This is a genomic window from Puerhibacterium sp. TATVAM-FAB25, assembly GCF_046535855.1.
GTDB lineage: Bacteria > Actinomycetota > Actinomycetes > Actinomycetales > Cellulomonadaceae > Puerhibacterium > Puerhibacterium variabilis_A.
On the sequence record NZ_JAXUAK010000022.1, the window covers coordinates 1 to 46,564 of the forward strand.

Below are 46,564 nucleotides of genomic sequence, written 5' to 3' on the forward strand. Positions count from 1 at the left end.
GTCCGCCAGGGTCGCGCGGAGGGAGGACTGCGCGGTGCGCAGGGACGCGGCCATCCGGCCCAGCTCGTCCTGCGTGTCGATGTCGGCCGTGACCGTGAGGTCGCCGGTGGCCATGGCGTCGACCGAGTGCTGCACCGTGGCGATGCCGCGCCGCAGCCTCCGGACGATGACCACGGCCAGGCCGGCGCCGGCGAGGGCGCCCACCGCGGCGACGAGGACGACAGTTCGCACGGTGGACGAGGCGAGGGCCGAGGCGGCGTCGATGTCGGCGTCGGCGCGGGCCGAGGCCGAGTCCACGAGCGCCTGCAGCGCGTCGAGCACCTCGGTGGTGAGGTCGAGGACCTGGGCTCGGTAGGCGTCGTTGTAGGCGATGGCGCCCGCGTCCGCCTGCTGCTGGACCGCGTCCGCCGCGGCCTGGTACCGGTCGAAGGCGTCGACGAACGCGGCGTAGGCGGCGTCGTCGAGGACGTACGGCTCGTAGGCCGCGATGCTCGCCTCGGTGGCGGCGTCCTTCTCCGCGCGCTCCTGCTCGAGCGCCGCGCGCTCGCCCGGCTCGACCATGCCGTACTCGAGCACCCGGGCCCGGCTGGCCTGGAAGGTCCGCTGGGCCTCGTTGAGGTAGGACTGCGGCGCGACGACGTCGGTGCCGAGCGACTGGATCTCCTCCGCGAGGGTCGACGTCCGGACGCCGCCCACGCCCGCGACGGCGACCATGGCGACGACCGGGACGGCGATCGCCGCACCGATGCGGACGGCGACCGGCAGGTCGCCCAGCCGGCGCCGGCGCGGGGCCGGGGCGTGCGCCGAGTACGGGACCGGGGCGGGCGGCGGCGCGGGAGGCGCGACCGTGGTGCGCGCGGTGGTCGTCGGGGCGGGCGGGAGGACGGTGGTCATGGGTGCTCCGTCTACGGGCCCGCGGTCGGCGGGCGGTGCGAACAGGGTCGAAAAAGTTCAGGAAGTGCACAGCGCACTATCAGGTGCAGGGTCGAGGGCGGCGCCACGGACCCTGGGTGCGGGAGGAGGACCGGCCGCCTCAGGCGACCGTGGCCGCCTCGTCGACGTCGAGCACGAGCAGCAGCCGCCCGTCCAGGCGGCACGCGCCCCGGATCAGCGGGCGCAGCTCCGGCCGCAGGGTGTCCGGCGGCGGGCCGAACCGCTCCGGCGCGACGTCCACGACGTCGCCGACCGCGTCGACCAGCAGGCTCGTGGGCTCACCGTCCACCTGGACGACGACCATCATCCGGTCGGCGTCGGCGGGCGCCGCAGGCAGGCCGAGGCGTGGGCGCAGGTCGACGGTGAGCACCACCTGGCCGCGGAGGTTGACCAGCCCGGCGATGCCCTCGGGGGCCAGCGGCACCCGGGTGCGCGCCTGGGCCTGGACGGCCTCCTGCACGCGCAGCACGTCGACGCCGTACAGCGCGTCGTCGATGGTGAAGGTGACGTAGCGGCTCATCGTCCGGCTCCCACGGTCTCGGGGCCGGCGACCAGCCCGGCGTACAGCTCCTCGTCCGTCACCGCGGCCGCCTCGTCGGCGGCGGCGGTCGCCACCTCGAAGTCCGGGTCGGCGGCGAGCACGGCCGCGCGCACGTCGAGCAGCTCGGTGACGCGCTCGCCGATGACGGTGGAGCCGACGAGGCCGATGTCCTCGATGTCGCTGTGCTGCGTCACGTCGTCGTCGACGATGTCCAGGATCTCGTCCACCACGAGGCCGACGCTGCGGCCGGCGCGCGTGTAGACGACGACCAGGAGGTCCTCGCGCGGCTCCGAGAAGGCGCCGAGCACGCGGTCCAGGCGGGCGAGCGGCAGGATCGAGCCGCGGTAGCGGACCACCTCGCGCCCGCCGACGTGCTCGACCTGCTCGGCGCGCAGGCTCTCGAGCCGCGCGACCGAGCCGAGCGGCATCGCCAGACGGCGCCCGCCGACGCCCGCGACCAGGACCTGCTCGACGGCGCGCGCCTCCGCGCGGTCGTCGTGCGCCTGGGCGGCGCGCGCCAGCGCACCCTCGCCGTCGCCGAGCAGCGCCGAGCGCGCGATCGCCTGAAGGTCGAGGATCAGCGCGACCGCGCCGTCGCCCAGCACCGTGGCGCCCGAGTACACGCCGATGGCCCGCAGGCGCGGCGACAGCGGCGTGACCACGATCTCCTCGGTGCTGAGCACGCGGTCCACCAGCAGGCCGATGCGCTGGGTGTCGGAGCGCACGACCACGATGACGCCGCGGTCGGTGGCGACGCGGGCGGCGTCGTCGAGGTCGAGCACCGCGGCGAGCGGCACCAGCGGCAGCAGCTCGCCGCGCAGCCGGTACACCGGCGAGGAGTGCACGTACTCCACCCCGGCGCCGGCGCGCTGGGCGTCCAGGGCGACGAGCTCGACGACGTGCACCTGGGGCAGCGCGTAGACGTCGCCCTCGCACTCGACCGTCAGCGACGGCATGATCGCCAGCGTCAGCGGGATGCGCAGCCGCCACAGCGTGCCGACGCCGAGCGTGGACTCCACGTCCACGGTGCCGCCGATGGTCTCGATGTGGGTGCGCACCACGTCCATGCCGACGCCGCGGCCCGAGACGTTCGTGACCTTCTCGGCCGTGGAGAAGCCCGGCAGGAACAGCAGCTGCAGCAGCTCGGCCTGCCCCATGGCGGCGACCTGCTCGGCCGTGCGCAGCCCCTTGGCCACGGCCTTGGCGGCCACCTTCGCGGTGTCCACGCCGCGGCCGTCGTCCTGCACCTCGACGACCACCTGGCCGCCGGCGTGGTAGGCCCGCAGCGTCAGCGTGCCGCGGCGCTCCTTGCCGGCCGCCTCGCGCTCGGCCGGCGGCTCGATGCCGTGGTCGACCGCGTTGCGCACCAGGTGCGTCAGGGGGTCCTTGACCGCCTCGAGCAGGCCGCGGTCGAGCTCGGTGTCGCCGCCGGCCATCTGCAGGCCCACCTCGCGGCCGCAGGCGGCGGCGAGGTCGCGCACGACGCGCGGCATCTTGGACCAGACGTGCTCGATGGGCTGCATGCGCGTGCGCATGACGCCCTCCTGCAGCTCCGCCGCGATGAGGTTGAGCTGCTGGGCCGAGCGCACCAGCTCCGTGTCGGTGTCCCGGTCGCCCGCGATGCGGCCGATGCGGTTGCGCGTGAGGACCAGCTCGCCGACCTGGCGCATGAGCTCGTCGAGGACCTCGACGTCGACGCGGATCGAGGAGTCCGCGGCGCTGCGCAGCAGGTTCACCTCGTCGGCGTGCTCCGGGGCCGGCGCCGGGACGGTGGGCCGCGCGGCCGGGGAGGCCTGCGCGGCCGGGGCGGCCTGCGCGGCGGGCGCCGGCTCGGCCGCGGGGACCGCGACGTCGGCGGCAGCGGGCCGCGGCTCGGGCTCCGGCATGCCCTCCGGCTCCGCCTGCGCCGCAGGCTCCGGCTGGGGCGCGGCGACGGCCTCCGGCGCACCGGGGGTGCGCTCCTGCACGGCCAGGATGGCGGCGATCGCGTCGTCGACGTCGACGGCGCCCTCGGTGCCGTCGGCCTCGATCGCGGTGAGCAGCTCGCGCACGGTGTCCACGAGCCGCAGCAGCACGTCGGTCGTGGCGTGGTCCATGGAGCGGGAGCCGTCGCGCAGCTCGACGAGCAGGTTCTCCCCCACGTGGGTGAGCCGCTCGAGCCGGGCGAACGCGAGGAACCCGCTGGTGCCCTTGATCGTGTGGATGGTCCTGAAGATGCTGCTCAGCAGCGGTCGCGAGCCGGGCTCGCTCTCGAGCGCGACGAGGTCACGATCGAGCTGGTCGAGGTTCTCGTAGCTCTCGACCAAGAACTCGCGGACGATGTCGTCCATGCCTTCCATGGCGGTGCCCTTCCTCCCGCCGGTGGTCAGCTCCGGCTGGGCACCCCCCTCATCGGTCGGATGACCGCGAGTCTAAGGAATCGGACTCGGCATCATCTGTCCGTATCGGGCTTTTCATCCCCTGCCCGGTCAGCGTCCTGCTCAGCGGCCGAGCCGACAGCCGGGCCAGCGGCCCGGTCAGCGACCGCGGGCGCCACGGGGGCGGCCGCGCCGGCACCGCGGGTGAGGGCCTGCAGGGCGGCGGCGACGCCGTCGTCGGCCCGCGCCGCGGCGGCGTTCTCGGCCTTCACCGCCGCGATGACCTCCGCGCGGTGCACGCGGACGTGGCGCGGGGCGTCGACCCCGAGCCGCACGGTGTCGCCCCGCACCTCGATCACGGTGACGGTGATGTCGTCACCGATGACCAGGCTCTCCCCGACCCGACGACTCAGCACGAGCATGCGGCGACCCTACCCGGTCGTGCTGCCGGTTTTGTCCGACGGTCGCCCGGGGGCTCACTCCCACCAGTCGCCGGCGGTGTCGATCGCGGTGAGCGCGGCGGCCCAGGCGACCCGGGCGGCGGGGACGCCGTCGAGCCAGGCGACCGGCACGCCGAGGCCCAGCAGCGCGCCGGGCTGCGCCGCGTCCGCCACCCCCCGCGCCGCGAGCGCGTCGACGGAGCCGACGGCGCGGGCCACGTCGAGCGCGCGCCGCGCGTCCGCGGCGGAGAAGCGGGCGTCGACGGTGGCCCACACGCTGCCCGGCCGCGCGGCGCGCAGCACGGCGGCCGTCCCGGACGCCGCGGCGGGGTCCGCGGACGCCCGCGCCGGCAGGCAGACCGCCAGGACGCCCGGGTGCGGCGCCGCGCCCACCTCGGCGCGCCAGGTGGCGGCGTCGGTGGTGGTGGCCAGCCAGCGCTCGGGCGCAGCCGCCCCGGCGGGCACCGGCCCGTACCGGGCCAGGCCGGCCGGCGGCACGCCGAGACGGTCGGCGAGCAGCGCGGCCACCGCGAGGGCGTCCTGCGCGGGGCCGACGACGGCGGTCACGGCGCCCGCCGCGCGCACCGGTGCCGGGGGCGCGGGGAGCCGGCGCAGGAAGCGCGGCCAGGTCAGGGGCCCGGCGTCCGGGTCGGCGTCGCCGGGCGCGGCCTCGTCCGCTCCCCCGGCGGCCAGCAGGTCGGCGGGCACGCCGACGGCCGTCAGCCGCTCGCGCAGCCCCGGCTCACCGGCTGCGGTGGCCTCGGCGGACGCGGGGGCCGGCCGCGCGGGGGCCTGGGCCGCGGGCGGGTCGACCGCGCGCGTCCCGGCCGCGGCGGCGTCGAGCGCCGCCAGGGCGCGCTCCACGACGGCCGTCCGGGCCGGCGCGGGCGCGGCGGGCGCGGCGGGCGCGGGCTCCGGCACGACGGCCGGCGCGGGCGCGGGCTCCCGCTCGAGGTCCGGCGCCGGAGCGGCGGCGGACCCGGCCGAGGGCTCGGGCTCGACCTCCGCCTCGGCGGCGGAGTCGTCCGGGGCGGGGTCCGCGACCACGCGCGCCGTCGCGACGACCGGCGGCACCAGCGGCCGGAAGTCGGCGTCGGCCCACGACGGCGGGCCGGCGGGCCGGTCGTCGGCCGGGGTGTCCGCACGGGCACCCGCGGCGGCCGGGACGTCCGCGCGGGCTTCGGCGGCGGTCGCCGCCCCCACCTCGGGGGCGGGAGCGCCGCCGGCAGCGACGCCGGGGCGATCGCCGTCCCCCTGGACCCGCGCCCGCTCGAGCGCGGCCGCGAAGCCCGCCGGCGCCGGGGCGGCGTCGGCCGGCGGCGGCAGCCACGCCAGCGGCCCGACGCCGTCGGCCGCGTCGGCGGCGGCGAGCAGCGCCTCGAGCCCGCCCGTCGACCGCGCGGGTGCCGCCGGCTCCGCCGGGGCGGAGGCCACCGCGGACCCCGCCGTGGCCGCCGGGAACCGCGCGCTCAGGGCGCGCGGCGCGGCCGCGGGCACGCCGTCGGGCACGTCGACGGTCAGCTCGTAGCGCTCCCGCGCGAACAGGCCCGCCACCCCGCCGCTGCGCACGCGCTCGGCGCGCACCACGGCCGCGCCGGGCAGCTCGGCGCGCACGCGCTCGAGCAGCTCGGCCAGGTCGTCACCCTCGAGCAGCAACCGCCGGGGCATCGTTCACCACCCCGACCGCGTCGACGGTCGCACCGGCGGCCGTGATCTCCGGGTAGGACAGCACGGGCAGGCGCGGCAGGCCCATCGCCACCAGGCGGCGCAGCGCCGGGCGGATGGCCGGGGCGCAGGCGAGCACCACGGTGCGCCCCTGCGTCTCCGACTCGGCCACGAGCGCGCGCAGGCGGTACAGCATCGCCTCCAGGCGCGACGGCTCGACGACGAGCTGGCTGCCGGCCTCGCCGGTGCGCAGGCCCTCCACGAGCGACTGCTCGAGCAGGGGGTCGAGCGTGATGGCGCGCAGCACGCCCTCCTGCACGTGCGGGGCCGCGAGCGCCGGGCCGAGCGAGGCCCGGGCGGCCTCCACGAGGCCCTCGGGGTCGGTCGAGGTCCGGGCGCGCAGGGCGAGGCCCTCGTAGATGCGGCCGAGGTCGCGCACGGACACCTGCTCGGCGAGCAGGCCCTGCAGCACCCGCTGCACCTCGCCGAGCGACAGCAGCGCGGGCACGAGCTCCTCGACGGCCGACGGGTTGACGGCCTTGAGCCCGTCGGTGAGCACGCGCACGTCCTCGCGGGTGAGCAGCCGGGGCGCGTTCTCCGCGATGAGGGCGCCCAGGTGCGTGACCAGCACGGAGACGCGGTCGACGACGGTGGCGCCGGAGAGCTCGGCGGTGTGCCGCAGCTCGGCGGGCACCCACTTGCCGGGCAGGCCGAACACCGGCTCGGTGACGGGGCTGCCGGGCAGCGCGGCGAGGTCGTCGCCGAGCGCGAGCACGCGGCCGGCGGGCGCGGTGCCGCGGCCCACCTCGACGCCGGCCACGAGCACGGCGTAGGTGGCGCGCGGCAGGTCGACGCTGTCGCGGGTGCGCACCGGGGGCACCACGATGCCCAGCTCCATGGCGATCTTGCGGCGCAGGCCGCGCACGCGGCCGAGCAGGTCGTGCTCCGGCTCGGTGCCCACGAGCGTCACGAGGTCGGGCGCGAGCTGGATCTCCAGGGCGTGCACGCGCATCTGCTCGATGAGCTGCTCCGGCGAGTCGGGCGACGGCGCCAGGGCGGCGCCCGCGGCCGGCGCCGCGGCGGCGTCGTCCTCGGCGCCGGGCCGCGGCGCACGCTGGGCGAGCAGCAGCAGCACGCAGCCCACGAGCAGGAACGGGATCTTCGGGATGGCGGGCAGCAGGGCCATCGCGACCGCGGCGGCCCCGCCGACCAGCAGCGCCGTGCGCGACTGGGTCAGCTGGCCCGCGGCCGCGGTGCTGAGGTCGCCGTCGGCGGTGGCGCGGGTGACCACGATGCCGGTGGAGACGGCGAGCAGCAGCGCCGGGATCTGGGTGACCAGGCCGTCGCCGACCGTCAGGAGGCTGTAGTGCTCCAGGGCGTCGCCCAGCGGCATGCCCATCTGCACCATGCCGATGACCATGCCGCCGACCAGGTTGACGACCGTGATGATGATGCCGGCGATCGCGTCGCCCTTGACGAACTTGGTGCCACCGTCCATGGCGCCGTAGAAGTCGGCCTCGGCGGCCACCTCCGCGCGGCGCCGCCGCGCCTCGTCGTCGTCGATGAGGCCGGCGTTGAGGTCGGCGTCGATGGCCATCTGCTTGCCGGGCATGGCGTCGAGCGTGAAGCGGGCGCCGACCTCGGCGACGCGGCCGGCACCGTTGGTGATGACCACGAACTGGATGACCACGAGGATCAGGAAGATCACCAGGCCGATGACCAGCGAGCCGCCGACGACGAAGTGGCCGAAGGCGCCGATGACCTCGCCGGCGTAGCCGTCGCGCAGCACCAGGCGGGTGGAGGCGACGTTGAGCCCGAGCCGGAACAGCGTCAGCACGAGCACCAGCGACGGGAACACCGAGAAGTCGAGCGGCTTGCGCACCGTCATCGCGGTGAGCAGCACCACCAGCGAACCCGCGATGTTGATCGCGATGAGGACGTCGAGCACCTGCGGGGGCAGCGGCACGACGAGCAGCAGCACGATGCCGACGACGCCGGCGGGTACCGCGAGCTGGGTGATCGGGCGGGATCTCATGGGTTCCTCCGGGGACCGGCGGCGTGGCGGGGACGGCTCGGGCCGTGCGAGGTCGGTGCGGTGGTCGGTGCGGTGGTCGGGGCGGTGGGGCGCGCGGCCGCGCGCGGGGCGCGGGCCCGCCGGGGCCGCCCGGGCGGCGGCCCCTCGGGCAGGGTGCTGCCGCCGGGCAGGCGGTGGCTGCCGGCGGCGGCACCGCGGCGCCGCAGCGTCATGACGAACGCGAGCACCCGCGCGACGGCGGTGAACAGGTGCTCGGGGATCTCCTGGCCCGGCTCGCAGGCGGCGTGCAGGGCGCGGGCCAGGGCGATGTCCTCCACGAGCGGCACGCGGTGCTCGGTGGCCTCGCGGCGGATGCGCGCGGCCATGGCGCCCGCGCCCTTGGCCACGACGCGCGGCGCCCCGGAACCGGGCTCGTAGCGCAGCGCCACGGCCACGTGCGTCGGGTTGACCACCACGACGTCGGCCTGGGCGACCTCGGCCATCATCCGGTTGCGGCTCATGGCGAGCTGGCGCGCGCGGATGGCGCCGCGCACCAGCGGGTCGCCCTCGGTGCGCTTGTGCTCCTCCTTGGCCTCCTGCGGCGTCATCCGCGTGTGCTTGCGGTTGCGGCGCAGCACGACGGCGAGGTCCGCGAGCGCCAGCAGCACGCCGGCGCCCACGCCCCAGCGCAGCAGGTCCCCGACGCCCTGCGCCGCGGTGTCCAGCAGCGCGGCGAGCGTGAGGCTGCCCGACGCGGCGAGCACCGGGGCCACCGCCTGCACGGCGACCGCCAGCACCAGCGCGACGACGGCGCTCTTGAGGAGGGTGAGGGTGCCCTGCCACCAGGCCTGCCCGCCGAGGAGGCGGCGCACGCCCTTGACGAGGTTCAGGTGCTCGAAGTGCGGCTTGAGCCTGCGGGCGTGGACGCCACCCTGGGCGGCGGCCACCGCGATCGTCACCAGCGCGAGCACCGCGAGCAGCGGGGCGAGGGTGAGCATCAGCGACGACAGGCCGTCGGTGAGCGCCTGCACCGCGCGCGCCGGGTCGGGGGCTGCGGCGACGTCGCGCACCGCGGCGAGCTGCGCGACGGCGGCCTCCTGCCCGCGGTCCACCACGCCGGGCAGCATGAGCGCCCCGGCGCCCAGGCCCGTCCACGCCGCGAGGTCCTGGGAGCGGCCGAGCTTGCCGTCGCGCCGCACCTGCTTCATGCGCTGCGGCGTGGCCTTGAGGGTGCGCTCCTGCCCGCCGTCCCCGCTCACGGTCGCGCCCCGCTCATCGCGCGGGCGGCGTCCTCGGCCAGCGCGTCGATCACCCCGGGCAGCGCCACGAACGCGAGCCCGCCCAGCACGAGGGTGAGCAGGATCTTCAGCGGGAAGCCGAGGGCGAAGGCGTTGAGGGCCGGCGCGACGCGGGTGAGCAGGCCGAGGCCGACGTCGGCGAGGAACAGCACGACGAGCAGCGGGCCGGCGACCTGCAGCGCCGCCAGGAACATCTGCACGACCGCGCCGGTCACGGTCTCGGCGAGCGAGGCGGTGGACGGCACGACCCCGAGCGGCACCGCCTGGAACGAGCGCACCAGCCCGGCCAGCACCACCTGGTAGGCGTCGGTGACGAACAGCAGCGTCACCGCGGCCGTCTGGTACAGCCGCCCGAACGGCCCGTTGGACGTCAGGCTCATCGGGTCGAACGCCGTGGCGAGCTGGAAGCCGCCGAACAGGTCGATGAGCGAGCCGGCCGACTGCACGGCGGCGAAGACGACCGCGACGAGGAACCCGAGCGCGGCGCCGACGAGCGCCTGCAGCGCCAGCGCCCCGAGGAACACGGCGACGTTCTCGGCGGGCACGGCGTCGAGGCCGGGCGCCACGGCCAGGGCGAGGCCGAGCGCGAGCGCGACCTTGGCCGGCGCCGGGACGCCGCGGTGCGCGAACGGCGGGGCCAGGACGAGGAAGGCCGCGAACCGCACGCTCGCCAGCAGGGTCGCCTCCAGGGCGCCGCCGGCGAACGTCAGCGAGAGCGGGCCCACCCTCAGCCCCCGACCAGCTGCGGGATGCGGGCGAACAGCTCCTGGGTGAACGTCACCGTCTCGGTGAGCATCCAGTGCCCGCACACCAGCAGCGCCACGGCGGCCGCGATCGCCTTGGGCACGAAGCTCAGGGTGATCTCCTGGATCTGCGTGACCGACTGGATCAGCGAGATGACGAAGCCGACCACGAGCGCGGTGACGAGCACGGGCGCGGCGAGCTTGGCCGACAGCACGAGGGCGTCGAGGCCGATGTCGAGGACGTCGTTGGTGCTCACCGTCAGCCTCCGCCGGTGTAGGAGCCGACGAGCGCGGTGACGATCATGCCCCAGCCGTCGACCAGCACGAACAGCAGCAGCTTGAACGGCAGCGACACCATGACCGGGGGCAGCATCATCATGCCCATCGCCATCAGCGCCGCCGAGACGACGAGGTCGATGACGAGGAACGGCACGAAGATCACGAACCCGATGACGAACGCCGACCGCAGCTCGGACAGCACGAACGCGGGGGCGAGCGTGGCGAAGCCGACGTCGGCCGCGCTGGCGGGGTTGGGCAGGTCCGCCGCGCGGGTGAGCAGCGCGAGGTCCTCCTCGCGGGTGTGGGCGAGCATGAACTCCCGCAGCGGCCCCCACGCGGCCTCGATCGCCTGCGCGAACGTCAGCGAGCCGTCCAGGTAGGGCTGCACGCCGACGTCGTTGACGGACGAGACGGTGGGCGCCATGACGAACAGGCTGAGGAACAGCGCCAGCCCGGCCAGCACCTGGTTCGGCGGCACGCCGGTGAGGCCGAGCGCGTTCCGGGTCAGGGCCAGCACCACGAAGATCTTGGTGAAGCTCGTGGTGAGCAGGATGAGCGAGGGCGCGACCGACAGCAGCGTGATCGCGAGCAGCACCACGACGGAGCTGCTCGGGGCTCCGTTGACACCGTTGATCGTGACGGCGACGTCCCCCAGGCCGTCAGGGTTCATCGCCGGGCACGCCCCTGCAGGGCCCGGGAGACCTGCCGCCAGGTGTGCGGGTCCAGGACGGAGCCGGCGACGGCGGTGCCGACGGGGCCGCGCGGGCCGGCGTCGGGCGCGTGGCGCACGCCGTGCCGCGCCCGGGCCCGCGTCCCGTGCGCCGTCGCGGCGTGCGCGGCGTGGGCCTCGACGACGGACAGCTGCTGCGTGATGACCGCGTCGAAGCTCCGCGGCGGCGGGGCCAGCGACGGGGCCAGCGACGGGGCCAGCGACGGGGCCAGGGCGGGCGCGGGCGCGAGGACCGGCGTGCGCTGCAGGGCGCCGTCAGCGGCGGCCGGGACGAGGGCGCGGGGCGCGCGCGGGGGCAGGGCGCGGGGCGGGGGCACCGAGGCGGGCACCGAGACGGGCACCGAGACGGGCACCGAGGCAGGCACGTGCCCGAGGGCGTGCGCGCCGGCGAGCTCACCGGCGGGTGCGGCCCCGCCGTCGGCGGCGGCGGGCGCCGCCACGGGGTCGAGCTCGGTCAGCAGGGTCACCTGCTCCTCGCCGTAGCCGAGCAGCAGCCGCCGCTCCCCCACGGCGAGCACCGCGACGCCGGCGTGCCGGCCCAGCGCGTGCCGGCCCACGAGGCGCACCGGCGCCTCCCCCGCCTGCGCGCGGTCGCGGACCGCGCCCAGGCGGCGCGCCCCGTACCAGATGATCCCGACGACGCAGGCCAGGGCGACCAGCGTGCGCAGGACCAGCACGGCCCCCTCGCCCATCAGCCGGCGTCCGCCGGGACGATCTCGGTGATGCGCACGCCGTAGCTCTCGTCGATGACCACGATCTCGCCGCGGGCGACGAGCCGGCCGTTGACCATGACGTCGGCCGGGCTGCCGGCGGTGCGGTCGAGCTCGAGCACCGAGCCGGGCACCAGGTCCAGCACCTGGCGCACGGGCAGGCGGGCGCGGCCGATCTCGGCGGTCAGCGTCATCTCGACGTCGTAGAGCACGCGCATCCCGGCGTGCCGCTGCGCGTCGGTGGGGGCCGGGCCGGCGGGCTGCTCGCGGCGGCGCACGCCGAACCACGCGAGGGTGGCGCCGTCGTGCTGCAGCGCGAACACCTCGGTGTCCGGGCCCACGACCTCCTCGGCCCGCTCGGTGCGGGTGGCGCCGAGCACGCCGGGGCCGAGCGCCTGCGACGCCGCCTCGAGCGCCGGGCGCAGCGCGTCCGCGGCGTCGAGCCCGGCGGGGGCGGCGGCCCCGGCGGCCAGCGCGTCGGCGATCGCGGCGTCGGCGACCAGCACCACGTCGGCGCCGGCAGCGCCGACGAACGAGGCGACGCGGGCGACGGCGTCCGCCGGCGGCCGGTCGTCCGCCGCGGCGGGCACCGCGGCGAGCGGCACCTGCGCGGGCACCAGCGCGGCGGCGGCCGCGGCAGCGGCGGCGGTGGTCGCCGAGCCGGCGGTGGCGGTCGGGTTCATGCGTTTCTCTCCTCGACGGTGACGACCTTGCAGGCCAGGCGGGACCCGTGGCTGCCGACGGCGGCGCGCGCGAGCACGACCTCGTCGACGACGACGTCCAGCGGCTGGGACGACGGGTGGGACAGGGGGACGACGTCGCCGACCTGCAGCGCGACGACGTCGCGCGGCTGCACGGTCACGGGCGCGAAGCGCACCGCCACCTCGACCGGCACGTGGTGCACCGCGGCGTCGAGGTCGGCCCGCGCGGCCGCGGCGGCGCGCCGGTCGGCGTCCGTGCGGCCGTCGCCGTTCTCGGAGCCGCGCAGGGCGGTCAGCAGCATCTCGGCGGGCAGCATGAACGTCGCGGTGTCGGTGCGCTCTCCCACCCGCAGGGAGAAGGTGGCGACCACCACGGGCTCGGAGGCGCCGGTGGCCTGCACGAACTGGGGGTTGTACTGGACGCTGCGGAACTGCAGCTCCAGGGGCATCACCGAGGCGAAGGCGTACGGCAGGTCGGCCAGGGCGTGGTCGAGCAGCCCGCGCAGCAGCGTCACCTCGATCTCGGTGAGCTCGCGGTCCTGCCGGTCGTCGCCGCGGCCGGTGCCGCCGAACAGGTAGTCGATCCACACGAGCGTCATCGGCAGCGGCAGCTGCAGCACCGCGCTCTGGCGGGTGTCGCCCACGGCGCAGACCACGACGGCGGTGGGCGCGGGCAGCCCGGCGACGTACTCGTCGTAGGGGCGCAGCGCGAGGTTCTCGAGCGCCACCTCGGTGACCGCGCGCAAGCGCGCGGTGAGCTGCGTGGCCCACTGGCGCCCGAACCGCTCGAACGCCATCTCCAGGTGGCGCGCGTGGTCGCGCGACATCGTCAGGGGGCGCCGGAAGTCGTACGGCACGGGCTCGGAGGTCGGCGCGAGGCGCGCGCCGCGGCCGGCAGGGCGCACCACGGTCTGCTGCCGGGGGACTGTCACGACCCGCTCATCGGCCGCGCGCGGGCAGCACTGAGCGTTCCGGGGACGGTTCCGTCCGTTTTCACCCGCTCTCGGGCGCGCTCGGGCCCGAGAGGGGCACTCCTCCCGCGGAGGTCCGCGGGCACTCGCCGGCGACCCCGCCGGTACTCGTCGGCGCTGTCAGCGCGCCGTCAGCGCCGTCGCCGTGCTGTCACGGTGCGGCGACCGGCCGTCACTGCGTCACGTACTCCGTGAGGTAGACGTCGAGCACCTCGCCCTCGTACGCCTCGTGGAGCTGCTCGGCGAGCTGGGCCTTGAGCTCGTCGCGCGTGGCGGGGTCGGAGACCTCGTCCACGTGCCGGCCGGAGAACAGCGCGATGGCCAGGTCGAGCGCGCGCGCCGGGTCCGGGTCCTCGTGGACCTCGGCGGTCAGCTGCAGGCCGAGGCCCAGGCGCAGGTAGTGGCCGTCGGCGAGGTTGAGGCTGACGGGGTCCACCAGCATCACCGCGCCCGGCTCCGGCTCGGGCGGCGCCGCCTCGGCGTCCGGCGTGCGCAGGAAGAACCAGGCCGCCGCGGCCCCGGCGGCGGCGAGCGCCACCAGCGCCACGACCAGCACCGGCCAGCGCCGCCGCTTCCGCGGCTCCGGCTCCGGCGCGGCGGCGGCCGCCGCGGGCGCCGCCGACGCCCCCGAGCGGGCACCGATCTTCTGCGGCGCACCGATGACTCGCTGCTCGACGGACACGCTCACTCCTCCGTCCCGATGACTTGTGGCAGCAGCTCGCGGACCTTCTCCGGCGCGCTGCTGAGGATGACGAGGTCCACCCGGCGGTTCGCGGCCAGGGCCTGGTCGTCGTCGCCGGGCACCAGCGGGCGCTGGTCCCCGAAGCCGACGGCCATGATCCGCGAGCCGGCGATGCCGTCGTTCTCCACCAGGTGCCGCAGCACCTGCGTGGCGCGGTCGGCGGAGAGCTCCCAGTTGGTGGGGTACCGGCCGGAGACGGGCAGCACGTTGGCGTGCCCCTCGACCGAGATCTGCTCGCTCAGGCCGGCGAGCGTCGGCCCGGCGGCGTCGAGCACCTGCCGGGCGGTGTCGGTGAGCCCGGCGCTCGAGGCGGCGAAGAACACGTCGTCGGCGACCAGGCCGATCGTCAGGCCGCGCTCGTCGATGCGCATGCTGACCGCGTCCTGCAGGCCCTGGGCCTCCAGCGCGGCCGCGACCTCGTCGCGGACCTCGACCAGGTGGCTCGCCTCCTGGCGCGCCTCGGCGACCACGGACGGGTCGGCGCCGGCGAGGGCGCTGGGGAGGGAGCCGGGGTCGACGCCCTGCTCCCCCAGGCCCTCGTCGCCGGCCAGGGGGTCGCCGGCCTGCTGGGCCGGCACGATCGCCGCGGCCGGGTCGCCGTCGAGCGCCCCGTCGCTGCCCTCGAGCACGCCGGTGCTGCCGGTGGTGATGCCGAAGCCCTCCGACAGCGACTCGCGCAGCGCCTCGAACTTGGCCTGGTCCACCTGGCTCATCGCGTACAGCACGATGAACAGGCCCATGAGCACCGTGATCATGTCGGAGTAGCTCACGAGCCAGCGCTCGTGGTTGACGTGCTCCTCCTCCACGTGCCGGCGGCGCCGGCCGCGCCCGCCGCCCCCGCTCACGCGGCCTCCGCCTGCGCGTCGGCCTTGGCGGCGCGCTCGGCGCCGTCGCCGGGCAGCAGGCTGCGCAGCTGCTCGCCGACCAGGCGCGGGTTGGCGCCGGACTGCACGGCGAGCAGGCCCTCGAGCGTGACCTCCATCTGGGTGCACTCGAGGTCGGAGATGCGGCGGATGCGGGTGCCGATCGGCAGCCACACCACGTTGGCGGACAGGATGCCCCAGAGGGTCGCGACGAACGCGGCGGCGATCGAGTGGCCCAGCGACTCGGGGTCGGAGAGGTTCTCGAGCACGTGCACCAGGGAGATGACGGTGCCGATGATGCCGATCGTCGGGGCGTAGCCGCCGAGGTCCTGGAAGTACTTGGCGTGCACCCGGTCCCCGGTGCGCTTCGAGGCGATCTTGTCCTCGAGCAGGCGGCGCAGGTCCTCGGGGTCGGTGCCGTCGATCGCGGACTGCAGCCCCGCGCGCAGGAACGGGTCCTCGACGTCGCGGGCGTCCTCCTCGAGGGCCAGCAGGCCCTCGCGGCGCGCACGGTCGGCGAGCCGGACGAGCGTGTCGATCGTGGCGGAGGGGTCCGGCGCCTTGCTGCGCAGGGCGCGCGGCACGGCCTTGAACGCCCCGATCGTGTCGGCGAGCGTGTGCCCGGCGATGCCGACGCCGATCGTGCCGACCCAGACCAGCAGCAGCGGGGCGGGCAGGAGGATCGACATCGGGTTGGCGCCCTCGAGCAGGAGGGCCCCGAAGATCGCGCCGAGGGCGACGACGATGCCGATGAGGCCAGCGGGATCCATCAACGGCTCCTGGGACGTAGCGGGACGGGCGGCGACGGGGGCGGCTCGTCGCCGCCGCCGTCGTGCAGGACCAGCTGGGGGCCGCCCTCGTGGGTGGGCTCGGGGTCGACGATCTCCTGGGCGCGCGCCAGCACCCGAGCCTTGTGCTCGGTGATGCGGTCGACGAGGTCGTCGAGCGACTGGGCGATGACGTACTTGGTGCCGTCCACCAGCGTGACGACCGTGTCCGGGGCGCACTCGACGCGCTGGATGAGGTCCGGGTTGAGCCCGAAGGCTGCCCCGTTGAGGCGCGTCACGACGATCACGGCAGGCCCTGTCCTTGGTCCTTGGAGCCGGTGCTCCGGACGTCCTGTCCGGACCGGCAGGGGCCCTTCCGTGGGCCCTCGTCGTACGAATCGGCCGATCCGGCCGATCCCTGAGGAATCCGGGGGAACGTCAGGTGAACCGCAGGAAGACCGGGTCGTCCTGCCACATCGTGCGTTCCGTGACCTGCCAGTTACCCGTCCGGGCCGCCTCGATCTGCCGGTCGCCGCCGAGGTAGATCGCCACGTGCCCGGGCGACCAGATGACGTCGCCCGGCCGGGCCTCCTCGCGCGGGACGACGGTGCCGGCCTCGCGGATCTGGCTCGAGGAGCGCGGCAGGTCGATGCCGGCCTGCCGGTAGGCGTAGCCCACCAGGCCGGAGCAGTCGATGCCGGCCGAGGTCTCGCCCCCGAAGACGTACGGGGTGCCGGTCATCGAGCGCGCCGCGGCGATCACCTCGGCCCCGCGCCCGCCGGCCGCGTCCGAGGACGCGGCCGGCGCGGCGACGGGCGCGGACGACGCCGCGCCGGCGAGCGGGCCGGTGAGGAGGCCCGTGGAGGCTCCCGGCGCGCCCAGGCCGCCGAGCGCGCCGGCGGCGGCCGTGCCGGCCGCCGCGCCGGTCGCCCCCGCCGCGCCGGTGCCGAGCTGGGCGGCGAGCGCGGCGGCGAACGCCCCGCCCGTGCCGGCGGTGGTGGCGCTCGAGGTGGCCGACGTCGCCGCCAGGGCGCTCGTCGCGGCGCTCGTCAGGGTGGCCGACGACGTCGTGCGCGCGCTCACCTGACCGATGACGGACTCGATCTCGGCGATGCGGCCGGCGATCTGGCTGATGCCGTCCATGCGTGCTGGGGACCTCCTGCTGGGTGGTGCGGGTCAGGCGCTGCGCGGTGCGTCAGCGCTTGAGGTTGACGAGCTCGTTGAGCACCTCGTCGGACGTGGTGATGACGCGCGAGCTCGCCTGGAAGCCGCGCTGCGCCACGATGAGGTTGGTGAACTCGTTGGACAGGTCCACGTTCGACATCTCCAGCGCGCCGCCGGCCAGGGTGCCGCGGCCGCCGGCGCCCGCCGCGCCCACCTGCGGGTCGCCCGAGGCCACGCCCGCGCGCAGCAGCGAGCCGCCCGCCTTCTCCAGGCCGGCCGGGTTGACGAACGAGCCCACGGCGACCTGGCCGAGCGCCTGCGTCATGCCGTTGGAGAAGGTGCCGGTGATGACGCCGGCGGCGTCGATGCTGAACGCCTGCAGCACGCCGGAGGCGTTGCCGTCGGTCGTGGCGAGCTTCATCGTGTCCGCTCCGGCCTGGCTGGTCAGCGTGCTGAGGTCCACGGTGATCCCGTCGACGGCAGGCAGGGCGTCCTCGACGGTGAGCGTGCCGTCGTCCTCAACGGTCAGCGACCCGGTGACGGCCGGGTTCGTCCCCACCTGCGCGGCGACGTCCCAGCCCTCCGCGGTACGGGTGAACGTCAGCGCCAGCTCGCTCGCGTTGCCCGCGGCGTCGTAGACCTCCACGGTCCGCTCGACGACCTTGCCCACGGCGGCGGCGCCGTCGAGGTTGCCGGTGACCGCGGCCCCCGTGGTCGCCGTGGCGTTCATGACCGTGCCGACCTGGACCTGCAGGTCCTGCAGCGGCGCGTTGGTGTCGATGGTGCCGTCGGCACCTGCGCGCCAGCCCTGCACGATCGCGCCGTCGCCGGGGAGCACCATCTGGCCGAGGCTGTCGAAGTCGAAGGCGCCCGAGCGGGTGTAGAACGTCTCGCCGCCGCGGCGGACGACGAAGTAGCCGTCGCCCTGGATCATCATGTCCGTCGCCTTGCCGGTGAGCTGGCTCGAGCCCTGCGTGAGGTTGGTGCTGACGCCGGCGACGCGGACGCCGAGGCCCACCTGCGCCGGGTTGGTGCCGCCCTGGCCGTCCTGCGCGCCGGCCGGGAACTGGACCATCTGGCTGAGGGTGTCCTGGAACTGCACCGAGGACGACTTGAAGCCGGTGGTGTTGACGTTGGCGATGTTGTTGCCGGTCACGTCGAGCATGGTCTGGTGGCTCTTGAGGCCGCTGATGCCGGAGAAGAGCGAGCGGAGCATGGGCGTGTCCTTTCGGGAGGGACGGCTCGGGAAGGTGCGGGTCGGTCAGACGGCGCCGGCGGCGTCGGCCGGGGCGTCGGGGGTGTCGTCGGTGCCGGTGCCGGGGTCGCTGTCCGGGGTGTCGGGCGTCGTGGTGCCCGGCGTGCCGGTCGTCGGCGGCGTCGTGGCCCCGACCGGGGCGACGACCGTGACGAGGTCGAGCGGCACCTGCAGGTCGCCGACCTGCAGCAGCGGCGTGCCGGAGTCGTAGGTCACCGCGCTGACGACGCCGGTGACGCTCGCGCCGTCGGCGTCGACGGCGGTGATCTGCTTGCCGACGAGGGAGGCGGCGGTCGCCCGCTGCTGCATCGCGAACGCCTCGCGCTGCGTGTCGGCGAGCGCGACGAGCTGCTCCACGCTGGTCATCTGCGTGGTCTGCGCCATGAGCTGCGTGGTGTCCATGGGGCTCGTCGGGTCCTGGTAGCGCAGCTGCGCCACGAGGAGCTGGAGGAACGCCTCGGAGTCGAGCGTGGTGCCGTCCTTGGCCGGCGTCGCGCTCGTCGTGGTCGTCGCGGCGGTGCGCCCGGCGCCGAGCGCGGAGACCGGGATGCTGCCGTCGATGGTGGTCATGGGAGGCCTTCCGGGTCAGAGGACGAGGTCGAGGCCGCGGGCCGGGGACGCCGGCTCGGGCGGGGCAGGGTCGGCGGCGCGCGCGGCCGGGGTGCCGCTGCCGGACGGCGCGGGCCGTGCGCCCGGCCGGCCGGACCGGTCGCCGTCGGCGGCCTGCTGCTGCGGGCCGCTCGAGGCGCCGTCAGAGCCGGCGGAGGTGCCGGCGGAGGCGCCGGCGGAGGCGCCGGCTCCGGTGCCGCCCGGGCCGACGTGCGCCTGCAGGCCCGCGGCCTGCAGGTCGCGGCGGAGCTCGCCGAGGGCGCCGCGCAGCGCCTCGCGCATCTGCTCCGAGCCGCCGAGCAGGTCGAGCCGCACGTGCTCGCCGGAGATGTGCGCGACGACGCGGACCGGGCCCAGGTGCTCGGGGTCGATCGGCACGGAAAGCACGTGGCTGCCCTCGCCGGCGCCCGCCAGGGGGCGCAGGCGGGCGCCGAGCTGCGCCGCGAGCTGGTCGGACAGCGGGGCGGGCGCAGCAGCCCACGGCGTCGGTGCCGCCGGGGTCGCCGCGGGCGCGGCGGCGGTCGGCGCGGCCGTCGACGGCGTCGCGGCCACCGACGCGGCGGCCGGGTCCGCCGCCGGCGTCGCGGCGGGTGCGGCCGGCGCGGCCGCGGCCGCAGTCGGGGCCGGGGCCGGGGTCGGGGCGGCGTCGCCACCGGCGACCGGGACCTGCGGCGCGGAGGCTGCGGCGGCGTCGGCCGCGGGCGTCGCGGCGCTGGTGGCCGCGCTGCCCGCGGGCACCGCGGGAGCGGAGGGCACGGGCGCGGGGGCCGTCGCGGCCACCGCCGGCGCAGGAGCGTCCCCGGCCGGCGGCGCGACCTGGCGGCCGGCCGCGGCCGGCACTGCCGCGGTCGGGGCGCCCGCCGCGGGGGCGCCGGCACCAGACATGGCGCCGGCGGCGTCCGCGACGACCGCGGCGGTCTGCACCGCACCGCCCGCCGTGGCGGCGGGCCGCGCCGTCCCGGTGGTCGCGTCGCTGCCCAGGCCGGCGACCGCGGTCGCGACCGCCCCGGCGATGACGTCGCCGAGCGTGGCGGCAGGGGCCACCGGGCCGGCGGACGCCGCCACGGGGACGACGGGCACAGCGGGCACGCCGGGCACGGCAGGCGCGGCGGGCGCGACGGCGGGAGCCGTCGTCGGGGCGGCGGGCCCCGGGGCGCCAAAGGCCAGCGCGGCGGCACGGTCGGTCGCCGTCCCCGCCGCGGTCCCGGCCACGACACCGGCCACGACACCGGCCACGGCACCGGCTACGGAACCGGCCACGGAACCCGCCACGGCACCGCCCGCGGCGCCCGGCGCCGGGGACGCCGCCACGGACGCCACGGACGCCTCCCCGTCCGGGCGCGCGGCGCCGGCCGCGGCGGCCTCGGCACCGTCGGCGGGACGGTGCACGGCGTCGCCGGGCTCCGGCGTCGCCGGCCGGTCGGCGGCGCCGGACGCACCCGCCGTGCCGGGCCCGAGAGCCGCGGGCGCCGCCGTCTCCGCGCGACGCTCGTGGTCCTCCCCCGCGCGCTCCCGCGCCCGGCGGTCGGCCGGCCGCGGCGCGCGGTCGCCGGCGTCGTCGGGCGTGCCGACGGCAGCGAGCACCTCGGCGAACAGGTCACCGGTCCGGGTGCCCGGGCGCTGCCCGGCCGCGCCGACCGTCGTGGTGGGTCCCCCGGGACCGGCCCCCAGCACGGGGACGCTCATCGCTCCTCCTCCTGCGCGCCGCGTGCGGCGATCTCGTCCAGCCCGGCCTGCTCGGCCTTGCGCTCGGCCGCGGTCACGCGCTCGGTGTGGCGCTCCGCGAGCCGCTCCACGGCGCGCGTGCGCGCGCGGGCGGCGCTCCACTCCTGCTCGCGCCCGCGGACCTGCTGCTCGGCCGCCTGGCGGGCCGCGATGCTCTCCGAGAGCAGCGCGGACAGCGCGGCGCGCCCGGCCACCATGGCCTGCCAGGCGGCGTCGTTCGCGGGCCGGGGGTCCTGCCCCTGCAGCTCCGCGCGGACGGCCTCGACGCGCTCCTCGGCGGCGGCGCGCTCGCGCTGGGCGCGGGCCAGCTCGCCCGCGGCGAGGTCCTCCTCCACCTCGCGCACGCGCAGCAGCCCCGCGAGGGGGAACCTCCGGTTCATGCGGTGCCTCCCAGCCGTGCCACGAGCCGCTCGAGCCGCTCCCACGACTCGGCGACCGGGGCGTGGTCGTCCATGCCCTGGCGCAGGAACGCGTCGATGTCCCCGGCGCAGGCGAGCGCCGCGTCGACCCGCGGGTCGGTGCCGGCCACGTAGGCGCCGACGTCGAGCAGGTCCTTGGCCGCGCCCCGCGCGGCGAGCACCGCGCGCAGCGAGGCGGCCGCGGCGCGCTGCGCCGGCGTCGTGACCCGCGAGGCGACGCGCGAGACCGACGCGACGGCGTCGACCGCCGGGTAGTGGCCGGCGACGGCGAGCTCGCGGCGCAGCACCACGTGCCCGTCCAGGATCGAGCGGGCCGCGTCGGCGATCGGCTCGTCGTGGTCGTCGCCGTCCACGAGCACGGTGTACAGCCCGGTCACGGAGCCGCGCGGGCCCGTGCCGGCCCGCTCCAGCAGCCGCGCCAGCAGCGCGAAGGTGCTCGGCGGGTACCCGCGGGTGGCGGGCGGCTCGCCCACGGACAGCCCGATCTCGCGCTGCGCCATGGCCACGCGGGTCAGGGAGTCCATCATCAGCACCGCGTGCAGGCCGGCGTCGCGCAGGTGCTCGGCGATGCGGGTCGCCACGAACGCCGAGCGCTGGCGCACCAGCGGCGGCGCGTCGGACGTGGCGACCACGACGACGGAGCGGGCCAGGCCCTCGGGCCCCAGATCGTCCTCGAGGAACTCGCGCACCTCGCGGCCGCGCTCGCCGACCAGCGCGATGACGCTGGCCTCCGCGGCGGTGCCGCGCGCGATCATCGACAGCAGGCTCGACTTGCCCACGCCGGAGCCGGCGAACAGGCCCAGGCGCTGCCCGCGCCCGGCGGCGGTGAGCGTGTCGAGCACGCGCACGCCCAGCGGCATCGGGGTGTCCACGCGGGCGCGCTCGAGCGGGTGCGGGGCGGCGGCCTCGACCGGCACCCACGCCTCGGCGCGCAGCGGCCCGCGCCCGTCGATGGGGCGGCCCAGCCCGTCGAGCACGCGTCCCAGCAGCCCGCGCCCCACCGGGACGCGCAGCGTGCCGCCGCCGCGCGCGGGCAGCCCGGCCTGCAGCCCGGTCACCGGCCCGAGCGGCATGCAGCGCAGGCGGTCCTCGCCGGCCGCGACCACCTCGACGGGCACCGCGGCGGGGCCGTCGCCCACCGTGAGCAGGTCGCCCACGGCCGCGCGCAGCCCGACGACGTCGACCACCAGCCCCATCACGGAGCTCACCGTGCCCACGGCCTCCGGGCGCGCGGCGCGCAGCGCCTGCGGCCACGCCGTCGTCGCCGTCGCCGTGGCCGTCACGCGGCGCTCCCGCGCACGACGGCGGCATGGCCGACGGCGTCCTCGAAGGCGTCCTCGACGGTGCTCCCGACAGCGTTCCCGACGGTGTGCCCCATGGTGTCCCCCACGGTGTCCCCGACGGCGGCGGTCTCCGCTCCCCCGTCGGCGAGCGCGGCGCGCGCCCGCTCCAGGGCGGTGGCGATCCGGGCGTCGAGGTAGCCGTGCGGGTGGCGCGCCAGGGCGTCGCCCGGCCGCAGCGCGGGGTCGGCCTCGAGCCGCACGCCCTCGGGCAGCGCCGCGCCCGTGCGGGCCTGCTCGGCCGCCAGGGCCTGCAGGTCGCGCGGGTGCAGGTGCACGGTCATGACGTCGGGGGTCTGCGGGTGCTCCAGCACGCGGGCCAGCGCGGCCCGCGCCGAGCGGGCGTGGTCGGCGAGCTCGACGCCGAGCACGGCGGCGGCCAGCTCCAGCGCGGCGGCGTGCAGGGCGCGCTCCGCCTCCACGAGCACGGCGCCCTCCCGGTCCCGGGCGGCGCGGGTGGCGCGCTCGAGCGCGGCCAGCGCGGCGGCGTGCTCGGCGCGGCGGCGCTCCTCGGCGGCCGCGCGCTCCTGCGCGGCGCGCGCCGCCTCGGCGGAGGCGACCTCGGCCGCGCGGCGGGCACCGGCGGCGTACCCGGCGGCCCAGCCCGCGGCGCGCGCCGCGGACCGCGCCGGGCCGCCGTCGTCGTCGGGGCCGACGGCGGGCAGCGCGACGCTCACCGGCACGCCGACCGGCTCGGCGCCCTGCTCGGCGCCCTGCGCGGCCGCGCCCACGGGCGTCGGCACGAACGGCACCGCGCCGGCGCGTGCCGGCACCGGCTCAGGCGACATAGTCGTCCTCGCCGTCGCGCCGGATCACGATCTGGCCGGACTCCTCCAGGCCGCGGATGGTCTGCACCACGCCGGCGCGGGCCTCCTCGACCTGGGACATGCGCACGGGGCCGAGCAGGTCGATCTCGTCGACGAGCGTCTCGCGCGCGCGCTCCGACAGGTTGCGCAGCACCTTGTCCCGCACCGCCGGGTCGGCACCCTTGAGCGCCACCGCGAGGCGGGCCTGCTCCACCTGCCGCAGCACCATCTGCAGCGCGCGGTCCTCGAGCAGCAGGATGTCCGCGAACACGAACATGCGGCTGCGGACCTCCTCGGCCAGCGACTCGTCGCGGGCCTCCAGGCCCTCGAGGATCGCCTTCTCCGTGGTGGGGTCGGAGCGGTTGATGATCTCGACCAGCGGCGCCACGCCGCCCACGGCCGCGAGCTCGCGCGGGGTGAGCACCGTCGAGGCCTTGCGCTGCAGCGTCTCGGCGACCACCGCGACGACGTCCGGCGAGGCGCGCTCCATGAGCGCGATGCGGTGCGCGACGTCGCCCTGGAGCGTGGCGGGCAGGCCGGCCAGGATGGCCGACGCGTGGTCGGGCCGCAGGTGGGCCAGCACCAGCGCGATGCCCTGCGGGTGCTCGCCGGACAGCAGCGAGATCACCTGGCGGGCGTCGGCCTGCTGGAGGAACTCGAACGGCTGGCCGGCCATCGTCGACTGCAGCCGCTCCAGCATGCTGGCGGCCTGGTCGGCGCCCACGGACGCCTCGAGGAGCTGCTGGGCGGCGCTGAGGCCGCCGGCCACGCCGGGGCCCATCGCCGAGACGGCGTAGAACTCCTCGACGACGGCGTCGGCTACCGTCTGGTCCACGCGCTCGAGGTGCATGATCTCGGCGGTCAGCTCCTCGACCTCCGCCGGGTCGAGCTCGGCCAGGACGCGGGCGGCCCGCTCCCGGCCCAGCTGCAGCAGGAGCAGCGCCGCCTTGCGGCGCCCGGGCGTCGCCGGGTCCAGCGCGGGCGCGGCCGCCGGCGCCGGTGCGGGCGGCGGCCCGGTCGTCACGAGGGTCATCGCCCGGCCCCCGTCCCCGAGCCGGCCATCCAGGTGCGCAGCAGCTCGGCCATCTCCTCCGGGTTCTCGTCGGCCAGCGTGGCGATCTCGGCCCGCTTGCGGTCGGTGCCGTCGTCGATCTGCGGCACCTCCACCGGCGGCAGCAGCTGGGTGGGCTCGCCCACGGCCCCGCCGTCGAGCAGCAGCGGCGGCTCGTCGACCGGCGTCAGCTCGCCGAGGTTCAGGCGCTCGCGCTGGGTGCGGCGCGAGCGGCGCACCATCAGCACGATCACGACGATCGCGGCGACCAGCACCGCGGCGGCGATGGCCAGGTCGCGGTACAGGCGCGCCTGCGCGGCGGCGTCCTCCTGCGCCTGCGCCTCGGCGAGCGCGGCGGCGGCCTGGTCGGCGGCGGACTGGTCGAACGCCAGGCGCTGCACCTCGATCGTGTCGCCGCGGTCGGGCACGATCCCGGCGGCGGCGGCGAGCGTCTGCTCGAGCGCGGCGAGGTCGATCCCGGCGGCCGGCTCCATGTCGAGCACGACGGCGACGGACTGCCGCTCCACGCGCCCGGGCGCCGCGCTGGTCACCTCGGTGACCTTGTCGACGGCGTTCTGCACCTCCTCGCTCGAGCTCGTGTAGGAGCCCTCGCCGTCACCGGCCGGCACCTGCACGTTGTCCGGGCCGAGCACGCCGGTGGCCGTGCCGCCCGTGCCGGTGTACTCCTCCTCGGTGGTCGAGGAGGTCAGCGGCGGGACGTCCGGCGTGGCCGTGAACTGTTCGGAGGTGCGCTGCGTCTCGTCGAAGTTGAGCGCGGCGGTCACGGTGACGGCCGAGTTGCCCACCCCGACGACCTGGTCGAGCACGCCCTGCAGCGCCTGGCGCACGCGGTCCTCGTACTCGGCGGTGCGCTGGCCGGCCACCTGGCCGGCGGCGTCGGTGCCGGAGGCGGACAGCACCTTGCCGGTGGCGTCGACGACCGACACGTCCGCGGGCTGCATGCCGCTGATCCCCGCGGAGACCAGGTGCACCACGGCCTGGACCTGCTCGGGGGTGAGCGTGGTGCCCGGGCGGGTCTGGACGAACACCGACGCGGTCGGGTCCTGTTGCTCCTCGGCGAACACCGTCTCCTCGGGCAGCGCCAGGCGCACCGACGCCTGCTCCACGCCGTCCATGGCCTCGACGGTCGTGGCCAGCTCGCCCTCGAGGGCGCGCTGGTAGGTGGTCTGCTGCTGGAACTCCGAGGAGGTCACCGGCATGTCGTCGAGCAGCGAGTAGCCGTCGCCGTCGGCGTTGGCCGGCAGGCCGGCCGACGCCATCGCGATCCGCTCGGCGTAGAGCCGGTCGTTGGGCACCAGCACGGTGGCCCCGCCGTCGGCGAGCTCGTACGGCACGCCGTCGGCCTCGAGCTGGTCGACGACGGCGCTCGCGTCGCTGCCCGAGAGCCCGCTGAACAGCGGCGCCATCGTGGGGCGCGAGAGCCACGCGGAGAGCGCGACGACGCCCAGGACCACCACGGCCACGCCGAGGACGGCGAGGGTGCGCTGGGCGAGGCTGAACTGGCCGACGACGTCGCGGGCGCGGTCGAGCGCCGCCCTGACCTGTGTGGGCATCAGGCCTGCATCCGCATGATCTCGGTGAACGCCTCGACGGCCTTGTTGCGCACGGCGGCGGTGAGCTCGAGCGCGGTCGCCGCCTGGGCGGAGGCGATCGTGTAGTCGTGCACGTCGTCGAGCTCACCGGTCACCGCCTGCACGGCGAGGGTCTGCGACGTCGACTGCAGCTGCTGCAGCCCGTCGATCGCCGAGCCGAGCGCGCCGGCGAAGCCGCCGTCGTCGGCGACGGACCCGACGGCCGGCGCGCCCACGGGCGCGACCGCGGCGGTCTGGACGGGCAGGGCGGGGCTCACGGCCCCGACGGCGGGAAGCATCACGAGCGTCCGATCTGCAGGGCGGCCTGGTATGTCTCACGGGCACGGTCGACCACCGCGGCGTTCGCCTGGTAGCCACGCTGGGCCATGATCAGCTGCGTCATCTGCGACGCCATGTCGATGTCGGGGTAGCGCACGTACCCCTCGGCGTCGGCGAGCGGGTTCTCGGGCTCGTAGACGAGCCGGCCCTCGGCGTCGCCCAGCTCGATGCCGCCCACCTGCACGCCCTGGCCGTCGGCGGACTCGGTGGCGACCACGTAGCGCGCCTGGAAGGCGGCCTCGTTGGTGCTGGTGACGGTGGAGACGTTGGCGACGTTGTCGCTGACCGCGTCGAGCCACTTGCGGTGGAGGGTCAGGCCCGTCCCGGCGATGCCGATCGCGTCGAAGATGCTCATCAGGCGGTCCTGATCGCCGCGCGGATGCCGCTGAACGTGCCCGAGATCGCCTGGGTCGCCAGCTGGTAGCGCAGGTTGGTGTCGATGTTCGCGAGCGTCTGGCTGTCGAGGTTGACGTTGTTGCCGTCCTCGCGCGTCGGCTCGAGCGAGCGCGCGACGGTGACGCGCGCGCTGCCGGTGCCGCGGTCGACGGCGCGGGCGAGCTCGTCCTCGAAGAGGACGCGCTGGGCCTGGTAGCCGGGCGTCTGCAGGTTCGCGATGTTGTCGGCGATCACGCGCTGGCGCAGCGCGAGACCGTCCAAGGCGGACCCGAGCGCGACGAAGCTCACGGAGTCGAACATGCCCACGGCGATGTACCCCTCATCGACGTATTGCGACACGGCCGATCCATGGCCTGCGGGACGAGCACTCCTTGCTCGTCCCGCCCATCGGGCCGGGCGGCGCGTACGTGAGGGGTCCGAGGTTTTTTCACCCGCTCGGGGGCGTCATCGTCCTGGTGCGCTGGTCCGGGTGGCGCCCGGACGGCGCCGGCCTGCCGGGTCAGCCCCGGGCGTCGAGGAAGACCGGCTCGGCCGCGGGGCGCGAGCGCACGGCGTCGGAGACGGCCACCTGGCGGCGCGCCAGCGACGCGGCCTCCGCCAGGCGCTCGGCGACGTCGAGCTGGCGAGCGAGCAGCTCGCGGGCGCGGGCCTCCAGGGAGGCGGGCAGCGAGCCCACGCCGGCCGGCGGACGCCACGACCGCGCGGCGGGCGCCTCGGCCGCCGCCGGCAGGTGGGCGACGGCGAGCATCTCCTCGGCCGTCACGACGTCGAGCTCGAGGCGCGCGAGCGCGTCGGACCACGCGGCGTGCCAGCGGTCGGCGTCCGGCGTGCCCTGCGAGGTCCCGTCCGGCGTCCTCTCCGGCGTCGTGGCCGGCGCGTGCGGGGCCACGTCAGCCGATCCCGAGCAGGCCGCCGGTGCCGGCGGCGGGCTGGCTGCCGGCGAAGGGGTTGCCGGCCGGCGTGGGCGCGGCGGGCGCGGGAGCGGGAGCGGCGAGCTGCTCGGCGGCCTGGTGCCAGGCGTCCGCGAGCGGCGCGACGAGCTCGCGGCACGCGGCCACGCGCGCGGCGTCGTCGTTCGTGCGGGCGGCGAGCAGCTCGGCGAGCAGGTAGCCGTACACCTGCATCAGGGCGGGGCCGCCGTCCCAGGCGTCCTGGTCGAGCCCGCTCATCAGCTCGCCGACCACGTCCTGGGCGTGGTCGAGCTCGCGCCGCGCCGTCGCCGTGTCCTCGGCGCCCAGCGCGGCGGCGGCCCGGTCGAGGTCGAGCAGCAGGCGGTCGTAGAGCATCGTCACGAGCTGCGCCGGGCTGGCGGTGGCCACGGTGCTCGCGAGGTAGCTGGCGCGCGGGTCGTGCACGAGGTCTCCGATCAGCCGGCGCTCGAGGCGCTGAGGGACGAGAGCTGGCTCGCGAGCCAGGACGACTGCGCCTGGAGGTTCGACAGCGTGACCTCGAGCGCGGAGTAGGTGCGTTGCAGCCCCTCGCGGCGCTGCTCCAGGCGGAGGTCCCACGCGGCGATCTGCTCGCCCAGGTCCTTGACCTCGTCCTGGCGGCCCTGGATCTTCAGCGTCAGCGTGCCCTCGTAGGCGTCGCTGACGTCGTCGGCGACGTCGGCGACGCGCTGCGCCAGCCCGGCGACGATCGACTGGACCTTCTCCGGGTCGGCGGCGAGCGCCTCGGTGAAGACCTTCTCGTCGAAGCTGAACGTGCCGTAGCGGTCGATGGAGATGCCCGCCACGGACGGCGAGCTGCCGTCCACCGGGTTCGACGCCGCCGACATGAGCGCCTGCTGCAGCGACCGGATGGTCGAGTCACCGCTGAAGACCCCGCCCTTGACGACGGTGTTGCCGGAGCTGTCGGTCGTGGTGGTCGTGGCCGTGCGGGTGCTGATGTCCGACAGGACGGCGCCCAGCGCCTCGACCAGGCCGGAGGCGAGCTTCGTCAGCGCCTCGGTGTCGCGCTCCAGGGTCAGGGAGACGTCCTGGCCCACGGCGGCGGCGGTGACGGTGACGTCGACGCCGAGCACCAGGTCCTCGAACGTGTTGGACGCCTGCGTGATGGTGTCGCCGTTGCTGAGGGTGATCTCGGCGTCCTGGGCCTGGCGGACCGTCGTGACGCCCTCGAGGCCCGTCACCTCGAACGCACCGGCGGTGGCGCCCGTCTCGGTGCCGGTCAGCTGGAGCCGGTAGGTGGCGGTGCCGTCGTCGGCGGAGGGGCCGCGCACGACGCTGGCGCGGACGCCGGCGTCAGCGGCGTTGATGGCGGCGGCGACGTCCTGGAGGCTGCCCGACGCCGGCTCGACCGTGACGGTCTCCGTGCCGCGGGTGATGGTGATCGGGTCACCGGTGGCGATGGTGTCGCTGAGCGGCACGGCGGCGGTCGTGGAGACCTGCGCGGTGGCGACCCGCTCGACGGTGAAGCTGATCGAGCCCGCCTGCGTGCTGCTGCCGGTCACCGAGGCGGTGACGCCCTCGTGCGAGCTGGTCGCCCTGGCGGCCTGCCACGAGTCGGCCTTGGCCGCCTTGGTGGCCGCCTCGCCGAGCGCGGCGACCTTGGTGTTGAGCGCCTGCAGCGCGGTGACCAGGGCGCTGGCCTGGGTCTGCTTGGACTTCAGCAGCGTCTGGGGCGCCGCCTCGATCTGCATGAGCTGGTTGATCAGCGTGGTCGTCTGGAGACCGCTGACCAGACCGTCGACTCCGAAGGCCGCCACCGGACCCTCCTCCTTCGTGTGCAGTACCGAGACCGCCGCGGCGGCGAGCGCGGTGCGCCCGCCGCCGCGGAGGGGTGCGAGGGGCCTGCGGCCCCTCACCGAGGTTCACGGCGCCGCTGCAGGACGCCGGGAGCCGGCGTCAGCGCAGGAGCTGCAGGACGCCCTGCGGGACCTGGTTGGCCTGGGCGAGCATCGCCGTGCCGGCCTGCGACAGGATGTTGGCGCGGGTGAAGTTCACCATCTCCTGCGCCATGTCGGTGTCGCGGATGCGGGACTCCGAGGCCGACAGGTTCTCGATCGCCACGTTGACGTTCTTGACCGTGTGCTCGAAGCGGTTCTGGATCGCACCGAGCTCGGCACGCTGCGTCGAGACCTCGGTGATCGCGTCCTGGATCGTGTTGCTGTCGGCGATGTCGATCGCGGCCATCGCGGTGCCGGTGGAGAAGTCGGCGAGCGCGGTGGCGCCGGTGATCGTGATCGTGTCCGCGCTGTCGTAGCCGACCTGGAAGGTCAGGTCGGTGGCAGCGAAGAGCTCCACGCCGTTGAACTTGGCGTTGTCCTTGATGCGGGTGATCTCGGAGGTCAGCTCGTCGAACTCGGCCTGCAGGGCAGCCTGCGAGTCGGCGTTCTGCGCGCCGCTGGCGTACTGCACGGAGAGGTCGTTCATGCGCTGGAGCATGGCGTGGACCTCGGTGAGCGCACCTTCGGCGGTCTGGACGACGGAGATGCCGTCCTGGGCGTTGCGGGCGGCGACCTTGAGGCCACCGACCTGCGAGCGCAGGCCCTCGGAGATGGCCAGGCCCGCGGCGTCGTCCGCGGCGCGGTTGATCCGGAAGCCGCTCGAGAGCTTCTCGAGGGACTTGCTCAGGTCGTTCTGCGTGTTGGACAGGTTGCGGTAGGAGTTGACCGCAGCGATGTTCTGGTTGATCGACAGCGCCATCGTTCTCTTCTTCCGTGAGTAGTGGTGCGGGGCCCGTCCGTGGGCTCACCCCCCTCATCGCCCGCCGCGCGCAGGGCGTGAGGAGTTTTCCGAGAAACGTTCGTCAGGCCGGCGCGCGCACGGTGCCGGCGCGCACGGCGCGGTCCGCGACGGCCGCGAAGTACCGCTGACGCCGCCGCTCGGCGACGCCGTCCGGGCGGGTGGGCTCGGGCACCAGGTCCGGGTCGAGCCCGGTGTTGATGCCGTCGCGCAGCAGCGCCAGGGCCTCCGTGCGCAGCTGGCTGATCCGCGACGGCGTCACGCCCAGCTCCTCGGCCAGGTCGGCCGGCGCGCGGTCGTCGAAGAACAGGCCCTCGACCACGACCTGCAGCCGCTCCGGCAGCTCGTCCACCGCGGCGCGCATCCACACCAGCCGCTCGCGGGTGAGCGCCACCTCCTCCGGCGTCGGCGCCGCGTCGGGCAGCACCTCGGCGACCGGGCTGCCCGGCACGTCGAGGCTCAGCACGCGGCGCTCGAGGTCGGCGCGGGCCTGGTCGACCGTCGCGGCGTCGGCGCCCATCGCGGCGGCGACCTCCTCGCGCGTCGGCGTGCGCCCCAGCGACACGGTCAGCCGGTCCACGGTCGAGCCCATCTCCCGGGCCCGGGCGCGGGCGCCGCGCGAGGCCCAGTCCATGGAGCGCAGCTCGTCGAGGATCGCGCCCCGCACCCGGAGCGCGGCGTAGCGCGCGAACGGCACGCCGGTGCTCGCGTCGTACGAGCGGGCCGCCAGGACGAGCGCGAGGAACCCCGCCGAGGACAGGTCGTCGCGGGTCACCGAGGACGGCACGCGCGGCAGGACCTCCGAGACCTGGTAGCCGACCACCGCGAGGTGGTCACGCACGAGCTGGGCGGCGGTCTCGTCCAGCGTCGTCACCGGTGCGCTCACCGCACACCCCCGGCACGAGCGCCCGTGCCGCCTCCGTCCATGCCGTGCCCCCCAGAGCCTCGGGTTCCACCCATCGGTCCACACACCCTTTCGTCCGTCCCCCGCAGGAGATCGACTGGCACCCCACATGCCATCGGCACCCCACATGCCGAGCAGAAGACTGCGGGACGCGCGGCCCCACCTGGGACGAAATCGCGGGTGATCAGCGGGTGAAATTCACGGCTTGCACACAAGTTTTCCGGATCGTTACCCAGCGGGAACGCCCTGTTGCCCGCGCAGCGCCGCGGCCGGACCGGGAAAACCCGGGGGAAACTCGTCATCACCGGGCACACGCCTGCCGATGAGAGAGGTACGGCGCGCCCAGACCCGGCGCGCTACCTGCTGAGACGAAGGGTCTTCGCACGAACGTGGAACTGAGCCGACTCTCCGACGTCCTGTGGGCGCAGAGGCACCTGCTCGAGCTGCTGCTCTTCAAGCTCGAGCAGGAGCAGCTGGTGCTCACCTCGGGGCGCACCCGGTGGCTCGCGCAGGCGTCGCGCGAGGTCGCGAACGTCATCGACGCCGTCCGGGACACCGAGGTGGGCCGGGCGGCCGAGGCCGAGGCCGCGGCGCGGGCCCTCGACCTGCCGGACGGCAGCTCGCTGGGGCGGATCGCCGACGCCGCGCCGGCCCCCTGGGACGAGCTGCTGCGCAGCCACCGCGCCGCGCTCGCCGGCCTGGCGGCCGAGATCCGCGAGGTCACCGAGAACAACCGCGAGCTGCTGGCGACGTCCTACCAGGCGACGCGCGAGACCCTCGCGACGCTGGAGAGCGACGCCGCGACCTACTCCCCCGACGGGCGCACCTCGCCCGGCGACCGCAGCGGCCAGATCATCGACCGCTCGCTGTGACCCCCACGCACCCCGCACCCACCCCCACGCACCGACCGAGGAGCAGCACCCGATGAGCACCTTCTCCGGGCTGAGCACGGCGCTGAGCTCGCTGATCGCCCAGCGGCAGGCGCTCGAGGTCGCCGGGCAGAACGTCGCCAACGCGAACACCGTGGGCTACACGCGCCAGCGCGCCGAGCTCGGCGCCGTCGCCGGTGCCGGCACCCCGGCCATCTTCTCGACGCCGGCCGTGGCGAGCGGCGGCGTGCAGGTGAACAACGTCGCGCGCCTGGGCGACGCCTTCCTCGACGCGCGCCTGCGCACCACGACGTCGTCCGCGGCGTCGCTGCAGGAGATCGCCGACGCGGCCGCCGAGCTCGAGAAGACGCTCGGCGAGCCCAGCGCCACGGGGCTGTCGGCGCAGCTCGACACCCTGTGGTCGGCGTGGAACGACCTCGCCGCCACCCCGGACAAGGACGCCGCGCGCGCCGTCGTCCTCGAGGCCACCACGGCCGTCGTCGAGCGCATCGCGACGCTGCGCTCCGAGGCCGCCACGCAGTGGGGCGGCAGCCGCGACAAGCTCACGGCCCTCGTGGACCAGGTGAACGCGTCCGCGGCGTCCGTGGCCGACCTCAACGAGCAGATCCGAACCATCACCGCCTCGGGCGGCACGGCCAACGAGCTCATGGACGCCCGCGACGCCCTGGTGACGCAGCTGTCCGGCCTGGTCGGCGCCACGGTCCAGACGCGGGCGGACGGCCAGGTCGACGTGCTCGTCGGCGGCACCCCGCTGGTCAGCGGCGCCACCGCCCGCTCGCTCACCGTCGCCGGGTCGTCGCGGTTCGACGACGCCACCGCCGCCGGCGGCGCGCAGGCCGTGCACGTCGAGTGGGCGCACCGCCCCGGCGTCGCCGCCGGCGTCGACGGCGGCCGGGTCGCGGGCCTGCTCACCGTGCTCGCCCCCGCGGAGTCCGGCGGCCTGTACGCCCGCGCCGCGGCGTCGTACGACCAGCTCGCCACCGACCTCGCGGCCCAGGTCAACGCCATCCACACGACCGGGCGCACGCCCGACGGCGCCGCCGGCGGCCCGCTGTTCACCTTCGAGGCAGGCATGCCGCCGGCCCTGGGCCTGCGCGTCGCCGTCACGGACCCGGCGGACCTCGCCACGGCCGGCGCCGCCGAGGGCCCGCTCGGCGGCTCGGTCGCCGCGCAGATCGCCGCCCTCGCCGACGCTGACGACAGCCCGAGCGCCGCCTGGAGCACGATCGTCGTCGACCTCGGCGTCCGCACCGCCAGCGCCGGCGCCCGCGCCGACGTCGCCGAGGCCGCGCGGGCCTCGGCCGAGTCGCGGCGCATCGCACAGACCAGCGTCGACACCGACGAGGAGACGGTGAACATGCTCGCGTTCCAGCGGGCCTACGAGGGCGCCGCCCGCGTGCTCACCGCCGTCGACGAGATGCTCGACACCCTCATCAACCGCACCGGCGTCGTCGGGAGGTAATCATGATCGGCCGCATCACCCACCAGTCGATCCAGCACCAGTCGCTGGCGAACCTGCAGCGCAACCTCACGGCGATGAGCGCGCTGCAGAGCCAGCTGTCCTCGGGCAAGCGGGTCACCGTGCCGTCCGACGACCCGGCCGTGGCGAACGACATGCTGCGCCTGCGCGGCGAGCAGGCCGCGCTGGTGCGCCAGCAGCGCAGCGTCGCCGACGCCGACGCGTGGCTGTCCACCGTGGACAACGCGCTGGCCGCCACGCTGTCGGGCATGCGCGAGGCTCGCGACACGCTCGTGCGGGGCAACAGCGCCGCGATGGGCCAGGAGGCCCGCGACGCGCTCGCGGCCAACCTCGTGGGCGTGCGCGACGCGCTGCTCGACCAGGCCAACACCGCCTACATCGGCCGCCAGGTCTTCGCCGGCACCTCCGCCGAGAACGCGTTCGACCGCACCACGTACGCCTACAGCGGCGCGGTCGCCGGCACGACGCCGCCGGTCGAGCGGCAGGTCAGCGCCGAGGGCGCCGTGCGCGTCGACTCAGACGGCGCCGCCGTCTTCGGCGTCGGCGAGAACTCGGTCTTCGCCCTGCTGGACCGCGCCGCGGCCGCGCTGCGCGCCGGCGAGGACGTGTCCGGCCACCTCACCGAGCTCGACGCCCGCATGACGGCGGTCACGACCGAGGTCTCCTCGGTCGGTGCCCGCCACGCCCGGGTGCTGGAGGCGAAGGAGGCCACCGCCGACGAGCAGGTCGCCCTCAAGTCGCGGCTGTCCGCCGTCGAGGACGTCGACCTGGCCGAGGCGATCCTCGACCTGCAGCTGCAGGAGGTCGCCTACCAGGGCGCGCTGGGCGCCACGGCGCGCGTGCTCCAGCCGACCCTGCTGGACTTCCTCCGGTGAGCGCCGTGGCGACCCAGGAGGCGACGATGGACGGTGCGGCGGCCGGCGCCCCTGGTGGCGTGGCGGACCTGCCGGTGCGCGTGGAGGCCGTGGAGCCGCTGCCCGGCCTGGGCGGGCGCACGCGGTACACGCTGGAGCCGCTCGCCGACGCCGTCGGCGTGCTGGTGCTGCGCAGCGACGACGCCGCGGTGCGGCTGTTCCTCGCCGACCCGGCCACGTTCTTCCCGGACTACTCCCCCGCGCTCCCGGACGGCCTCGCCGCGCGGCTCGGCGCGGAGCCCGGGGCCGAGCTCCGCGTGCTCGTGGTGGTGCACCCCGCGGACGACGGCCGCGGCGTGCCGACGGCGAACCTGCTGGCGCCGCTCGTGGTGGCCCCGGCGGCCGGCCGTGTGGTGCAGGTCGTGCTCGAGGCGGACCTCCCGCTGCGGGCCCCTCTGGCCTGACCCCCGCCTCTCCCCTCTCGCCGTTCCGGGACTCGTTGGTGCTAGGGCTCCTGTGGACGACGCGCACGGGGCGGGCCCGGGGTGGTGTTGCCTCGGGGCATGCAGTCGCCCCGGCCGCTGCCGCCCGCGGTCCTCGAGCTCGCCCGCCGTCAGGCCGGGCTGGTCTCCGCGCGCCAGCTCGCCGACGCCGGCCTCGACGCGCGCCGCGCCCACGAGAAGGTCCGCCAGGGGCTGCTGGTGCCCGTCTGCCGCGGCGTGTACGACGTCGAGCCCACGCCGCCGCCGCTGCGGACCGCGGGCGCGGGAGCCGGGTGCGCCGCTTCCGCGGCACGGGCTCGACCACGACGCCGGACGGGTGGGCGGTGGCGCCGCTGCCCGAGGCGCTCGCCCAGGCGGTGCTCGCGCTGAGCAGCCTTCCGCGCGGGCGCGACCACGCCGTCGCGATCCTGGACGACGTCCCTGCACCGCGGCCTGCTCACGCCCGCCGGGCTGCGGGAGGCGCGCCGTTTCACGTGGCACCGGCCCGGCGCGCAGGCCACGCGCGCCTGGTGGGACCTGGCGGACGGCCGGTCCGAGTCCCCGGCCGAGACCTGGGCGCGGCTCTCCTGCGTCGACGCCGGCGTCCCGCCCGACGTGCTGCAGCTCGACCGCCGTGACGACGCGGGCCGGTTCGTGGACCGCGTCGACATGGCGTGGCGGCTCGTGGACGGCGCGTGGCTGCTCGTGGAGATCGACGGCCAGGAGGTGCACAGCCGCCCGGGCGCCCTCGTGCACGACGCCGAGCGGCAGAACCGGCTGCTGACCGGCGGCGACGTGCTCCCGCGCTTCAGCGGGTCGGCGGCCTGGCGCGACGAATGCGGGTCCCTGGTGATCCGAGGCAGAGGGGTCTGTCTCGGATCACCAGGGACCCGGAACGGCGGGAGCGATGCGTCAGGCGACCGTCGTGAGCTTCTGCGCGTCGTCGCGGGCCAGCTCGGCGCGGACCTCCTCGCGGGCCGCGGCCACCGGCGTCCGCTGGTCGAGGTAGACCACCTCGAGGTGCGGACGCTGCCGCACGCGGTAGCGCACCTGCAGGTGCCAGCGGCGGATCGCCCACACCGACGCCGCGGCGCACACCAGGAACGTGGCGATCGAGCCGATGAGGATGGCCCAGCGCGGGCCGAACGCCTCGCCGACCCACCCGACGATCGGCGAGCCGATCGGCGTCGCGCCCTGGAAGACCATCATGTAGAGCGCCATGACCCGCCCGCGCATGACCGGGTCGGTGGACATCTGCAGCGTCGTGTTGGCCGCCGTCATCATGGTCAGCGACGCCAGGCCCACCGGGATGCACAGCAACATGTACGAGTAGTAGCTCGGCATCAGCGCGTTGGCGGCCGTGGCGATCGCGAACGCGAAGCCGGCGCCGATCACCAGCCGCACCCGCGGCCGGTCGCGGCGGGCGGCCAGCAGCGCGCCCGTCAGCGAGCCGATCGCCAGCACGGAGCCGAGCACGCCGTACTCCCCGGCGCCCTTGCCGAACTCGACGCGCGCCATCATCGCGCTGGTGAGCTGGAAGTTGAGGCCGAAGGTCGAGACGACGGCCATCACGACCATGATCACGACGATGTCGGAGCGCCCGCGCACGTAGCGCACGGCCTCGCGGATCTGCCCCTTGGCGCGCGGCGCCTGCGGCAGCGTGCGCAGCTCGCGCACCCGCATGCAGGCCAGGGCCGCGATGGTGGCGGCGAACGTGACGCCGTTGATGAGGAACACCCACCCGGCGCCCACGGCCGCGATGAGCAGGCCGGCGACGCCGGGCCCGATCAGCCGAGCGGCGTTGAACGACGCCGAGTTGAGCCCGACGGCGTTGGAGAGGCGGTCGGCCGGAACCATCTCCGCGACGAACGTCTGGCGCACCGGGCCGTCGAGCGCGGAAACCACGCCCAGGGCCAGGGCAAGCACGTAGACGTGCCACAGCTCCACGGCCCCCGACAGGGTCAGCGCGCCCAGGACCAGCGCGAGCACGCCCATGCCGCCCTGGGTGGCCATCAGCAGCTTGCGCCGCGGCAGGCGGTCGGCGAGCACGCCGGCCCACGGCGACAGCAGCAGGAACGGCAGGAACTGCAGCGCGGTGACGAACCCGACGGCGGTGCCGGAGTTGTGCGTGAGGTCGGTCAGGACGATCCAGTCCTGGCCGATGCGCTGCATCCACGTGCCGACGTTGGCGACGAGGGCGGCGGCGAACCAGATGCGGTAGTTGACGTAGCGGAGTGAGGAGAAGGTTGCGCTCATCGAGTGACGGTCAGCTCGTTCCTTTTCTCGTCGGTGGACAGGGTCTGCCGGTACACGCGGCTACCGGCTCGAGGCGATCTGCGACAGCAGGTCCGACGCGCGCGCCAGGACCTCGCGCTCGTCCGGGGTGAGGGCGGCCAGCTGCTGGGCGAGCCAGGCGTCGCGGCGGCGCCGGGTCTCGACCACCTCGCGGCGGCCGTCCTCGGTGAGGCGGACGACGACCTGGCGGCGGTCGGTGGCGTGCTCGGCCTTCTCGACCAGCCCGAGCTCGGCGAGCCCGTTGACCGTGCGGGTCATCGACGGCGGCTTGATGTGCTCGTGCGTGGCGAGCGCACCGGGCGACATGTCGCCGTGCTGGAGCAGGGCCGTCAGGACGCCGAACTGGCCGACCGAGAGGTCGGCCTCCCCGCGCTGGGCGCGCAGCCGGCGGGTGATCCGCGACAGCGAGACGCGCAGCTCGCTGCCGAGGGCCGCCGGGTTCGTCCGCGCCCGGGACACGGGGCGAGTGGCTGAGGCAAGCATGTTCTTAGCCTAGGTCATTAGCACGGGTAATGACAGGGGGTAACGGCTCACACCAGCGGCCAGCCACGACGCGGTCAGCGAGCACCAGCAGGAACGCCAACGGGCGGTCGGGTGAAGCCATGCGGGTGCAAAGAGAAGGCCGGCGGCACGGGTGCCGCCGGCGGGCCGGCCCCGCAGGAGGGGCGGGCCGGGTGGCGAGGTCGTGCGGACGCCGAAGGGTGTGTGGGGTGCCTCGACGCCCGCACGACACCCCTCAGGACCGTGCCGGCCGCGGATCATGACGCGACGCGGAGGTGTCCTGCGTCACACGCGGCCTGAATGTCACGCGGAGATGCCGTACGGGCGCCGGCCGAGGGGGGACGACCGACGCCCGCACGGGATCGGGGGCCGTGCGGACACCGGACGGGTGTGTGGGGGGCGACCGGTGCCCGCACGTGTGCCGCCTGCGAGCCCGCGCGGTGCGCGGACCTCGTGGCCTGCATACCCCTCAAGACCCGTTGGCGGCCCCGTGATGACGCCGGCCCGGTGTGACCTCGGCCAATTCACCCGAGCCACCGCGGGCGCGGCGGGCCTACGCCGCGCTGAGCAGCACGATCGCCGCGGCGGCCGCGGCGAGCCCGACGGCCCGGCGCCGCCCCACGCGCTCGTGCAGCACGACGACGCCGAGCAGCACGGGGACGGCGGGGTACAGCGACGCGAGGGTCACCGCGACGGCGAGCAGTTGCTCCCGGGCCGCCAGGAGGTACAGCGTGAGGGCGAGCGCCGCCCCGGCGCCGATCACGAACGCCTTGGCGGCGTCCGGCGTCGCCACGCGCGCACGGCCTCGCCGCCGCGCGGCGACGGGCACCAGCACGACGACGGCCGCCACCCGGCCGGCGGCCACGGCCCACAGGCCGCTGTCCGTCCCCGCCATGGCCAGGCCGACGTACTGCACTGCGACGCCGACGCTCGCCACGAGCCCGTCGCGCACCGCCGTCGAGCCCGCCGACGCGCCGGGCGGCGAGCCCGCCGACGCGCCGGCCGCCGCGGCCGCCCCACCGCCTGCCACCAGCCACAGCGCCGGGAGCACGACGGCGATGCCCAGCCAGGCCGGCAGGGACGGCTGCTCGTCGAGGAACGCGACGCCGCACAGCACCGACAGCGCGACACCGGTGACGGCGCTGACCGGCACCACGGCTGTCATCTCGCCGCGCGACAGCGCCCGGTTGAGGAACAGCATCGCCAGCCCGCTGCCCACCCCGGACAGCGCGCCCCAGGCCAGGTCGGCGAGCCCCACTCGCTCGGCCGGCACCACGAGGGCGGCCACCACGGCGAACGCCAGGCCGCCGAGCTGCCCGATCCAGGAGACCGACGCGTAGTGCACCCGGCGGGACAGGATCCCGCCGGCGAAGTCGACGACGCCGTAGACGACGGCGGACGCGACCGCGAGCGCCGGACCGAGCACGTCGGCCTCCCGGAGGGTGCGTCAGGCCGCGGGCGTAGACCTCAGTCGCGCCCGTAGATGTCGCGGGTGTAGACCTTCTCGTCGACGTCGGCCAGGAGCTCGGCGCGGCGGTTGGCGACGATGACGTCGCTGCGGCGCTTGAACTCCTCGAGGTCGCGCACCACCGTGGAGCCGAAGAAGTCGTCCTGCTCGAGCGTCGGCTCGAACACGATCACCTCGACGCCCTTGGCCTTCAGCCGCTTCATCACGCCCTGGATGGAGGAGGCGCGGAAGTTGTCCGACCCCGACTTCATGATGAGCCGGTACATGCCCACCACCTTGGGGTTGCGGCGCAGGATGTCCGCGGCCACGAAGTCCTTGCGGGTGGTGTTGGCCTCGACGATCGCCGAGATGAGGTTCTGCGGCACGTCGCGGTAGTTGGCCAGCAGCTGCTTGGTGTCCTTGGGCAGGCAGTACCCGCCGTACCCGAACGACGGGTTGTTGTAGTGCGACCCGATGCGCGGGTCCAGGCCCACGCCCTCGATGATCTGCGCCGTGTTGAGCCCGTGCGTGGCCGCGTAGGTGTCCAGCTCGTTGAAGTACGCCACCCGCAGCGCCAGGTAGGTGTTGGCGAACAGCTTGATCGCCTCGGCCTCCGTCGCGCCGGTCAGCAGCACCGGCACGTCGTCCTCGTGGGCGCCCTCGAGCATGAGGTCGGCGAACAGCTTGCCGCGCTCGCCCTCGTCGCCCACCACGATCCGCGACGGGTGCAGGTTGTCGTACAGCGCCCGGCCCTCGCGCAGGAACTCCGGGGAGAACACGATGTGCCCTTCGGGGTGGCGCTCGCGCATCCGGTTGGTGAAGCCCACCGGCACCGTCGACTTCACCACGACGGTGGCGTCCGGGTTGACGTCCTGCACCTGGGCGATCACCGACTCGACCGACGAGGTGTTGAAGAAGTTCTGGTCGGCGTCGTAGTCCGTGGGCGTCGCCACGACCACCAGCTCCACGTCGGCGAACGCGGCCTTGGCGTCCGTCGTCGCCGTCAGCGACAGCGGCCGCTCGCGCAGGTACTCCTCGAGCTCCGGGTCCACGATCGGCGAGAGCCGCTGGTTGACCAGGTCCACCTTGCGCTGGTCGATGTCCACCGCCGTCACGTCGTGGTGCTGGGCCAGCACCACGGCGTTCGACAGCCCGACATAACCGGTACCGACGATCGCGATCTTCACAGCAGCTCGCCTTCTCTTCCGGCCCGGGGGCCTGCGAGGGTTGGGACGGAGCGGGTCCGGCTGCGCCGGGCTCCGCGCCCCGGGAGTCTAACGGTCACATAACGCTCTTCCCCTAGGGTGTGGGCGTGGTCACCACCTCGTTCTCCGATGCTCTCACCCGACTCGGCCTGCTCTCCGGCCGCCTCCCCCGCTTCATCACCGACGTCAGCGGCAACGGCGACGTCCTCCAGGTCGTCGCCGACGCCCGCAGCGTGACGAACCTCCCCGCCCCCGTGCGCCTCGCGACCCGCCTGGCGCCGAAGACGACGGCGCGCCTGCGCGTCGAGCAGTTCGTCGACGGCGTCGCGACCGTGTCGGTCGACGCGTCCGCGGGCGGCCTCCCGGCCCACAAGCTGCTCGGCCTCGCCGCCGGGCGCGTCGACGGCATGCTCGCCGCGCGCCGCCTGCCGGCCGGCTCGGTGCGCGTGCTGCCGGACGCGCGCATCACCCTCGACGTGCAGCGGCTGCTCGACGCCCGTGAGCCCGGCACCCGCGTGCAGGGCTTCGCGTTCCGCGACGGCTCCGTCGTCATCGACGAGGCCCCCGCGGCCTGACACCGCCGCACGACGACGAAGGGCGGGCCTCCCCGGTGGGAGGCCCGCCCTTCGTGTCCGGCGGCTCGAGGCGGCTACTTCACCGTCGAGCCGAGCACCTCGAGGCTCTCGGCGTTCTCCGTGACGTACGTCGCCGCCTCGTCGTCGGCGATCGCCGCCATCAGCGGGTCGAACCGGGCGCGGTCGAGCACCACGATCGACTGCCCGTCGTTGCTGCGCCCCGTGCCCGAGTAGGGCGCGGTGAGGAACGTGACGTCGTTGGTGCCGATCTCCCGGGCCCCCATGAAGAGGTCGGTCATCGTGGAGAGGTTCAGCTGGTCGTCGGTGGCGACCGACTGGCTCACGGTCCGCAGGAAGCCCGTCATCATCGTGATGTTGCTGCGGTTGTTGTTGACCTTGGACATGATCGCGCGCATCCAGTTCTGCTGGCGCTGCACGCGGCCGAAGTCGCCGTTGGACAGGCCGTGGCGCTGGCGGGCGTACGCCAGCGCCTCCTCGCCGTTCAGCACGTGGGTGCCGGCGGTGAAGGCGACGTCGCCGCCGTCGCTGATGTCCTCGGGGATGGTGATCTGGACGCCGCCCAGGGCGTCGGTCATCTTGACGAACGACTCGAAGTCCGTGACCGCGAAGTGGTTGATGCGCACGCCGGTGAGCTGCTCGACGGTCTCGATCATCAGCGCCGGGCCGCCGTAGGAGAACGCCGCGTTGATCTTCGCCTCGCCGTGGCCGGGGATCGGCACCCACGAGTCGCGCGGGATCGAGATGATCTGCGCCGACTGCCGGTCGCCGGCGAGGTGCACCAGCATGATGGCGTCGGTGCGCTGGGCGCCGGCCTTCCACTGTGTCGGGTCACCGGCGGAGATGCGCGAGTCCGAGCCCAGCACCAGGAAGTTCACGGCCTCGTCGTCCTCGGGCGCGACCTGCGGGCGGGCGGACTCGTCGATTTGCGCGAACGGGTCGCCGACGCTGCCGATGTTGCCCTCGAGCTGGCTCTTGAACCACCAGGCCGCGCCGGCGCCGCCGCCGACGAGCACCAGGGCCAGCACGCCGAGCACGGCGAGCGCCCGGCGCGTGCCGGAGGCCTTGGGGCGCCGGCGCGCGTGCCGCCGGTCCGCGACGGGCGAGGGGAAGGTGTCAGGCTGGGTCACGACAGGTGATCCTAGGAGTCGGGCCCGTGCTGATCGGGCGGGAGTTGTGTGCATGTGGGGTGCCACCTGCACGGATTGCGCTTGTTCAGGGTGATCCGACGGACATCAGCCCGTGACGAGGTCGTTGATCACGGTCCCGACAGAGCCGGCGTCCTCGCCGGTGTCGCCGCCGCCACTGCCGCCGCCGGTGTCATCTCCGGAGCCACCGCCGCCGGCCGGCGGCTCTGTCTCACCGCCGGGGTCCGGCGTCGTGGGCGCGCCGGTGTCGTCCGGGGTCGGGACGGTGGGGGTCGACGGCGCGGGCGTCGCCGAGCCACCGCCGCCACCCGTCCCGCCGGAGCCGCCCGAGCCGCCGGTGCCGCCGCCGGGCTGCTGCCCGCCACCGGTGCCGCCGGACCCGCCGCCGGGCTGCTGCCCGCCACCGGACCCGCCCGTGCCGGAGCCGCCCGTGCCGGAGCCGCCACCGGTGCTCGTGCCGGGGCCGCCCTGCGCGCCACCGCCGGAGCCGGCGCCCGCGCCGCCCGTGGCCGCGCCGCCGTTCGCGCTCCCCGCGGGGCGGTCGTCCTGGACCTCGCGCGTGCCCGTCACCGGCCCGGCGACGTCGGCGTCTGGCGTCGTGCTCGGCATGGCGCTCGGCGAGGCGCTGGGCGAGACGGAGACCGCGGGTGAGGCCGAAGGGCTCGGCGACCCGGCCGACGGCGAGGGCGACGTGGCGGACGGCGGCGTCGTCACGACCGAGACCGGCTCGGCCTCGGGGCGGCGCTGCTCGGCGGTCGCGCTGCCGACGGCGACCGCGCCGGCGCCGCCGAGCACCAGGCCCGCCGCGACGGCACCCCACACGGCAGGGCGCACCGCGGTGCGCACGCGCTCCGTGGCGTAGGCGGTGCGGTCGGCGAGGCTGCCGAGCAGCGCGGGGATCCGGCCGGGCGCCCGCGTGGGCCGCTGCTCGGACGGGCCGACGACGACGTCGTCGAGCGCGCCCCAGGCCCGCGGCAGGTCCTGCAGCTCGCGCAGCACGCGGTCGCAGTCGGGGCAGGCGTTGAGGTGGTGGGTCACCAGGTCGCGCTCGCGCAGCCGCACCCGGCGCGCCAGGTAGGCCGGCAGCAGGTCCAGGACGTGCGCGGTGCTGGGGTGGCGCCGCTCGCTCGCGCGGGCGTAGGCGGTGGTGACACCGAACCAGCGCGGGCTCGTGACCGGCGCAGCAAGCAGGGCGGTGCGGGTGCGCTCGTCGACGCCGGCGACGGCGGTGCGGACGACGTCGGGTTCCGCGCGGACCTCGTGGACGACCGGCGACCGGTCGAGGAAGTCGCCCAGAGCGAGCCCGGCGACAGGATTGCGCCTCGCCATCGATCCCCCTCGCGCTCCGCCGCAGCGGACCCCCCGCGCAGCGCCGCGATTCTAGGGAGCGAAGGTTGCGCCGAAGCGTCTCGGATGCCCCGGGAAGCGGATTTCACCCGCACTTGTGACGATGTTGTGACGATCGCTGGCAGGGCGCGGGTCGCGGTGGCCCTACCATCGACGGGGCGTCCGCGCGACGCGGACGCCGTGCTACCGCCGCGAACCACGGCTCGCGAACAGTCTCAGGGGGATTCCATGCACCCAGCGTCCTCGACGCCCGGGCGCGTGCTGCTGGTCACGCACTACTACGCGCCCGAGCGCGGCGCGCCGCAGCGCCGCTGGGACGCGCTGGTGCCCCGCCTGGCCGACGCCGGCATCGACGTCTCGGTGCTGGCGCCGCCCCCGCACTACCCGCACGGCGCCCTGCTCGACGACTCCCCGGAGCTGCGCCCGGGCTCCGTCTCGCGCGGGCGGCACGGCGAGCGCGTGGTGCGCGTCCGCTACCGCGAGCACACCCACCGGCTGCTGTCGCGCACGGTGGACCAGGCCGTCGCGGCCGCCAGCTCCGTCGTCCTGGGGCTGCGGCACTTCCGCGGCCGCGCGCACCGCCCGGACGTCGTGGTGGGCACCGTGCCCGGCATCCCGTCGATGTTCGCGGCCTGGATCCTCGCCCGGCTCCTGCGGGCCCGGTTCGTGGTGGAGATGCGCGACGCGTGGCCCGACCTCATCGCGCCCAGCGGCATCTTCCACTCCGCGCGCTCGACGCGCTCCCGCGTGCGCGCCGCGGCCACGACCGTGGTGCACCGCGTCGTCTCGCGCGTGCAGACCCGCGCCGACGCCGTCGTCACCACCACCGACACCTTCGCCCAGGTGCTGCGCGAGCGCGGCATCGAGCGCGTGGCCGTGGTGCGCAACGGCACCGCCTTCACGCCGCTGGACCGCGAGCCCGTCCCGGCCGCCGAGCGCCGCGCCCGCCCGTTCCGCGCCCTGTACGCCGGCACGATCGGGCGTGCCCAGGGCCTCGACGCCGTCGTCCGCGCCGCGGCACAGGTGGCCGCGGCCGGCCAGCCGATCGAGGTGCGCCTGGTGGGCGTGGGCGCGGACGTGCCGAAGCTGCAGGCGCTCGTGAACGTGCTCGACGCGCCCGTGACGATCGAGCCGCCCGTGCCGTTCGACCAGGTGCGCGACCTCTACGCGTGGGCCGACACGCTGGTGGTGTCGCTGCGCGACTGGCTGCCCCTGCAGTGGACCGTGCCGTCCAAGCTCTACGAGGTGATGGCCTCGGGCGTGCACGTGACGGCCTGCGTGGCCGGCGAGGCCGCCGACATCGTCTCGGAGGTGGGGGCCGGCGTGGTCGTCGTCCCCGGCGACGCGGACGCGCTCGCCAAGGCGTGGCGCGAGCTGGCCGCCTCCCCCGAGCCCGTCGTCGGCGACCCGGCCGCGGTCCAGTGGGTGGCCGAGCACGCCGACGACGACTCCCTGGCCGACCGCTACGCCCGGCTGCTGCACCGCCTGTCCACGCCCGCGACGAAGGTGCGCGCGTGAGCGCAGCCGCACGCGCTGGCGAGCTGGCGCGCAACGTCCGCTTCGCCGCGTCCTGGGGTCTCGGCGCTCTGCGCTCCGACCCGGCCTGGCTGCTGCTGCAGGCCGCGCGCCGCGCCCCCGCCCGCTGGAGCGCCCGCCTGGTGCCACTCGTGGAGCGCGTGGTGGGCGACGACGCCGCCCGGCCCGGCGGGCGGCTGCGCGCCGCGTGGGCCGCCGGCGACGTCGCGCCGATCCGTGCGACCCAGCCGCGCACGCGCACCGAGCGGCGCGTCCGCGAGGCGCTGCTCGGCCAGGTGGACGGGCTCTCGTTGGGTGCGGCCACCGAGACGCCCGACGGCGCCCCGCCCGCGCCCGCCGGGTCGCCGGCCGGCCCGGCCGCCGTGCACCACCACCTCACCAACTCGCTGCCGCACACCCAGAGCGGCTACACCTTGCGCACCCACGCCGTGCTGCGCGCCCAGCGGGCGGCCGGCCACCGCGTCACGGCCACCACCCGCGCCGGGTACCCGCTGACCATCGGCGCGATCGCCGCGCGCGGCACCGACGTCGTCGACGGCGTGCCGTACACCCGGCTCATCCCGGCCGCGCTGCCCGCCGACCACGGGCGCCGGTTCGCCGACGCCGTCGACCTGCTGGCGCGCGAGCTGGACGCCGCGGCGCCGGACGTCGTGCACGCCACCACGCCGTGGACCACCGGCGACGTCGCGCGGGCCGCCGCCCGCCGGGCCGGGCTGCCGTGGGTGTACGAGGTGCGCGGCCTGCCCGAGGAGACGTGGGTGGCCTCGCACCCCACGCCGGAGGCGCGCGAGCGCGCCGCCGCGTCCGAGCGGTACGCGCTGGTCCGCGCCAAGGAGACGGAGCTCGCGCTGGCCGCCGACGCGGTGGTGACGCTCAGCGGCACGATGCGCGACGAGCTCGCCGCGCGCGGCGTGCCGCCCGAGCGGATCACCGTGGTGCCCAACGCCGTCGACGACGCGCTGCTCCAGGCGCCGGCCCCCTCCCCCGCCGAGGCGCGCGTCGCGCTCGGCCTGACGACGGCGCGGTACGTGGTCGGCACCGTCTCGAGCGTCGTGGGCTACGAGGGCCTCGACACCGTGCTGCGCACCGTGGCGCTGCTGCGCTCGCGCGGCCTCGACGTCGCCGCCCTGCTGGTGGGCGACGGCGCCGCCCGGCCGGGGCTGGTGCGGCTCGCCGCGGAGCTGGGGCTCGGCGAGCACGCGATCCTGCCCGGCCGCGTGCCGCGGGACGTCGCCCGCACGTACCTCGCGGCGCTCGACGCCGTGCTGGTGCCGCGCCGGCCCGACCGCGTGACCCGGCTGGTGACCCCGCTCAAGCCGGTGGAGGCCGGGGCGATGGGCCGGCCCGTCGTGGCCAGCGACCTGCCGGCCCTGGCCGAGGTGCTCACGCCGATGGCCGGCGACGCCCCGGAGCCGTCGGGCCTGCTGGTGCCGGCCGACGACGTCGAGGCGTGGGCCGACGCGGTGACCCGCGTGCTCACCGACGACGGGCTGCGGGCGGCGCTTGTGACGCGCGGGCTGGAGAACGCCCGCAGCCGCACCTGGAGCCGCAACGCCGCCGTGTACGCCGAGGTGTACGCCGCCGCGCGCACCAGGCGCTGACGACACCACTCTGAATACCCGCTGCTGACACCCCTGAGGAGCCCGCTCGTGCCCCGTCCCCGGACCGCCCGCTCCCTGGCCGGCGGCGTCGCCGCGCTGCTCGTCCTCGTGCTCGCGGCCTGCACGGCCGGGGCGCCGGCCCCGG

The 46,564-nt window shown here is 76.0% G+C and carries 48 protein-coding genes; 8 read left to right on the forward strand and 40 right to left on the reverse strand.

The features are described from left to right. The 34 genes from U5M74_RS14965 to U5M74_RS15130 all read right to left on the reverse strand — a co-directional run. On the reverse strand, window positions 1-894 hold an 894-nt coding region (locus U5M74_RS14965), incomplete at its 3' end, for an MCP four helix bundle domain-containing protein (RefSeq protein ID WP_410909723.1). 139 nt (window positions 895-1,033) lie between these two features. Beyond that, window positions 1,034-1,453, reverse strand: coding sequence for a chemotaxis protein CheW (locus U5M74_RS14970; protein ID WP_410909724.1), 420 nt, complete (start codon window positions 1,451-1,453; stop codon window positions 1,034-1,036). Next, the gene (locus U5M74_RS14975) at window positions 1,450-3,813 is read right to left on the reverse strand and encodes a chemotaxis protein CheA (RefSeq protein WP_410909725.1); all 2,364 of its coding nucleotides are present in this window, start codon (window positions 3,811-3,813) and stop codon (window positions 1,450-1,452) included. The genes U5M74_RS14970 and U5M74_RS14975 overlap by 4 nt, the downstream gene beginning before the upstream one ends. Before the next feature lie 92 nt (window positions 3,814-3,905). Further along, the gene (gene csrA, locus U5M74_RS14980; protein WP_410909726.1) at window positions 3,906-4,253 is read right to left on the reverse strand and encodes a carbon storage regulator CsrA; all 348 of its coding nucleotides are present in this window, start codon (window positions 4,251-4,253) and stop codon (window positions 3,906-3,908) included. A gap of 54 nt (window positions 4,254-4,307) precedes the next feature. Then, on the reverse strand, window positions 4,308-5,939 hold the full coding sequence (locus tag U5M74_RS14985) for a hypothetical protein (RefSeq protein ID WP_410909727.1): 1,632 nt from the start codon (window positions 5,937-5,939) through the stop codon (window positions 4,308-4,310). Further along, window positions 5,911-7,971, reverse strand: a complete 2,061-nt coding sequence (locus U5M74_RS14990; RefSeq protein WP_410909728.1) for a flagellar biosynthesis protein FlhA — start codon at window positions 7,969-7,971, stop codon at window positions 5,911-5,913. The genes U5M74_RS14985 and U5M74_RS14990 overlap by 29 nt, the downstream gene beginning before the upstream one ends. Next, a complete protein-coding gene (locus U5M74_RS14995; RefSeq protein ID WP_410909729.1) occupies window positions 7,968-9,209 on the reverse strand; it encodes a flagellar biosynthesis protein FlhB in 1,242 nt (413 codons plus the stop codon). Before U5M74_RS14995 ends, U5M74_RS14990 begins: the two co-directional genes overlap by 4 nt. Beyond that, on the reverse strand, window positions 9,206-9,973 hold the full coding sequence (locus tag U5M74_RS15000) for a flagellar biosynthetic protein FliR (RefSeq protein ID WP_410909730.1): 768 nt from the start codon (window positions 9,971-9,973) through the stop codon (window positions 9,206-9,208). The genes U5M74_RS14995 and U5M74_RS15000 overlap by 4 nt, the downstream gene beginning before the upstream one ends. 2 nt (window positions 9,974-9,975) lie before the next feature. Next, complete coding sequence (fliQ, locus tag U5M74_RS15005) at window positions 9,976-10,248, reverse strand: flagellar biosynthesis protein FliQ (protein WP_069984733.1); 273 nt, start codon at window positions 10,246-10,248, stop codon at window positions 9,976-9,978. Between the two features lie 2 nt (window positions 10,249-10,250). Beyond that, window positions 10,251-10,940, reverse strand: coding sequence for a flagellar type III secretion system pore protein FliP (fliP, locus tag U5M74_RS15010; protein WP_069984732.1), 690 nt, complete (start codon window positions 10,938-10,940; stop codon window positions 10,251-10,253). Then, the gene (locus U5M74_RS15015; protein ID WP_410909731.1) at window positions 10,937-11,692 is read right to left on the reverse strand and encodes a flagellar biosynthetic protein FliO; all 756 of its coding nucleotides are present in this window, start codon (window positions 11,690-11,692) and stop codon (window positions 10,937-10,939) included. Before U5M74_RS15015 ends, fliP begins: the two co-directional genes overlap by 4 nt. Further along, a complete protein-coding gene (gene fliN, locus U5M74_RS15020; RefSeq protein ID WP_410909732.1) occupies window positions 11,692-12,393 on the reverse strand; it encodes a flagellar motor switch protein FliN in 702 nt (233 codons plus the stop codon). Before fliN ends, U5M74_RS15015 begins: the two co-directional genes overlap by 1 nt. Further along, a complete protein-coding gene (locus U5M74_RS15025) occupies window positions 12,390-13,343 on the reverse strand; it encodes a flagellar motor switch protein FliM (protein ID WP_410909733.1) in 954 nt (317 codons plus the stop codon). Before U5M74_RS15025 ends, fliN begins: the two co-directional genes overlap by 4 nt. A gap of 211 nt (window positions 13,344-13,554) precedes the next feature. Continuing rightward, complete coding sequence (locus tag U5M74_RS15030; RefSeq protein WP_410909734.1) at window positions 13,555-14,064, reverse strand: flagellar basal body-associated FliL family protein; 510 nt, start codon at window positions 14,062-14,064, stop codon at window positions 13,555-13,557. A 2-nt stretch (window positions 14,065-14,066) separates the two neighbouring features. Continuing rightward, window positions 14,067-14,969 (reverse strand): flagellar motor protein MotB, encoded by a 903-nt coding sequence (locus U5M74_RS15035; protein WP_410909735.1) that lies wholly within the window; start codon window positions 14,967-14,969, stop codon window positions 14,067-14,069. Next, a complete protein-coding gene (locus U5M74_RS15040) occupies window positions 14,966-15,757 on the reverse strand; it encodes a motility protein A (RefSeq protein ID WP_410909736.1) in 792 nt (263 codons plus the stop codon). The genes U5M74_RS15035 and U5M74_RS15040 overlap by 4 nt, the downstream gene beginning before the upstream one ends. After that, window positions 15,757-16,062 carry a flagellar FlbD family protein gene (locus U5M74_RS15045; protein WP_410909737.1) on the reverse strand — a complete coding sequence of 102 codons (306 nt, stop codon included), beginning with the start codon at window positions 16,060-16,062 and terminating at the stop codon, window positions 15,757-15,759. The genes U5M74_RS15040 and U5M74_RS15045 overlap by 1 nt, the downstream gene beginning before the upstream one ends. Window positions 16,063-16,192: 130 nt before the next feature. Next, window positions 16,193-16,897, reverse strand: a complete 705-nt coding sequence (locus tag U5M74_RS15050) for a C40 family peptidase (RefSeq protein ID WP_410909738.1) — start codon at window positions 16,895-16,897, stop codon at window positions 16,193-16,195. A gap of 52 nt (window positions 16,898-16,949) precedes the next feature. Continuing rightward, on the reverse strand, window positions 16,950-18,134 hold the full coding sequence (locus U5M74_RS15055) for a flagellar hook protein FlgE (protein WP_410909739.1): 1,185 nt from the start codon (window positions 18,132-18,134) through the stop codon (window positions 16,950-16,952). Window positions 18,135-18,179: 45 nt separating this feature from the next. Then, a complete protein-coding gene (locus U5M74_RS15060; RefSeq protein WP_410909740.1) occupies window positions 18,180-18,743 on the reverse strand; it encodes a flagellar hook assembly protein FlgD in 564 nt (187 codons plus the stop codon). Between the two features lie 15 nt (window positions 18,744-18,758). Further along, window positions 18,759-20,468: a flagellar hook-length control protein FliK gene (locus tag U5M74_RS15065; RefSeq protein ID WP_410909741.1), complete on the reverse strand. Its 1,710-nt coding sequence runs from the start codon at window positions 20,466-20,468 to the stop codon at window positions 18,759-18,761. Then, window positions 20,465-20,887: a flagellar FliJ family protein gene (locus tag U5M74_RS15070; protein WP_410909742.1), complete on the reverse strand. Its 423-nt coding sequence runs from the start codon at window positions 20,885-20,887 to the stop codon at window positions 20,465-20,467. The genes U5M74_RS15065 and U5M74_RS15070 overlap by 4 nt, the downstream gene beginning before the upstream one ends. Further along, window positions 20,884-22,209 carry a FliI/YscN family ATPase gene (locus U5M74_RS15075; protein ID WP_410909743.1) on the reverse strand — a complete coding sequence of 442 codons (1,326 nt, stop codon included), beginning with the start codon at window positions 22,207-22,209 and terminating at the stop codon, window positions 20,884-20,886. Before U5M74_RS15075 ends, U5M74_RS15070 begins: the two co-directional genes overlap by 4 nt. Continuing rightward, complete coding sequence (locus U5M74_RS15080; protein WP_410909744.1) at window positions 22,206-23,039, reverse strand: FliH/SctL family protein; 834 nt, start codon at window positions 23,037-23,039, stop codon at window positions 22,206-22,208. The genes U5M74_RS15075 and U5M74_RS15080 overlap by 4 nt, the downstream gene beginning before the upstream one ends. Before the next feature lie 4 nt (window positions 23,040-23,043). Continuing rightward, window positions 23,044-24,048, reverse strand: coding sequence for a flagellar motor switch protein FliG (gene fliG, locus U5M74_RS15085; RefSeq protein ID WP_410909766.1), 1,005 nt, complete (start codon window positions 24,046-24,048; stop codon window positions 23,044-23,046). 53 nt (window positions 24,049-24,101) lie between these two features. Then, on the reverse strand, window positions 24,102-25,697 hold the full coding sequence (gene fliF / locus U5M74_RS15090; protein ID WP_410909745.1) for a flagellar basal-body MS-ring/collar protein FliF: 1,596 nt from the start codon (window positions 25,695-25,697) through the stop codon (window positions 24,102-24,104). Next, window positions 25,697-26,014, reverse strand: a complete 318-nt coding sequence (gene fliE, locus U5M74_RS15095) for a flagellar hook-basal body complex protein FliE (RefSeq protein ID WP_410909746.1) — start codon at window positions 26,012-26,014, stop codon at window positions 25,697-25,699. Before fliE ends, fliF begins: the two co-directional genes overlap by 1 nt. Continuing rightward, window positions 26,014-26,409, reverse strand: a complete 396-nt coding sequence (gene flgC / locus U5M74_RS15100) for a flagellar basal body rod protein FlgC (protein ID WP_069982812.1) — start codon at window positions 26,407-26,409, stop codon at window positions 26,014-26,016. The genes fliE and flgC overlap by 1 nt, the downstream gene beginning before the upstream one ends. Further along, window positions 26,409-26,750 carry a flagellar basal body protein gene (locus U5M74_RS15105; protein ID WP_069982830.1) on the reverse strand — a complete coding sequence of 114 codons (342 nt, stop codon included), beginning with the start codon at window positions 26,748-26,750 and terminating at the stop codon, window positions 26,409-26,411. The genes flgC and U5M74_RS15105 overlap by 1 nt, the downstream gene beginning before the upstream one ends. A gap of 199 nt (window positions 26,751-26,949) precedes the next feature. Then, entirely contained in the window at window positions 26,950-27,339 is a 390-nt protein-coding gene (locus tag U5M74_RS15110; protein WP_410909747.1) for a hypothetical protein, read from the reverse strand. Window position 27,340: 1 nt separating this feature from the next. Next, complete coding sequence (gene fliS / locus U5M74_RS15115; protein ID WP_410909748.1) at window positions 27,341-27,805, reverse strand: flagellar export chaperone FliS; 465 nt, start codon at window positions 27,803-27,805, stop codon at window positions 27,341-27,343. Window positions 27,806-27,816: 11 nt separating this feature from the next. After that, on the reverse strand, window positions 27,817-29,157 hold the full coding sequence (gene fliD / locus U5M74_RS15120; RefSeq protein WP_410909749.1) for a flagellar filament capping protein FliD: 1,341 nt from the start codon (window positions 29,155-29,157) through the stop codon (window positions 27,817-27,819). A gap of 139 nt (window positions 29,158-29,296) precedes the next feature. Then, window positions 29,297-30,097: a flagellin gene (locus U5M74_RS15125; RefSeq protein ID WP_410909750.1), complete on the reverse strand. Its 801-nt coding sequence runs from the start codon at window positions 30,095-30,097 to the stop codon at window positions 29,297-29,299. A 103-nt stretch (window positions 30,098-30,200) separates the two neighbouring features. Then, window positions 30,201-31,022, reverse strand: a complete 822-nt coding sequence (locus U5M74_RS15130; protein WP_410909751.1) for a sigma-70 family RNA polymerase sigma factor — start codon at window positions 31,020-31,022, stop codon at window positions 30,201-30,203. Between the two features lie 407 nt (window positions 31,023-31,429). Here U5M74_RS15130 and flgN point away from each other — a divergent pair, with 407 nt between their 5' ends. From flgN to U5M74_RS15155, 5 genes are all read left to right on the forward strand, one after another. Beyond that, window positions 31,430-31,912 carry a flagellar export chaperone FlgN gene (flgN, locus tag U5M74_RS15135; protein ID WP_410909752.1) on the forward strand — a complete coding sequence of 161 codons (483 nt, stop codon included), beginning with the start codon at window positions 31,430-31,432 and terminating at the stop codon, window positions 31,910-31,912. 52 nt (window positions 31,913-31,964) lie between these two features. Further along, window positions 31,965-33,392 carry a flagellar hook-associated protein FlgK gene (gene flgK, locus U5M74_RS15140; RefSeq protein WP_410909753.1) on the forward strand — a complete coding sequence of 476 codons (1,428 nt, stop codon included), beginning with the start codon at window positions 31,965-31,967 and terminating at the stop codon, window positions 33,390-33,392. A gap of 2 nt (window positions 33,393-33,394) precedes the next feature. Then, complete coding sequence (locus U5M74_RS15145; RefSeq protein ID WP_410909754.1) at window positions 33,395-34,285, forward strand: flagellin; 891 nt, start codon at window positions 33,395-33,397, stop codon at window positions 34,283-34,285. Further along, entirely contained in the window at window positions 34,282-34,728 is a 447-nt protein-coding gene (locus tag U5M74_RS15150) for a flagellar assembly protein FliW (RefSeq protein ID WP_410909755.1), read from the forward strand. Before U5M74_RS15145 ends, U5M74_RS15150 begins: the two co-directional genes overlap by 4 nt. A 99-nt stretch (window positions 34,729-34,827) precedes the next feature. After that, the gene (locus U5M74_RS15155) at window positions 34,828-35,136 is read left to right on the forward strand and encodes a type IV toxin-antitoxin system AbiEi family antitoxin domain-containing protein (protein ID WP_410909756.1); all 309 of its coding nucleotides are present in this window, start codon (window positions 34,828-34,830) and stop codon (window positions 35,134-35,136) included. Window positions 35,137-35,658: 522 nt separating this feature from the next. Here the strand turns inward: U5M74_RS15155 and U5M74_RS15160 are convergent. From U5M74_RS15160 to U5M74_RS15175, 4 genes are all read right to left on the reverse strand, one after another. Next, window positions 35,659-37,002, reverse strand: coding sequence for an MFS transporter (locus U5M74_RS15160; RefSeq protein WP_410909757.1), 1,344 nt, complete (start codon window positions 37,000-37,002; stop codon window positions 35,659-35,661). A 60-nt stretch (window positions 37,003-37,062) separates the two neighbouring features. Further along, entirely contained in the window at window positions 37,063-37,524 is a 462-nt protein-coding gene (locus U5M74_RS15165) for a MarR family winged helix-turn-helix transcriptional regulator (protein ID WP_410909758.1), read from the reverse strand. A gap of 571 nt (window positions 37,525-38,095) precedes the next feature. After that, complete coding sequence (locus U5M74_RS15170) at window positions 38,096-38,968, reverse strand: EamA family transporter (RefSeq protein WP_410909759.1); 873 nt, start codon at window positions 38,966-38,968, stop codon at window positions 38,096-38,098. Window positions 38,969-39,009: 41 nt separating this feature from the next. Next, window positions 39,010-40,176 (reverse strand): nucleotide sugar dehydrogenase, encoded by a 1,167-nt coding sequence (locus U5M74_RS15175; protein WP_410909760.1) that lies wholly within the window; start codon window positions 40,174-40,176, stop codon window positions 39,010-39,012. Between the two features lie 125 nt (window positions 40,177-40,301). On the opposite strand from U5M74_RS15175, the gene U5M74_RS15180 reads away from it, so the two are divergent. Continuing rightward, window positions 40,302-40,769, forward strand: coding sequence for a hypothetical protein (locus U5M74_RS15180; RefSeq protein ID WP_410909761.1), 468 nt, complete (start codon window positions 40,302-40,304; stop codon window positions 40,767-40,769). Window positions 40,770-40,843: 74 nt separating this feature from the next. On the opposite strand, the gene U5M74_RS15185 is transcribed toward U5M74_RS15180, so the two are convergent. Next, window positions 40,844-41,917: an LCP family protein gene (locus U5M74_RS15185; RefSeq protein ID WP_410909762.1), complete on the reverse strand. Its 1,074-nt coding sequence runs from the start codon at window positions 41,915-41,917 to the stop codon at window positions 40,844-40,846. 105 nt (window positions 41,918-42,022) lie between these two features. Further along, window positions 42,023-43,264, reverse strand: a complete 1,242-nt coding sequence (locus U5M74_RS15190) for a zf-HC2 domain-containing protein (protein ID WP_410909763.1) — start codon at window positions 43,262-43,264, stop codon at window positions 42,023-42,025. A gap of 246 nt (window positions 43,265-43,510) precedes the next feature. On the opposite strand from U5M74_RS15190, the gene U5M74_RS15195 reads away from it, so the two are divergent. Further along, window positions 43,511-44,800 carry a glycosyltransferase family 4 protein gene (locus tag U5M74_RS15195; RefSeq protein ID WP_410909764.1) on the forward strand — a complete coding sequence of 430 codons (1,290 nt, stop codon included), beginning with the start codon at window positions 43,511-43,513 and terminating at the stop codon, window positions 44,798-44,800. Continuing rightward, window positions 44,797-46,419: a glycosyltransferase gene (locus tag U5M74_RS15200; RefSeq protein ID WP_410909765.1), complete on the forward strand. Its 1,623-nt coding sequence runs from the start codon at window positions 44,797-44,799 to the stop codon at window positions 46,417-46,419. The genes U5M74_RS15195 and U5M74_RS15200 overlap by 4 nt, the downstream gene beginning before the upstream one ends. Window positions 46,420-46,564: the final 145 nt, after the last annotated feature.

What these genes read in the sequence shown, in the direction of transcription:
- U5M74_RS14970 (WP_410909724.1), bottom strand. Translation starts at nt 1,453, where the DNA reads ATGAGCCGCTACGTCACCTTCACCATCGACGACGCGCTGTACGGCGTC.
- U5M74_RS14975 (WP_410909725.1), bottom strand. Translation starts at nt 3,813, where the DNA reads ATGGAAGGCATGGACGACATCGTCCGCGAGTTCTTGGTCGAGAGCTAC.
- csrA (WP_410909726.1), bottom strand. Translation starts at nt 4,253, where the DNA reads ATGCTCGTGCTGAGTCGTCGGGTCGGGGAGAGCCTGGTCATCGGTGAC.
- U5M74_RS14985 (WP_410909727.1), bottom strand. Translation starts at nt 5,939, where the DNA reads ATGCCCCGGCGGTTGCTGCTCGAGGGTGACGACCTGGCCGAGCTGCTC.
- U5M74_RS14990 (WP_410909728.1), bottom strand. Translation starts at nt 7,971, where the DNA reads ATGAGATCCCGCCCGATCACCCAGCTCGCGGTACCCGCCGGCGTCGTC.
- fliP (WP_069984732.1), bottom strand. Translation starts at nt 10,940, where the DNA reads ATGAACCCTGACGGCCTGGGGGACGTCGCCGTCACGATCAACGGTGTC.
- U5M74_RS15015 (WP_410909731.1), bottom strand. Translation starts at nt 11,692, where the DNA reads ATGGGCGAGGGGGCCGTGCTGGTCCTGCGCACGCTGGTCGCCCTGGCC.
- fliN (WP_410909732.1), bottom strand. Translation starts at nt 12,393, where the DNA reads ATGAACCCGACCGCCACCGCCGGCTCGGCGACCACCGCCGCCGCTGCC.
- U5M74_RS15040 (WP_410909736.1), bottom strand. Translation starts at nt 15,757, where the DNA reads ATGGATCCCGCTGGCCTCATCGGCATCGTCGTCGCCCTCGGCGCGATC.
- U5M74_RS15050 (WP_410909738.1), bottom strand. Translation starts at nt 16,897, where the DNA reads ATGGACGGCATCAGCCAGATCGCCGGCCGCATCGCCGAGATCGAGTCC.
- U5M74_RS15055 (WP_410909739.1), bottom strand. Translation starts at nt 18,134, where the DNA reads ATGCTCCGCTCGCTCTTCTCCGGCATCAGCGGCCTCAAGAGCCACCAG.
- U5M74_RS15060 (WP_410909740.1), bottom strand. Translation starts at nt 18,743, where the DNA reads ATGACCACCATCGACGGCAGCATCCCGGTCTCCGCGCTCGGCGCCGGG.
- U5M74_RS15065 (WP_410909741.1), bottom strand. Translation starts at nt 20,468, where the DNA reads ATGAGCGTCCCCGTGCTGGGGGCCGGTCCCGGGGGACCCACCACGACG.
- U5M74_RS15070 (WP_410909742.1), bottom strand. Translation starts at nt 20,887, where the DNA reads ATGAACCGGAGGTTCCCCCTCGCGGGGCTGCTGCGCGTGCGCGAGGTG.
- fliF (WP_410909745.1), bottom strand. Translation starts at nt 25,697, where the DNA reads ATGCCCACACAGGTCAGGGCGGCGCTCGACCGCGCCCGCGACGTCGTC.
- fliE (WP_410909746.1), bottom strand. Translation starts at nt 26,014, where the DNA reads ATGCTTCCCGCCGTCGGGGCCGTGAGCCCCGCCCTGCCCGTCCAGACC.
- flgC (WP_069982812.1), bottom strand. Translation starts at nt 26,409, where the DNA reads ATGAGCATCTTCGACGCGATCGGCATCGCCGGGACGGGCCTGACCCTC.
- U5M74_RS15105 (WP_069982830.1), bottom strand. Translation starts at nt 26,750, where the DNA reads ATGTTCGACTCCGTGAGCTTCGTCGCGCTCGGGTCCGCCTTGGACGGT.
- U5M74_RS15125 (WP_410909750.1), bottom strand. Translation starts at nt 30,097, where the DNA reads ATGGCGCTGTCGATCAACCAGAACATCGCTGCGGTCAACTCCTACCGC.
- flgK (WP_410909753.1), top strand. Translation starts at nt 31,965, where the DNA reads ATGAGCACCTTCTCCGGGCTGAGCACGGCGCTGAGCTCGCTGATCGCC.
- U5M74_RS15145 (WP_410909754.1), top strand. Translation starts at nt 33,395, where the DNA reads ATGATCGGCCGCATCACCCACCAGTCGATCCAGCACCAGTCGCTGGCG.
- U5M74_RS15155 (WP_410909756.1), top strand. Translation starts at nt 34,828, where the DNA reads ATGCAGTCGCCCCGGCCGCTGCCGCCCGCGGTCCTCGAGCTCGCCCGC.
- U5M74_RS15160 (WP_410909757.1), bottom strand. Translation starts at nt 37,002, where the DNA reads ATGAGCGCAACCTTCTCCTCACTCCGCTACGTCAACTACCGCATCTGG.
- U5M74_RS15165 (WP_410909758.1), bottom strand. Translation starts at nt 37,524, where the DNA reads ATGCTTGCCTCAGCCACTCGCCCCGTGTCCCGGGCGCGGACGAACCCG.
- U5M74_RS15190 (WP_410909763.1), bottom strand. Translation starts at nt 43,264, where the DNA reads ATGGCGAGGCGCAATCCTGTCGCCGGGCTCGCTCTGGGCGACTTCCTC.
- U5M74_RS15195 (WP_410909764.1), top strand. Translation starts at nt 43,511, where the DNA reads ATGCACCCAGCGTCCTCGACGCCCGGGCGCGTGCTGCTGGTCACGCAC.